Below are 57,671 nucleotides of genomic sequence, written 5' to 3'. Positions count from 1 at the left end.
GAAGGTGCTTGACAAAAACACATTTGATAAAATCATCGACATGCTAGAATCATCGGATAACGACAAAGTTAATATTCAGGAAATTAAAACCAAGGGTTTTATTCAGTTGCCGATACATAACGGACAGAAAATTATCCATGAAGCAAATTGTCCACTCCCAGATGATCTCGTGAAGGAATATCAGACTGAAAGAAAGCAGAACCCAAAGAGAACGAATTTCTATTTTGATTTGGCAAAAAGATATTTTGGACTCTCTGAAAAAACAGTATATGTCATAGACTTGGACATCAATAAAATAGAGGGAGATGAGAATAAAGACCTGTTTAGTGTATTGTCTGCAATTTTATTGAACAATAGTATCTTGATCCATACAATCATTGATTTTAATAATTATCGCAAATACTCTGAGTCACAGGCAATTCTGCGTTTTATTGTTGAATCTGCTCAAATGGTATTGTACTTTCATCAGCATCCTAACGAGATAAAAAGATGGGGCGACCTTCAACAATTGTGTATTCAGAGATCTATATTCAACGAGAATATAAAATGGTATGCAGCGATGGATTACGAAGGTTTCAGGTCTTACCTTCAGGAAAAAAAATACCCAAAAAAGATTTTCAATCTAATTAATGAAAAAAATTATTCTTCTGCAAAATGGTTCTCTCCATCATTCATTCACTGGCAAATAGATTATGGTACGTTATATAAAGAGAAGTATATGAAAGATGTGTTCCACGAGTTGTCAGACATCATATCGCTGCATTCACATCCTTCAATAGCTACGTCATTATATAAAAACGAACGACTAATCGATGAAGAGATTTTTATATTGAGTACTGCCTATGAGATGTACATTATAATGGTTGATGTTATCTTGAGCCGATACCAGAAATACTTTCCTAAACAAAAAGTCGATGATCTGATTGAAATATTAAATACACCAATAAAAGAAGAAAAGGAATCTTCATGAAAATAGTATCCTTTTTGAATTGCTTCACTTGATATATCTGGCATATGCGCGAAACTATGGAGAGGAGTTCGCCAGGAAGCTGCAAGCCGTCTCATAGAGGAATATAATTTATACATATGGCAAGACCGCATATGGAAGGAAGAAAAGGCTGGTTATAGGACAATGAAATGCAGAGGTCAAGAGCATCTTCTGTGGATGCGATACAGCGAACATTTGCAATAGGAATAGTGTGGTGAGGCCACGCCTAATCCCGCACGCTGCAACAGCGGCCAATCATTGATGAATAGAGTCATACATAAGGGCAGGCTCAATCTCAATATCTCCGGCTGCCCCATTACAATAGTAACTTCCTGCCCCTTCAATCAGATATCCACGCGCGCCTATTTGCAGTAAAAACGAGATGAGTTAAAGCGATATGATAGCCGAATCCGGCGACTCTCTGGAGCGAGAGCGAAAGAGTGTCGCCACAGCCAGCAGCGACAATGACCGCAAGGCATGAGCCGTGCCTGAAATGCGCGAAGCTTTTGTTGAGCGCATGAAGGATGCGGTGATTGGAGCGTACGGACAATAGTAACCATTATTCCTTGAAATTCATATCATTTAATGAATTCTGATAAGGTTCTTGATGTTTTTGTTTGGCTATTCCTAGGCCCCCTCGACTAGCACCGCCAGTTTCGCAAGTGCCATTCGCAAGCCTGCTTCGTTGTCGGCGGTCGACAGGCTGGGTGGCAGTCCTTCGTGCACCCCAAGGACATCGGTGCCGCCGTCTGCATCGGTGAGAGTAATCGTGACGGTCATCTCGCCGCGCAGAGCGGGATCTGCTGTCTCAAACTCGTCCACTTCGATAACCTTTTCATTCGGCACGAGCTTCACGAAGCGGCCGCGGTACGTGTCGGTGTGCGCGGTCGTCTTGCCTTTTCCGGTGGGCTCGTTGTACGTGAGTGAGATCCGGATCGAGCCACCTTCGCGGGCGTCGAACTCATGCACGAAGCAGGTCATACCGGTCGGCACCTTCCACTTAGCGATCGCGTTCGCGTCGACAAGCGCGGGATAGACTTTTGCGCGAGGCGCGTTTATGTGCTGGCTGACGCAGGTCGAATTTTTGCTCATAAGTTTCATATTCTTATTTTATCTTCTCTTCACTCTTAATAATCATGGCTATGCCTTCTAACTTGGCAAACACTTGAATACTTTCACTTCGCTCTCAAATTGTTTTTAAGCTTATCCATCCTATCTTATTATTCCCCTCTGGATCTGAACGATATGTCTTTCTGCATTAGCTCCCGCAGTCTCCCGGTATTGCCATGTATTGACCTTCGGGATTTTAAACCCTCATGCATCACAGTAATTGAGGTTTCATCCAGTCTGGTGCCCGATGTTTTATTCCGCCTGTGCGCAGCCTCTGTTGTATCATTAGACAGGGATGCCTTATTTGTGGACGGGGGAAACAGTTTTAATCCCTACTCCTTATTAAGGATTGCAAAATCCATCGGCACAGAGCCAAAAAAGGTACTCTCCCGCATTCATGTCGCCCGTGCTTTTACCGAGTATCAGATGGATGCCCTGATACATGGACTGAAGGATGCTGTTGAGCAATGGAATCCCGCGGTCCTCGCGATATCCTATCTGCCTTCCCTGTTTTCTGGTTCAGACGGAATGAGACTGTTCGAACCATTACTTGAATTTTTAAAACTTCTGACTGCATCCTCTGGCATCATTGCAGCCGTCACGAGTTTCGGTGGGCAATGGTATGGGGATATGCTTCTTGCATCCAGGGCCGATAGAGTGATACTCATCGAGCAGCCCTCAAAGAACCTCATAAGGCTATTCGATAACGGCCACGTTTATGAGTATTTCCCAGTCCCGTCTGGGCAGATGAGATTTACGGATTTTACAGGAGGTGATGCATATGGGAAGAACAGTGCCTAGCTTTCGGATGTTGCTTGAGGAAATGATAGCAGAGCTTTCGGTATTCAGAATGGCTCTGCACGGTGAGGATAAGGATGCGTTCGATAACCTCATGAACAAGGCAAGAAAGCACGCTTCCTCCTGTACTGTTACACCCACAATTGACCTGATGCAAGCTGTTTTCCTATCTATTTTAATTGAGCAAGAGAAAGAAATCATTTCATTGCAGGAGGCGAAACCGAATGTTCCTGCTGGACGTGAGATATAATCCTGAGAATAGCACGATAACAAGATGGATTAAAGATGGGGCAGTCTGCAGGCCAGTCCGTGAGGTATTCTATCCGAGGATATACATTTCGTGCAAACCCGAACTTCTGTCCCTGGTAGCGAGCCTGCCCGGTGTTAAACACACAAATTACGAAGAGAAGAGCACCTGGCTTGGCAAAGGACCTGAAAAAGTAATATCTGCTACCATAGAACCGAATGCAGTTTATGAGATTGCCAATATGCTTGAGGCGAAGGGATGTAGCCTGTACAATATAGATCTCGATCCCGTCAGGCAGTATATGCTTGAACATGGACTGTTTCCCATGGCAAGACTCAAAGGAGATGTTCTCGATGACAGCCAGTATTCCATTGATTATGAAATACCTGAGCTTGTAAGCATGGAACTCTCGGTAACGCCAGGCAGGGAAAAAGGAATTATCACAATGGGCGACCCTATCAGCAGGATTACCCTCGGGAACACCTTTATTGAAAATAAGGATGAAGGAGAAATGATCGCTGAACTCAATCGCGAAGTCGCTCGTGCTAACCCGGACCTGATAATAACAGAAAAAGGAGATAGTTTTGAACTGCCGTATCTGCATTACCGCGCATCGCTTCATGATATCGATCTTCAGCTTGGAAGAGAGAAAGATATCCTGCCAGAAGGAAGTGGAAAATCGTATTTCAGCTACGGCAGGATAATCTATAAGCCGAAAGGCTATATGCTCTCAGGCCGGCTGCATCTTGACAGATCAATCTTTGTTTTCAGGGAAGGAGGTCTGCTTGGGTTGATCGACCTTTCCCGCATAACAGGGATACCGATGCAGGAGCTATCGCGCCTGAGTCCCGGCAGTGCTGTGACGGCACTTCAGGTTAATCAGGCTCTGCGTGATGGCGTACTCGTTCCCTGGAAGCGCAACCTTGCAGAATACTGGAAAACGGCTGAGGAACTCCTCATTGCTGACAGGGGTGCTTTAGTTATAGAGCCGAAAGTAGGACTGCATGAGAACGCATTTGAGATAGACTTCACATCGCTTTTCCCAAATATCATGGTGAAACACAACATATCGCCTGAAACAGTGTTATGCGGATGCTGCCCGGATTCGGAAAAGCGCGTTCCGTTTACGCACTACAACATCTGCCAGCAGCATATAGGATTAATCCCGCGTGTTCTAAAGCCTTTGATAGAAAGGCGGATGACCTACAAGAGACGCATTATAGAGTTCCCGTTGAGAGCAGAAGAATACGAGATGAAACAGAACATACTCAAATGGCTGCTTGTGACAAGCTTTGGTTACATGGGATTTAACAAAGCGCGGTTTGGGAGAATAGAATGTCATGAATCCATAACAGCATATGGACGGGATATCTTGCTTCGCACAATAGAGCTTGCAGACGACATGGGTTTTGAGATACTGCACGGCATAGTGGATAGTCTGTGGGTAAAAGGGCGCGAACCTGAGAAACTCTGTGAACTTGCATCCCATGAAATCGGCATACCTCTTGAGCTTAAAGGCGAGTTCAGGTGGATCGTGTTCCTGCCTGATAAATCAAATGGAGTTGGTGCTCTGAACCGATATTATGGGGTAATGACAAACGGCAAGCTGAAAGTGCGGGGCATTGAAACAAGACGGAGCGATACTCCAAAGCTGATCAGTAACCTGCAGGACGCCATGCTTGGAAAGCTTGCAGAAGCAAAAAACGCTTCCGAATTTTACATGAAGATACCTGAAGCTATCGGTTTATTGCGGGAATATACAAGAAAAGTGCTTGGTAATGATTGTGAATTTTCTGACCTGATATTCAAGACACATGTATCCAGAGGCTGCGATGAGTACAGGCAGTTCAATAACCAATTGGCTGCCATGAAGCAACTTAAACAGGAAGGTATAGAGACACTGGCGGGGCAGAGTATTCGCTATATAATAACAGATCATAAATCCAGAAGCTGGCAGAAACGGGTTATGATACCGGAACTTGCAGACGATGACACACAGTACGACAGGGCGAAATACTATGAACATTTGCTGCGGGCTGCGGAGAGCATGTTGCTGCCCTTCGGGTACACGCAGGAACGGCTGGATGAACTTATGAAGGGAAAAATGCAGAAAAACTTGCTTATTTATGGAATATCGTGAATATAACCGGAAAAAATTTTATATATTCCTGAAAAACGCCCTAAACAGGCATAGTACATCCACAGTGTATACTATGTCTGCGGGATGGGGAGTTCGCGCTAACATTAGTAAAAAATTCCGGAAATTCTTGTCTTAAACCTCAAATCGTAGCTTACATTTACGATACGCACAAGATATTTATACAGTGCCGCCTTTTAATGCTCACAATTTGTTCATGTGATTGAAATTTAAATAATTTGAATAGGGGATAAATATGATAATTAAAGAACTCATTCTTAAAAACTTCAGATGTTTCGGGTCAGATGAGGAAACTATTGAGTTTGATAATTTAACTAGTATAATTGGTGCTAATAGCAGTGGAAAATCCGCGATATTAGGGGCCTTACTAAAGTTATTTGGCAGGAATGGAGAAGAGAGGGAAATCAAAAGATCCGATTTCCATGTACCTATGGGAAAAAAACCCGAGGAAATAGATGAAAATGATCTAATCATTGAAGCTATTATTTCCTTCCCTGAATTAGTGACTGACAAAACGGCAGCTGAGAAAACTGTGCCTAATTTATTTCAGAGAATGGTCGTAGAGGATGTTGACGGTGATCCTTATATCAGAATTCGATTAGATGCTTGTTGGAAAAAAAATAATACGCCTGATGGTGACATCGATTCGAAACTATCATTTATAACTGTATCAAGAGAAGAAGATGACGGGAATGAAGATAATAGATCTCCTGCGAAAGTAAGTGATATAAGATCAAATATTCAAATGATTTATGTTCCCGCTGTAAGAGAACCTTCGCACCAGTTGAAAAATGCTTCTGGTACTATACTTTGGAGAATTCTAAATGGGATTAATTGGCCTAAGGATATCAATGAGCAAATTAACAATAATATGAAACCCGTTAACTCTATCTTTGATAATCAAGTTGGAGTTAAACAAGTACAAACGATTATTCAGACTCAGTGGCAGTCTTTTCATAAAGATTCCAGATACACAGAAACCAAAATTAAATTTACAAATAGCGATTTAAATAGTATTTTGAACAAAATTGATATTGAGTTTTCTCCTACGGAAATTCCAAAGTCTTACAATATTAACTCCTTGGGAGAAGGATTAAAATCCTTATTCTATTTGTCTCTAGTGAATTCATTGCTTGAGATTGAATTTATATCTCAAACTGAAAGTGCTGAAGAAAAGGCATTTAATTTATTGCCTCCAGCTTTAACCATTCTAGCTGTTGAAGAACCAGAGAACCACATAGCACCTCAACTTTTAGGGAGGATAATTGACAACCTAGATCAAATCTCTAAGAAAAAGAATTCTCAAGTGATACTGACGTCTCATTCTCCTTCAATAGTAAAAAGAATTAAACCCGAATCAATTCGCCATTTGAGAATAAGCAAAGAGAATTTATGTACAAAAGTAAATAAAATCTTACTACCTGATAAAGTAGATGATGCACACAAGTATGTAAAAGAAGCAGTTACTTGTTATCCCGAAATATACTTTGCTAGATTAGTCGTATTTGGTGAAGGAGACACAGAATCTATCATTATTCCAAAAGCGATAGAAACTCTTGGTTCAAAGATAGACTCGTGTGGAATATGCGTTGTTCCATTGGGTGGCAGATTCGTCAATCATTTTTGGAAATTATTAAGTGAGATTGAAATACCTTTTATTACTCTTCTTGATTTAGACTCTGAACGTGCGACAGGAGGTTGGGGGATAATAAAATATGTAATAAATCAACTTATAGAAAATGGTATATCATTTGATGATATTTGTGGAAAAAGTGGTCTTACGCAATCTGATCTTGACTCTATGCACACATGGCCGTTAAATTCAAAGGAGGACGGACAAACAATGATGTCTTGGGTACAACACCTTGAAAGTTATGGAGTATATTTTTCATCTCCTCTAGATCTTGACTTTTCAATGCTAAAAGCCTTCAAGGAATACTACCAGAGAACTGTACCAACCGGAGAAGGCCCTCGTATACCAGACAAAGAAACTGATAATAATGGATACACTAAAAAAATAGAGACATGTATTAGACATACATTGAAAGAAAGTGGTGGAAATGGAAATTCTTATCAAGATTTTGAGAAAGAGTTGATGTTGTGGTACCCTTATTTATTCCTTGACCGAGGAAAACCTGGGACCCACATTCTCGCAATGACAATGCTGGATACTTCCTCGTTTAAAGAAAATATGCCTGAATCACTAAAAAAAGTAGTTAATGCAATTGCATCCGAGCTAAAAAATGATCCTTTTTCTTCTTTAAAACAAGTAGCTACATAGGTGATTAAATTTGAGAATTACTCCAGTTGATTGGAAACCAGTAAATGATTTAGATTTGGAAAAAAAAGCTCTGGAGACAGTTAAATCATCGAAAAATTATTGTGTACTTGCTGGCCCTGGAGCGGGAAAAACAGAACTACTTGCTCAAAGAGCTTGTTTTTTGCTGCAAACAAATACTTGTAAATGGCCAAGAAAGATACTTGCTATTAGCTTCAAGAAAGATGCAGCAAAAAATCTTGCAGAAAGAGTTAGAAAGAGATGTGGGGATGATTTAGCTCAAAGATTTGTTTCACTCACTTATGATTCATTTGCCAAAGGAATTCTTGATCATTTTAGGAAAGCTTTGCCAAATGATTATAGGCCGTCCCAAAACTATGAGATCGTTTTTGACGATAAAAAAATGTTTGATCAATATTTTGGTTCGCTTAGGCCAGTTCCTAAGTTGAATTTGAAGAGCGAAGAAAAAGAATATTGGAAGTATCTATCAGTTAAGAGGTTGCCTCTAGATTCTGGTTCAAATTGGGATTTAAATGCCCTAATATTCAGAGTTTGGATGAATGGTTTAAAGGTAGGGTCTGAGACACAATCAAAATTATCATTCTCAATGATTTCAAGATTAAGTGAGTTTTTGATACGAGAAAATAAGAAAATTCATACCGCTCTTGTTTTATCTTACAGTCATGTTTTCTTAGATGAATTTCAGGATACTACGACATATCAATATGATCTTATTAAAACATGTTTTTTTAATACAAATACGATATTAACTGCAGTCGGCGATAAAAAACAAAGGATAATGGTATGGGCAGGAGCAGATGTAGAAGTATTTAATAAATTTAAAGACGATTTTGATGCCGAAACATGTGAATTATTAATGAATTATCGTTCAGCTCCCAGACTTATTGAAATACAAAAGATACTGATAGAAAATATAAGTGGTGATAATAATAACATATCTGCACATGAAGGTTGGGACGATGAAGATGGAGTTTGCGAAATATGGAACTTCAAGAATAGCCAAAAAGAGGCAGAAGTCATTTCACATGAAATAAAAAAATGGATTGATGATGATGGTTTGAATCCTAATGATATTTGCATCATTGTAAAACAATTACCAGACGAGTATTGTGGCAATTTGATCAATGAAATGGCAAAATATGATGTAAAGATAAGAAATGAAAGTAAGCTACAAGACTTGATATCGGAAGAATGTGTCAGAATACTATTGGATGTAATTATGTGTGCCATCTCTAAAAGTGCAAAAGAAGAATGGTTGAATACACGCGAACTTACAAAATTAATGAAATCATTCTATTTGGACGAAGATTCGGATTACGAGAAACTGAGATTATTTGATCAAAAATTCAATTTAGAAATTGAAAAAATTTACAAATTATTCTTAGGCATAACTAATGAAAAAGAATTGATATCAGGATTATATAAAATAATAGATTTTTTTGGCAAAGAAAAATTTTTGAATCATTATCCTCAATATAAGCAGGGTACATTCTTCATCCAACAAATTAATGAATTATCCAAATATTTATGGAAAGAATTTGAATCATATGACAATTGGGTAAAATCTGTTGAATCTTTGAGAGGAAAAGATTCCCTCCCTCTCATGACAATACATAAAAGCAAAGGTCTCGAATATAATACTATTATTTTCATCGGTTTGGAAAATGGTGCATTTTGGAATTTCAGAAAACAACCTGAAGAGGATACTTGTGCTTTTTTTGTAGCGTTTTCAAGAGCCAAAGTGCGAGTTATTTTTACATTTTGTGAAAATAGACCTAATAATCGCTACCCAGGCAGCATATCTCATATAACATCGTTATATAGTATGTTACATGAGTCCGGATTAGTTGAAACCCATGATTTTTGAAATGTTGATACTGCGCCGATGGTTTATGCAGACTGCGGTCTGTTTCATGTGTTCTCGGATGAGGAGCGACCAATTTTTGCTGCAAATTTATATTCTGCGCTCTATCCTGACAGTAAATATTTCATGCTCTGTTTCAGTGAGCATGAGCCGGGAACATACGGGCCAAGGAGAGTGACTCAGGCTGAGATACGGGCAGCGTTCAGCAAAGGTTGGAAGATCAATTACATCAGGGAAGCGGAATTTGAAACAACGTTCAGCTCAGAGGGCGTGAAAGCCTGGCTGTCCTCTATCAGTCGTTTGTAAATACTGCTTGATTACTTTCACGTTCTTCAGTAAAAGACGATCTCTAATTTTGCCATTTCAAGAAGAGATGTTAACATGATGCGAATTTAACAAATTTAATGCTCAACTTCAATCCATAGCAATCGATTTCAATCTCCATTTTGGACCCTGCCGTCCACTTAACGTCGTCGATAATCCTGTTTATTGAATAACTGCTCGTGTTCTACGAAAAATAGATTGATTATTTATTAAAGGTGGACAGGTTTGGAACATTAACATTTTCCTTCTCGCCTTCACTCATATCAAAAATGCTTGAGATCGGTATGTATTTGACCTCCTTTTTTACCTTCTCTTTCCCTGAATGCTTCTCCTTTTGCGCATCGCAGAGTTCATAGACGATATAGTCATCCTGAACCTCCATAATCAAGCCCCTGATGTCTCCTGAGCCGAGCCCGTTTATCATGATTCTCGTTTTATCCTCTTTGAGCTTCTTTAACAGTGTCTTGAGATCCATGTTAACCACCTTTGCCCTTGTGGGTTGCTGTTGCGCTTTTTATATTTGCGAACTTGCTGACCCATTCTTCCTTTTGCTTCGCATGAACCGGATCTATCGTTTGATTTGTAACCCCTGGTTTCTTTGTTGATACCTGCATAGGTTTTAAATCTCCTTCCCATTCCTTTTTTGGAGGCTGTGATGTATCCTCCCGATTTCCGCTATTGACCATGACTGCCGGTTCAATGGCATTCTCATCCTGGACCTTCGGGATATCCTTTTGCGTTAGGAGCTCAGTGGTTCCATCCTTCTTTTCCACACAGACCCATTTCTCCTGTTTCAATGCCTTCTCTATTGCTTCCAGTATCTTGTCCCTGGGGACGCCGGATTGAAACGGTACTCCTTTCTCTGTTGCTTCGAAATCAGTTAATACCGTCCCGGTTTTCGTATTCGTTCCGAGAGTATCGTCCCCTCGCTTGCTTTCTATCCTGAAGGGGATTCTGTCTGTCAAATCATGTTCCATTTAGATCTCTCCTTATGTTCTCCTCTACCGAGGGGAATGCGCATGGCAGGGTTTGAACCTGCTCACTCGCCTTGAACGAATTGCGTTTCATATTGCCAGGTTAATCGCCCTGTTATTCATCCCGCGGAACTTGTTCAGCATCATCTGAACTCCAATAAGGGCAACTATCTTATTCCCTTCATCTATCCTGCCCATTAGCAGGTTTTCGCGGTCCTGACAAGAATAGCAGGCCGTATCGTTGCTATCAACGAACTTCAGATTATCACTGGCTTTCTCTAACTTTGGGAATGCTGATACCGTCCTTCCGGAAGAGCGCAGATCCAGGAAATCCACTTTTTTTGAGAAACAGTATTTTATGACCAGTTCCCTTGTTGGATCATTGTCCACGCAGAGAAATATGAGATCGTAGCCTTTGAGCTGTTTATCCGATTTTATTCTGTCCTTTATCGCTGTAACGCCAACGTGCTTGAACCTTTTTGCCAATGCCTGGGCCTTGTTCAATCCGGCTTCCGCAAAAGTGAAATTCTGGTACTTTACCTGCTCCATTTCTGCCAGGTCATTATCTGCAATTACCAGATCCGTATTTGGGTCAATCTGTTCTATCTCGATTAACCTGCAAACCTCTGCGATAAGATACGATCCAATGCCGCCAGCCCCGATTATAAGAATCTTCATAACTCTGGCTCCAATTCTAACGTATGAATTTCATCTGCTACTTTGAGGTCGTGCGCTAACATCAAGAGTCTTTTAGCCAGGGCATCCTTGCGTCCCCATTCTTCATCTGTTGATGTACCCATATCCACAATGCAACAGTATCTCCCCTTGCCGCCATTCTCCATATCGTACACTGCAAGGGTATTTGAGTTAACTGTGTATGGCTTCCCGCTCTTACCGACCACTAAGTAGCCATCTTTTAACTTCTCGGCCTTACTAAGCCTTACTGCCTCTGCCAGGAAACCGTTTGCTTTCTTTAACTTCTCTGCATTCTCCAGGCGTCTTCTTTCCTGTAACCTTGCATATTCCTGTTCACCGTTCTTTATTATTTCTCCGATCTCTTTTGGTGATATCCCCTTGATCGCCTTATACAGAAGCCTTATTGTTCTCTGGAGATATCCGCCACCTCCGTAACCTATCCTCGCGCTGTTAATGTCCTTCCCAAGATCAAAGAACGCGTTTAAATCCTGTATCTGATAATCCGTTCCATTGATAGTGGTGAAATTCTTATTCTTCTCGCGATGTAAAGGCAGCGAAAGGATCATCTTAGCTTCATCTGTTGGAAGCTCATTATCTGTTGTTTTATCTATCTTGAGTTCAAATGAGATCCCACCATCTGAGAGAACCTTCTGCAGTGTCAGATTAACCCTTGAACTGTATGCCAGATATTGATCGAAATCATTCTGATTCCTGTGAAACAGAGCTGTGAATATTACATCTACAAGGTCATTCTTTGCTATCCTGTGGTCATTTACAAAAATGCTATTTTTCCGGTTCTCAATACACAGCTTCACTTTTCCGATCAGTATTGTTTCTTTTCCAGCGAAATTACATACGTAATTCACTCCAGAAGAATAGTTGCTCCATACTGCATCTATGTTCAGAATAAAACAAATGAAGTCCTTTACTATTTTCGAGAACTCCGGTTCCCTTTGGAGATGAATGTTATTACGCATCACAAAATGACCCAGCCTATCGTTTTTAACGAGAACGCCTTCACATTCTATGCTATTCTTCGTGAACGTAATACCCTGTCTTACTACCTTTCCCTTTTTGAACTGCGCCTCTATATTCTTTACAAGTGCTTTCTTCGCTTCCTCTTCCTGGTGATGCCTTGTCGCGCTCATCACCTCAATTCGTAGAAGAGTCTGCTTTTTATTGAACTCGTCAGCTGTAAGGAGAGTCCATCTCTTGCCGTTGAGATTCTCTGCCTCCCTTCCTGAGAAAAGCCGTTTTGAAAAAACTTTCAGTTCCGGATAGTCTATTTTCTCAAAAAGGTCATCATCCAGCCATATCTCTGCAGTTTCATCTATCCCATTCGGAAGATACATTTCCCGGTTAAGGTCTACATAGTTGTACTGAGGATTGCCTGGCTTAAAGCACCTGATCATAAGGACATTGCCCTTCACGGATTCGAACCATGCGGGGTTATACATCATACCTCCCCTTCTCTTCTCGTAATCATCTGACCTCTGGATGATAGCCATCCTTCTGTTGTTCCTCTCGAAGACTTTGATGATCCTGGGGACGTTTTTCCTGGCAACCTTAACTTCTCTCTCAAACTTCTCGTAATCCTCGCCAAAAAGCCAGAAAAGAGCCCGTAGCTGTCTTTCGATGAGCTTTGTCTTTAGCTCTCCCCATGTAGCTCTCTTATCTTCATCATAAGAGTGCAGTTCGTTGTAGTGAGTGTCATCGTAAAAACGCCCGAGCTCCTTGGGGAAGTTATCAATGAACCTCTCGCATATCCTGTCCTTTAACTCTTCCATGTTATTGGATCTGAATTTCATATCGGTATCCAGCGCCCTGTACTGCGCGATTGCATGAAGCGTATATATCTCCTCTGGCAGTTCATCGAAGGGTATGAGAGTCTTAAACAGAACTCTACACGGTGTAGGAAAATCTTTCTTTATTTCCCTGATTATGATTTTGTGGTTCTCATCATGGCTGACGGCTATGGAATAGCCCTGCCTGACGCATCGAATATACACGCCAGTTCTATCCGTGGCCTTCTGTTCTCTCTCCAGATCGGAAAACTCCTCTTCGGTGATAGAGAGTGAATGAATGCTATCGAAAACTCGTAGAGCATTGAGATCCATTTTACATCACCTCTTATATATTGAGAGCTTGTGCTCAATGGGATATTCTGAAACTGAAAACGCCTGATTTTAGGGCTGCGCCCGACCTCGCGAAGCGAGGGAAAATCTGGCTTCAACGTTACTGAGGTAATCTAATTGTTTCAAGAACTGTTTCTATACACTTGCCGAGATTCCTGAGGAGCTCCCACTTCTTATCAAACGACATATTCTTGGTGTCCAGAAGATCGTTCTCTTTGAAAATCAACATTGGCAAATCGGCTCCGATCTCGTCAGGCACTTTTTTGAATCCAGGCATTACTCCCTCTTCTATTGCTCTTATTAGCAGTTGTTTATCCTTTATCTTAACTTCATGGATATCGATAAAAGACTTGACCGAATTATCTATGCCTTTTGATATGGCCCCGACTATCTGCCAACTGCAGGTCTCTTTATGAGAATGATCACGCAGCTTTATCCACTGCGCTCCCTGGGTGCTTCCCATTTCGTAGGCGTACTTCATGGTGTCTTTTTCCATATATTCCTTAAGTGCTTCCGGTGTTATATTTCCCACAAAATAAGCGCGAAGGACATTCTTGCATACCGGGCAGACATATGCTGACAGGCACATGAAGTCCAGAACCCTGAGATCGGATTTTAACGTGTTGTAGAAATATATCCTGCCGTTCTTTATTTCTATCATATATTATACCCCTCCTCTCTCAGCATCTTAATAGTGAAATCTTTGTAGCTCAACCATTTCCCGGGGTCAAAAGCAGCCGCTTCCTGATAATCAATTCCTTCGTCAATAGCCTCACTCTTAGCCTGCATCAATTGGCTCATGTATTCGTCTATGGTCCCAACTGCTCTCAAGAGGAAAATTTTGGGCTTTTTCTTTTGCTGAGGTCTGAGTATCCTGCTATACGCCTGGATCTGTTTGCTCGGAGTCCATGAAGTGTCAGCGAGAACCACAACATTCGCTTCAGGGATGTTCAGACCAACTTCACCGCATGATGTTGTTGCGAGCAGCACGTTTGTTCCGTTATTCCTGAAATCATTCAGGAGAATATTACGCTCTTTAATTCCCTGCTGTCCTATGAAAAGGTGAGACTTTACATGATACTTGGTATGAAGGATCTCCTGGACAAACCTCTGGAACTCAGGTCTTTCAGAGAATACAATTATCTTCTCTTCATTGGCGATTGCTTCTTTTATAAGGTCTATTGTCCTTTGTTGCTTTGTCGTTGGGCCGAATGACCACTGTGCATCCTTTGTGTTTGTCTTTGGCGATTGCGGAATAGTTGAGGCGAATTGCAGTTGAGTGAGGTGAGCAAGAACCATCATTTGATCAATCTTGTGGCCCTCTTCCTTCTCCATCCTTAACTGTTCCTTGAACCATCCTGCAAAATTATCAAGCCAATGCTTATAGTGCTTTATGTGCTCTGGCGACATTTTTATAAGCTCTGTCTTTATCTCAGGCTTGGGGAAGGTTATGTGTGCCTTGACATCAGGCTCATCTCTCTGGCGCCTTATCATCTTGCTACACATCATCTGCCACCATAGCTCCGGGTTTTTAATTTTTGGAACCTCGCGGCTTTTGGCTCCTGTATCCAGAGTATGATCAAACTGTGGAGTAACCCATTCGATGCTAATGAAATCCTCTTTGAACTGGCGCGTGCCTGTTGTATAACAGCTCCTGATTCTATTATCTTCAGTGCGCTCTATCGGACTATAATAGCCGTAATGATTGCGTTCTGTTGCATCACCCCATCCAAAGACAAGGAGGCTGAATATGTTCCTTGGATAGTTGGCTATCGGTGTTCCTGTTGAAAGGAGTTTGTACCTTGCTTTCAGCATCCTGACTGCTTTTGCCTGCTCACTGTCTTTAGCCTTGATCTTGTGAGCTTCATCAATTGCTATGAACTGAAACCTTCTTCTCATTGCCTTTGCGAAGGTCTTCTTTGTGTGTTTGTTGAGAGGGCGCCATAACAAGTTATAAGCAATAAGATTGAACTTTCTCAGGCTCTTGAGTTGTTTTTCATCAGTTATGATCTGATAGTCTGTTATGCCGATGTTCTTGAACTCCTTCACGAACTCATCTTTTAACTTTGGCTCTACAACAATCAGACTATGTTTGCAGCCATATAGAATCCCCAGTGCTATTATCTGTCTCGTCTTACCCAATCCCATGTGATCTGCAAGGAGGTTCGAGTTCTTCATGCTCATCCTGGCTACATCTTCCTTCTGGAATGGCCACAGCCATGTAATGCCGAGCTTATCCAGCTTCTTTAACCTTGCATGATACAGTTCCGGATACAGCGATTTAATGCCGTCATCCTTATGCAGACATATCCAATTACCATCTTTTCCTTTGATGAACTGCTCGAAGGGAGCCTGCTGCCGTTCAAACCACTTTGCCTTTTTGACTACCCAATTAGCGTATTGCGTATCGATCACAGGAATTAAACCTGTGCGCGAAATATCTTGCCACAACTCAAAAAGTGCTCGTGGATCTTCTAACAGGTTTCTCCTTCTGAGTTTTACATCTGCAAGGGATGTGTAACCACTGAGCCCCTGATTCCATTCTTTGCCCATTGCTTCCCTGAACTCATGTACTTTCAGAGCAGCAAGGAGATTATCAACCTTCAGGTTTAAGCAGCTGGCGTCCGGCGATAAACAGAGCTTAACCGTGTTCGATCCTGTCAGTGGTAGCTTTGTTAGAGGCTCCTGTACCTTATCAGGTTTGTATTTCTCTGGCCTGGTGAAATGTATGTGCCCTCTCTTCCTTATGTGGTCAGCAGCTTCTTGGATAATTCGGCCTGTTTCCGATAATTGCAATATTGCAAGTTCGCGAGCGAGAAACGCTTCATCGAGAACATCTGTTTTATGGTGGAGCGTTCCAGGTATGCTAAGGTCATCCGTTGAATAGATCACCACTGAGCATGGCCATGTGAATCCGTACTTAGTGAACGCTTTGCCTTCGATGTCCAGTCTGAAGATGAGCTTGGCATTCTGGTTTACCCATCTCTCGAATGTAAATGTATCCTCGTTCGTGAAGTAGCCGGTCGGTAACATGGCTGCCACGAAGTATCGTGCGCTCTCAATTGCAGTCTCCATGGCTGCAATATGTGACTTTATGCTCGTCCCTGGCCCAAGATCCCCCCACCCCGCATTCTTGAAACCGCAGTTCTTTTTCTCTAACTGTATTGAGAAGGGAGGATTGATCAGGAAGTAATCTGCAATTGCCCTCGGATGATGTATCATGTCATCCTGGATGATGGAGGCTCCCGGGAACAGAGTTCTTGCCATGTGAAAGGCTTTATCTTCGACTTCAATTCCCGCGAGGTCACATGAATTGTTCAGGAATTGGAACATTCTGCCCATGCCACAGCTATTATCAAAGACAGATGCAGGTGTTCCGGGTATGTCAAGCCTGAGTGCCTGCGTTATGAACCGTGTTATTATCGATGGCGTGAAAAACTGCTGGAAAGTGAGCGCTCTCTTCTTTGCCAGATCGGGAATACCCCTGTTGCCTTCTATTGCTACCGTCTGCCCCAGGGATTGATAATCACTGAAAACCCTCTCACGGTCTATATGTCCTGCCAGGACATCGCGCCACAACTCTTCGTTCGGATCACCCCGTATATCAAATGGGATTTTCCTCGAATCAAATTCGTCTTCCGTGACTTCAACTGTTTCCATCACCAGAGATATGAAATCCGGAGGGTATAATCCGGGCAATTCTGACATGGGTGCAGCCGTAATGGCTGTTATTTTCCCGTGGTCAGGTTTGATATCTTCGAATAATCCAAGCGTTAATTGACCTGTCATAACCCCTCCGTTCTTATGCCTGGATAAACTTCTCCAACCTGGCCTGTTCGATTCCTATTTTTAGAACCTCATCCCACGATTCTACCATAGGCATGAACCCTTTCTTGAAGTGATGAACAACAAGATCCAGATCGATTCCTTCAAGGTCCAGCCCAAAGCGGTCAGCCACTCCTTTTATATCTGACTCTGAGAGTATCCATGCAGGGAATGTTCTCTCTATCTTCGGGTATTGGATGAACCTTTGATGTGCGGCTGCTACCTCTTCTGGAGTGAAAAGCAGGTTCCCATCGTAATTGAACAGGTAGAACTCTTGCCAGTTAACGATTATTCGGCTTGCACTTATATCCATTTTCTCTATCACAGTCCATGGTATTTTCATTATCGAAGGCCTTCCGTTTTCAGTCATTCTGGAAGTGAAAAGAGATTCTCCCGTGTCAGCAAGAATCTGCTTCCTGGATGTCTCGAACGATGCGTCCATTTGTGACCATGTACGCCTTATCAGGGGATGCCATACTGGATTCACCGGAGTTTTTGGCTTCCAGTTATCAAGAGCCCATTGAATAAACTCTCGAACCTCTTCTGGGGAGAGATCCTGCCAGATATTTACTTCTGCCATATTCATATGTGACCGGCCTCCTTCATGCTGAAATGTCTGCAATCACCGATTATCACATGATCGAGTAAGTCTATTCCCATTATCTTCCCCGTCTCAACCAATTTCTTTGTGATCTCAATATCCTCCCTGCTTGGTGTAGGATCTCCCGAAGGATGGTTATGCGCGACTATTATATGCGCTGCTGACTGCATCAACGCTACTTTAAAAACCTCTCTGGGATGAACAATGTTGGCGTTCAGTGACCCGATCGATATTGTATCCTCCCGGATAATCTGGTTCTTTGTATCCAGGCTCAATTCAATAAAAGTCTCCCTTTTTGACTCCCTCATGTACGGATACAATCGTCGGTAAACATCTTCCGGAGAGTTTATCTTCGGTTTATCATCACTCACGAACGTTTCAAGTCTGCGGGCTATCTCAAAGACAGCAGCTATCTGGCAGGCTTTGCTCATTTTAATCCCGCTTATTTTCATTAGCTGTTGGGTATCTATTCGGGACAGTTCTTTTGGATTATACTGAGATAGAACTCGCTGGGCCAGATTTATCGCATTCTCTTTCTTTGAACCTGTTCTCAGGATTATTGACAGGAGCTCCGAATCGCTCAATGAACCGGCGCCCTTGTCCATCAATCTATTCCTGGGTCTTTCTTCTTTACGCATGTCGAGTATTCTGATGTTACAATTTTCCATCTGATTACCTCCTTGTATTGGAAATTTTTACAGAGGAGAGTTTAGAAACTGGAAAGGCCAGATTTTAGCGTAAAGCGACCCTGAGCGAAGGCGAAGGGGAAAATCTGGCATCAGCTGAAAGGCATTTAAAATTTGAAAAAATTGTCGGGATAATTTTTTACGGATATCAATGAATTTTAAGTATCCTATTTAATTTTAATCGTTACACTCCCCAGCTCTGCTGCGATTGGGAGCTTCATTAGATAAAAGTATTTACATATACAAGGTTTTGTAGATTCTGGAGTTTGCCAGAGTAAAATACATCTCCTACCCACCTCGGCTCCGCTTCGCTAAAGTCCAAGGCATCAAAGGGGTACATGAGGTCTTTCTATCTCCTATTGGTTGTTTTAGTCATTTCAAATAAGCAAGTTCCAGAACAAGGCATACGAGTGTTCGCTCTTCTGTGCTTCTTTTGTCCTGAATCGTCGTGGGTATAAAGTTGGTAAATTGCGTATGAAATCAATGAGTTTGGCTTTTGAGTTCATACACCTGCATACGATTATGAACCCGATTTATATTTTCTCATATTTTCAGTTGTAGCCCCATTACAGGTGGTCTAAGATCAAGCATAACAGCATTTTTCTCTTCTCGTGTTAAATTCCCCACCGAATCTGCTTCCTCTCTCACTTCTTCGAGTAAATTTGCGTCCTCTTTTGTAATATCCACTTTTTCATCTGTTTCACCGTCGTTAAAGCTTCCAAGTTTCGTCTTTTTTGATCCGATTAGAATCTGGAACCACTGGTCTCTTTGCATTACAGTGTGAAATATTCGTTCCTCATATGTTCCTTTTAAGATTTTAAAGTGAACTTTAATATTCCCTTCATCTGCTCTTCCATATCCTTCCCTATCTACCCTTCCTTCACGCTGCTCCATTCTAGCAGGGTTCCACTCCAAGTCATAGTGTATTATGTATCTGCATTGTTTTTGAAGATCTATACCTTCTTCTCCAACTTTGCTTACTATTAGGATTAGAGGGTTATATAAATTGTTAAAATTTTTACGATGTGCTTCCCGGTCCTTAGTGTTATCACCATCGTAACGCCCCACGATTTCAGGATTCTTATAATCTTCTCTGAGCATTTCCAAATTTCTTACAGTAGTTATTTTTGAGCTAAGCTGTTCATTTAAATAAACTTCAATAAGATTATCCAACTGTACTCGCAGGTCATAGACAATATTTTCTATATATTTTTTGATATCTTGATGATTAGAACAAAGATAATACAATAAAAATAAATCCTGATTAATTCGATCTTTTACAAATGATTCAAAAACATCTACGACGTGCTTATTAATATTTGTTACAAATCCGGCTTCTTCAATTAATGATTTTGGCAAAATTGCATCTTTTTGGTATTTTGAATCAAAAAACTCTTTAAGTTCTTTAATCCTTTTTATTCCTTCTTCTAAAGCAGTTTTTCGTAATTCTTGCAAAGAACTCCAGCCTTTTTCCTTTGCTATAGATTCAACAAAATTCTCAACCAATGGCTTTATTGCTTTTATCAGTTCTTCTTTGAGATGCGGTGCAGTTCCCTTAACTAATTTGTTAAAAACGATAATTTTTGAAAAATGGGATTCAGGATTTTTTCTAATTTTTTCCATTTCTAACTGAATAATATACGTTACAATATCTCTAAGCGCAACAACTTTAGGATGCAAAAAGTTTGAATCACCTTTTGATTTCTTATCCCATTTCGAGATAAGTTTCAAGAAATCTTTTGCTCTACTACTTTTTGATTTCACCAGTATACTACTTTTCATTATCTGTGGGTATGAAGATAGACCCTGGCAAAGATCCATGGTAATAAACGATCTTTTTTCATTGTCTTTTGATATCTCTGATGCTTCCTGAATCAACTCACGAAGCTCTAGATAATATAAAGCATGGTGGCTCTCGAATGGGATTAATGGGTTATTCTTACAAATCTGTTTGATGTTATCAAATTTATCAAATTTTTTGAAATCCCAGCCCTCACTATTTAGCTTTCGATTCACGAAGGAATACTCCCTACTGAAACTCTCTTTAACATTACGAATCATATATTTCTTCATAAGAGCTTCTAGCCCTGGTTTTCCATCATACCCATCTTTAAGCAACTTTATATATTCTACGATTCTTCTACGCTGGTCATCATCTGGTGGCAATGCTCTTAAATCATAAAAATGGTAAAGAGCTTTTTGATAATCTTTGAGAATACTTTCTATATTCATTAGATCATCTTTATCCGCACGTGCAATTTTTAACAGGTTAACCATCTGTTTAGGATCCAGCTCAAAAGGGGTCGCTGTTAAAAGAAACAGATATCTGGATTGTATGCCGCTCTCAAAATTCGGAGAAGATCCTCGACCAACGTCTCTGAAGTCTGGGGCAAATATATAGGTACATTCATTCTCTTTTGCGTAGTGGTGAGCTTCATCAACTATTATTACATCCCAGTCTGTATTAAATATATATCTGAGTAGTTTATTTTTATTCTGTTGGTTCTCATATAGGGTATAATTCTTGACAATGTAAAGACCATCTGGAACCTGGATTTTTTCATTTTTTCTAACTCCTCTCAGCAATTTTCTTCCCCCCCTTCCTCCCCACATTTTACTGGCTTCCCCTACATTTTTTATTACTTTGAAGCCAGGTTCATCTATAAAGCTCTCTCTAAATTTATCCCATTTATGGTCTCTCAGGTATGATTTAAATCCTTGTTTATTGCCGTTGAAATCTTTATCCGTTTCGACCTCATCTTCCCATTTTCGGATGAGCTTAGAATCGCAAAGAATTAACACTTTCTTAATTCTTTTTCCAATTTCCTGGTGATATAGCCATAAAAGTGCAAGAGACACTAAGGCCTCATAAGTCTTACCACAACCCACTTCATCTGCTAAAATTATACCTCGCTGTTTATCCTTTATAAGACGGGAAAGCGCACAATAAACTGCCCTATGTTGATGCTCATGTCCCTTTCCAAGATCTATTTCGCTAACAAGTTTCTCAATGACATCTTCATTTGCCAATATAATTACCTCAATATCTTAATTTAATATTTTTTACAGTTTCTTCAATGCTACGTAGCCTTTTAAGCGTCTTAGAAGAGTATTGTTTCAACATCGGAGACTTGCCAACATTCTTAAGATACTCCTCAATCGGTTTTTTGGATTGATTTAGAAATTCTTCTTCGATAATTCTTGAAATTTGAAATCTATTTTTTTCGCTCCCCAAGACATCCTTACTATTTTCTTGAACAGCTCTAATAATCCGATCAATAAGGTAGAGCTTCTGTTCAGGTGTATAATCATCTTTTTCAATTGCTTGAACACTCCATTTTTGATAATCACGCAACAAATCCGCGAAAATGTATTTTGAATATTTATAGCGTTCTAACTTATTACCGCAACCTTTGAATCCGATGTGAATTTGACGGAAAAATTTATCTAAATCTGCTTGATGTTTTGGCAATAATAAGGTGTCTCTATCTCTCTTTTTAGAAGTCAATAATTTGTTTATAAGGTTTTTAATTTCCGAATATCTATAAAATGACCCAATTCCAGTTTGGTAGATCTCATTATCTAAACCAGTGAAATCTGTTTCAAAGAAAATGTCATTCATAAATAAAGATGGATTATCAACATTTAATGGACCGTCGGCTTCTCCCATTATTACTCCATCCTCATCAAATGCTTCACCTCTGATTCGATTGTATCGGAGATGTATTAAATCATTTTCTCGATCAAAAATCTTCTCTGGATGGATATCAAAGACAGCAGGGCCATCAAAAGGTTTCTTCAGCTCATTTAGATTTATAAAGTTCTCATTAAAAGCTACAAGTTTAAATTTTATTCTGCTAACTTTATCATTTGCTTTAAAATAAATGCTGATTTTATTATCTTTTAAAGCCAAAAGACCTCCCGATAATTGGATCGCTGGAGCCAGTGTATATTTTGTAATTTTATTAGTAGGCATCCATTTCTCCCAATTCTCTTCATATTTGAAAATTTGATTTAATTTTAAGTATCTTGATAATAAATTTAGATCTAAACTTTTTCTTGGGAATATTGTTAACACACCAATCTCAGCGTTTCCATTGGGAGGCTTAGATAATAGTGCCGCCTTTGTGAAGTTAGCTGAGCCTTGAAATATAGCGATAAAACCATCTGATCCAGCGGACGCCCCTATGAATATCATCATCTTTGCATGGAGAGAGCGTTGAAAAAGACCATCGACAGCTGTGTTTTTGGGAAATAAAGATATCCTGTTACGATAGTTACCAAGAATATTTAATGGAAGGTTTGTCCTATTATCCCCACTTGGTTGAAAATATAAATGTATGGATTTATCATTGTCTGATTTTATGAATTTAATTTTGTTAAATAATTCCTCTATTAGCGTATTATCTAGGTTTTCGTACAGAGGGTCCTCTGTTCTCATTCCATCACTTTTGTCCTGCTCGTAGAATGGACTAACTACCCATAATCCCGAAAGATTGTTAGACGGTAGTTGATCGGTTATCTTTTCCAACAGAGATCGATCGTAATTATGCAAAAAAATAGGTTCCATGTAATATTTTCTGGCTTTTGGAATCTCCGATAAGAATAATTCATAGTCCCTCAGGAATGTATCCAGTGCTTTAAGTAAATCGGAAACTGGATTCAATTCTCTCCTTAAATGGGTACTGAAATATTCCTTAAGGGATCTAAAGAAATCAATCGGACCAGTTTCAAGGTCTAATCTATAGGTGCTGATAAGCTCCAGATTTCTTTCCAGACCCCCCCTTGTCAAATTTGCGGATCCAACAAGTGCCATCGCTCCTGACTGTGTTAAAAAAAACATCAATTTACTATGAAATACTTTTGTACTGTATGAGGCATTTAGAACACGATATCTATGGGATTGCTTCTCATTAATAACAGCGTTACCATCGCGGATGACAATAATGTTTTGGCAATTGCGCTGCCATAGTAAATCAAATAACCCCCGTTCTGAGTCTTCAATGTAAGGCCCATCAAATGTATATGTTAAGAATATAGCGTGTCTTATATCTTCATTTGGCTGGAACTCTCTAACCAGATCTTGGATGATAACGCTACTGTCCTCCATTATGTAGATCCTCCCTCGATAATTCAATATCTCTTATTATTGACATCAATTGTGGGAAACGATAACTATGAAAACCAAGCGCCATATCCCCACTTATTTCAAAAGCATAGACTTCATCTCCATCAATATCCAACCAGCGCTCTTTGTGTTTACGCTCGAACACACCCCTGTGGTGCAATATCAGAGCTTTAATTAAAAATTCTAATACTTGCCTCATATTTTTTTCTTTTTGTGTAGTTAAGTCTTCAAGTATGTCTTGGAAAGCACATTCTGCTAAATGTGAGTTTAAAACTTGCCGGTTGAATTCATCAGAAAGGACCCTCATCAAAAGCATCAAACCTGCTTCAATAACTCCACTTTGCGAGGAGGTATCTAAAGATAAAATAATGCTTATCAGTTTTCTTTCCGACTCTCTGGATATTTTGACCGCTTCTTCCAATTTAGCATCCCAGAAGTCTATATTTCTTGAGCCTGCTACGACGTCTTTAGCAATCCACTTAGGTATATTTGTGCGCCCACTATTTTTAACGTGATAAAAAACTCCTGCAAAAATTGCATTTAGTGAAAGACCCAATATTTCATAAATTGCTGCATCAACAAACGGTTCTATATTTTTCTTTTTTCTGTTATCAAAATAATGTACTAAGAAAAATTGATTGTAACCTGGTTCTTTATCTTCCAGCTCAGAAACTGCTGCGCCATATGCCTCATCAGTAACAGGTGCTTGCATCTCATTTATACTATCTCCAATTAGTAAATCCTCATAATCTAATGCTATCAACGTTTTTAGACGTAAATTAGCATCATATACTACTCTATCAGAATGTCCTTTTGCAAATAGAAAACCTTCTAAAAAGGTCTTTTTTTCACCTATACTGCCATAAGTAAGAAAACACAGATCTTCTCCCCAATTTTCCAGGTGTATAACACTCCTTTTAGTCTCTTTTTCTTTAGCCCATCGCAATAGCTCAGATGAATAGTTTCTCTTTTCAAATAAATCAGCTATTTTCTCACCGAGCTTAGTTAATCTATAAGGCAATAATCCCTTTATAGCTGCCTCTTCATCTTCTTCCCAGAACCCTAAGCTGATCATTGAGTTCTTGTATAAGTTGTAGCAGCCTGTGGCGTCCTGTCTTTTGAGAATCTTGTCTGGTATTTCGACATTGCCAACACCATTTGCCAAAAGTCGCATTTTACTTCTGTTTCCTAGATGTATACAGTCTTTTAAACCATCTTTTCCATGATATAAACTCTCACAGAGAACCAAAGCCCTCTCTAAACGCTTTAAAACATCATATTGCCCTGTATCCGAGTGAGTTTCATTAAGGCTCTTTAGTGCCCACGAAAGGAAAAAAAAGTATCCAGCGCGACTTGTAAAAACAGTCATTCCAGGGAGTAATTTATCAGCCAAATGCATAGCAAATGCCTGCAAGCCAAGTGGGTCACGTGAGGAGGAAGGAAGCTCTTCAGGTTCTATCCATTTCGGCAGTAGTCGACTTATTTCATCCCCTAATATTGGTTTAGCAGAGTATTTAGTTCGCTCGGTATTAGTTAAATATGCTTTATTTCGATGCATTCTAAATGGGTCATCTGCCCGTTTTGCATCAGGATTGTAACTTATTCCATGCTTTTGTAGTATATTTAAAAGCGTTTCAAGATTTTTCGATGGCATTCGATTATATCTTACACCAAAGAACTCTTCGTATACCGTCTTGAGTTTCCTCGCCCGCCCTTCACCTTCTATAAAGTCTATATATAGTTCTAAATTCTCTTTTTCCAGCCAGTACTCATTTGTATCAAAACCTTTTATAAGAATTTTAGATGGATTTATTTGAAGAACTATCCCTGCCCTTGGCCCATATTCCGCTTCAAATCTAACAAGCTCTCCAATTTCAATCGTATTATTATCTCCATCCAATTAATAAATCTGATAAATGTTATATATGTTATATTAATTTATTGTACCATTATAGTTCATACTCTTATGAAGAAGTATGAACTCAAAAACGCGACTCGCCATATTTTATTGGCAATTTCAGGCACCAAAAAGAAAGAATGTTTTAGGTGGCATCTCCTTAGCGGACTTTTCCGGTTCCGTATCAGGTGTCTTTCCCAGGTGATAACAATTAACTGTTTTAGCTTTAACTTGGTAATTAGTAGCGGCACTTTCTCAAACTCAATCTCCTTATATTCAATGTTGGGACCCTCTGAGGCACGAACTATCCTCGATACAACATCCTCTTTTTCCAGCCCCCATTACCCCTTCACTCTATAACCCTGTGTCGGATACGCGACTATCAGAGTTCCCTTGCCTTTCAGCTCGCCTACATTTTCCACATTAACGCTTTTGACTGTACCCAGTCCGAACGCGTGGAGTCCTCCCCTTGGCGTGAACTCTACATGGTAATCTTTGAATACCTGCTCATATCCGCTTGCGTCTATGTCTATGAACGAGAACTTGTCATTTGCCAGTAAACACAGCCCGTTTGACCAATCCCAGGACATTATCTCTTCCAGTGTCGGGGGCTTTTCCTGGTATTGCTTCCAGTTAATCATTGGCCTCTTTGCATCCCTGTCTTTAGGCAGCGGTGTATAACCCTCAAGATAATAATACACGGCAGCCCACAACGCAGTCGATGGAACAACCATTCTGCCAGTGGGTTTCGTATTGCTCATGAAGGTCTGTATCAGTTCGTCAATGGTCAGGGCGGGCTTTTGCTTCTGGCCACGAGGTGTCTTTCTTTTCCCCGTGATTACCGAAGACGCCTGGTATGCAGTCTTTTCCCAGTCATAGCCTTTCCAGCGGTTCTCAGAAGATATTATCCCCAGTATCTCCCGCAGGTTATATCCCACGTAATAAAGGAAGCCCACAAGCCACAATCTCTGGTTATGCGTGGGATGAACGGAGTGCAGGACGTTTAAAACATCTTCACGCTTTCGGTCTGAGAGGATCCTGTCTAATATCATACCGTTACCCTGGAAAAGAGGGACGGGCTAACTCCCGTCACCTTCCATCAATTTCCTTATGGCTGCACTTCTGGGCTTTGCATCCACGATCTCAAGAAAAGCCTCCGGGTGCATCAGCGCTATATCGCTTGCCCTTGTCTCAAGGTTCACCTGGTCATCCGGCGCTGGAAATTGCCGGGCTGTTGCTGTGAGGGCATTGGTCATTCCCCATTGCGTGTAGTCCTTCTCTTCCAGGAAGTTCTTTAGCAGCATCTCCTTTGTCGCTTCTGTGAGCCCTATTGCCGTAACCACGTTGCTCACTGCCTGCACGGGTTCTTTGACTGGCGTCTCTGCGTTGTTTTTTAACTTCTCAACGACTGCTGCGAAGCTTGCAGGATCAAATGTCTGTTGTATAACGTCACGGACGGCACTCCATATCGCCTGGTTCTCAAGGTTTATTGTCTCTGAGGACCAATTGAATTCGCCTTCCTCTTTGCGTTTGCCGAGATGTACTCTGGAATATCCTTGCGAGATGACCAATCCATTTGTACATTTCAACCTTAACACGAAGGGCTCAACTGCGAAGCGGGAGGCCCCTACTTCTGAGTTTTTGATTATTAACCCGCCCTGTACGATATCACCCGGTCGAATCTCTCCCCGCAGCTTAGGGGTTACTGCTTTTACGAACAGGTGTGATTCCGTGAGGTTCAGCTTGTGAACATCTGCTCCCGCCTTTGCGAACTCATCGAGTGCAAGGAATACAAGATCGTAGTTATCCAGCACCCGGTATCTATCGCTGAGGATAGCCCTGATATTTCCATCCAGTATTCTTATCATCCTCTTATCTTCCGTAGGCAGCCAGGCATTCACGTTCTCCGCAAGCAGATCGAAGTTCTTTGCTTCGATCATCCTGCCATAATATTTCTGTGGTATCAGCACTTTATCTGATAACTGGCCATGTGCCCACTGTGTCAGCGGATATGCCCCGAATTTCGGGATGTCGATCACTATGCGTTCTGGTTCTGCTACCGCTGTAAGGGTGCGCGAATCCACTATCAAGTCTCTTCTCGTTTCTCTCTGTCTCTTTAGCTCGTAGAAGACAGGAACCAACTGTTGATTTCCCATTATTCCACTTCCTTTAGATCTCCTGACCCATTTCTCTCAATTTCTGTTCAAATCCTACCATCATGGCCGCAAAGCTATCCCAGGTCATTTTGCCTTTGCTGAGAAGTTCTTCGCCCACGATTCTTGCCTGTCTGAAGGCTTTCTTAACATCTTCTATTGATTCCATATTTTCAATACCTCGATGGATCCAGCTATTGCCAGATCCGGACATTCTTTTTTGCAACTGTGCAAGCCGGATTTTAGGCGCAGCCGACCCTGCGCTTTTGCGCAGGGGAAAATCTGGCATCATCGGAATTAATTAGAAAAAGGATTTTTACCATGTTTCCTGGCATCGTTTTCATCCTTTAGTTCCATCCATTGAATCGTCAATAGTAGCAAATTGGGCGATGATGTCGCCGAAGATCATCAGGCGGCAGAGAGAGGAGCTGGAAGTGGAAGCTTTTGTGACGATACCGAAAGCATGAAATCTCCACAGAGCTAATCAAAATGTAACCGGATCAGGTGAGGCATTACAAACACTGGCTTGATGAATTCGCTGCATGGTTCAAGGAGCAATTGCGGCTGGAAAAGGAAAGCCCTGAAGGCCATAAAATTGACCCGATTGGTTGTACTGGCACACCTGACTCAACTGCAGTTCGCAAGCACTATCCCGCAATCGAAGAAAACGAACAATGAGCACGGCCTCTGGCCGGGTGGCATCACCATGAAACAGGAGAGAACACTGGACCTGATACAAGAGGGGCTCTTTAAACAAGAGACGATCATCGTCTTCTCGGAGCGACTTGATTTCCAGAAGCTCATGCAGCAGGAGCTCAAGACATGGGGAATTAAGTCTCATGTTTTCATCGGTTCGCAGGGGATCAAGAACAGGAACGTGGTTCTTAATGATTTTAAGAATAATGGAACACACGTCCTGCTTGCCACCACGACATGCGGCGAGACTGGGCTCAACATTCCGCAGGCGAATGTGGTCATCATCGCTGATACGTGTCCTGGACTCCAAGCAAGCAGATCCAGGCATACAGCAGGATATTGAGACCGCAGCAGACAAGGAAGCCCCGGATCTATCTGCTCAGGGCGAAGGGCATGATAGACGAATACATGCAGCAGTTAATGGATGCGAAGTCAGAGGCGATAGACGAAGGTCTCGACTATCAGGATGCTGCGGAGTTTGACCCGGCAAAGTGGCTGAGCTATCGTGATTTCACGTTAAAGATGTTGAAAGAAGAAGGATATGAGATGGGTTAAAGGTGTCACTTTCAAATACAGTGTACAAAAAGTAGACAAACAGTAATATGGAAGATGTCTCACTTCTATATATGGGCCTCGTTCATCTTATGGGATTTGTGACTGAAGGCTATAGATTATGTGTGCATTCATAGAATATCTCGAACCAACATATCAATCATGGCACTAAAAATGGGGGCAGAAATAAAAATTACATTAAGAGGAATCTAGGGAAATGGAGCTGATTCATCATATAAAAAGTTTTATAGAAATTTTATCAACCATAATATCCAATACAAACCAATGAATTTATTTACCGAGAGAGCAAAATCAGTTATAATACCCCGGCTTCGAATACAAATCTTTTATATTAATGATAAATATGCAGATTCTCGATTCAAATGAAATAAGAAAAGCAGCGAATATCTTAAAAACAGGTGGAATAGTTGCTTTCCCAACAGAGACGGTATATGGATTAGGTGCAAACGCTTATGATCAACAAGCGGTCACAAAGATATTCAAAGCAAAAAACCGTCCCGATGATAATCCACTAATTTCTTATGTATCTTCATATGAGATGCTTTATACAATTACAAATGATATTCCTGCAATTGCAGCAAAACTTATGAAAGATTTTTGGCCTGGTCCACTCACTCTAAAATTAAAGTCTAGGGAAGATGTGCCAGTTACAATTACAGGAGGATCTGATATGGTGGCTGTTAGAATGCCAGATCATGAAATTGCCCTTGCTCTTATTAATGAAGTGGGTGTACCTATTGTAGCTTCCAGCGCCAATATTTCCGGGAGACCTAGCCCTACAATGACAAAGCATGTCACAAATGATTTGGATGGAAAGATTGATGCAATTATCAGAGGTGATGATTGTAAAATTGGTATAGAATCCACTATTGTTGACCTTACAGTTACTCCTCCGGCTGTTCGTCGTCCTGGAGCGATATGCATAGAGGAGATAATTGAATCTGTTGGCGCGATTGCGGTTGAAGGAGAGCTGGTGAACTCACCTGGCATGCGTTATAGGCATTTCTCCCCCCAAACACCGCTTACACTCGTTGAAGGTGAGAGAACCCGTGTCTTGGTTAAGATTAATCATCTTATTCAAAATTATCAAAAGCAGGGACTTAAAGTAGGGGTGCTTGCTTGTCATGAGAGCTCTGAGGATATATATTGCGATGAAAAATACATACTCGGAAGCATTAATGATTTGAAAGAGGTTGCAAGAAGACTCTATTCTGGACTTAGATTTTTGGATGATATGAAGGTAGATGTTGGGATTGCGGAAGGAACGTTTCCCGAAGAGAGAGAAGGAAAAGTTATTATGAATAGGCTTCGAAGAGCAGCGGAAGAGAGATTCAGCTGCTGATATGATATTATTTAATAAGTCTCAAGTAAACACGCTAAAAGAGCTAACAAATCTGAAAGTACATCGATTATGATTTTGTTGATATCTTCGATATCAATATTTGTGCGATTTTTTCAATCGGTATATCATTCAAATCAATGTATGCAATCGTCTCATTGATTCCAGGGATTTCAGTATTATCAATTCTAACTGGGAGTATATACTCTCTATTTTCACGGAATGCACGCGCTTGGGCTTGTATGAGTTCATGGTGTTGCCATAATCTTTGTGCATAATACTTTGATATGAAAATCACACAATATCTGGCTTTGTCTCTATACACAGATTGTAGGTGCTGATAAAGATCCTTACCCCAAAGATTCGCTTCCTCGTATTTATCATAGAAGACCTGCACTCCATTCTGTATAAGGAGTGCAGCTAAAGGTTCTGCATAATGCCGATCCTCTTTTGCGAAAGATAAAACTACATCATATTCGTATTGCTGTGCTAGATGATTTAATGGTCTCATTCTCTGGAGAAACCTACTGACCATTTCCATACTCAGATAGTAATGACCAATATCCAAGGGATCCGGTTCATCATATAATACTTCTTTCTTAAGTGTAGAATAATCCACAGTTTCCACCTGCACAAATTTCGTAAGGTACAGACCGATGACATCGTGTTTATTCCTCGCAAATGTTAGGTATTCGTCATGGGTAAGCACGGGATTCCTTTCATTGAATACCTGCCAGATGTATTCAGGAGCACCATTGAGCACCTCTTGAAGTGTTGCGATGGCCCTAACACCTCCTGTTGGCTGGTCTGGAGTTGGTTCAACGAATATCATAATTCTGTTGCCTTGTCTGAGGTATTTACCCATGGGACCAGTTTTAAAATACGATAAAACATTTTTGCCGCTGGATATAATTCGAGAGAAATATTCCGGAGTAATCGGTACAACCATTCCCGCAATCTTTTCTCGCGAGAAACGCGGAGGCCCAAAAGAGAACAAATGGCCCAATTCTCGATGAATGCTCTGTTCTTCAATTACTTTCACATCTCTGGGCAATTCCAGGCCCTTGGGGTTGAACCCACTTCCTGTAAAAATGATTAGCAGCGATCTCTGGAGGCTATTAATCATGTCAGAAAACCATGGACTTACATCTTTATCTGATGATTCGACAACCAATGCATTACCCGTGAGTGTCAACTCTCCGCTACCATTTTTTGCTGATAAGAAGGCACTTGTCCTTAGCTCGAATTCGAAATGTTTACCAAGTTGCACCTGTTTTATGTTTGAGAAACCGTAATAATAACCGACCAACCATAGTGACAGTTCATACAAATCATAGCTATCACCGTGGTAACGGGGAACCAACAACTTTTCAATTCGATAATGATAATCACTAGGTTTATATGGAGATCGCTGCATCTCGGTAATGTGAAATCCCATACGATGGAAGAAGCCTATCGTGCTAATTTCGCTACATGGAACCTCAGACTCAATTTGGTCGTAGCCAACTCTTGCACAATGTTCTTCAACGGCTTTGTAAAGGGCCTTGCCATAACCACGCCCTCGACTACTTTTTCTTATGAAGTAGTTCTTCATCTCAATAACGTTCGAATATCTACGGGGCTTCAGAATTGTGCAACCGACAAGTTCAACAACCGGCTGTCGCTGTGTATTAAATGCCAGACTGAAGATTCCAAATGCAAGACGTTTGCCAGTAACCACTTCCCCCAGCGCCATTTCTAACCATTTCATATGTTGGGGGTAATGCTGTTCAAATTCGGAAGCATGTGCTTGCAACTCTTTGATTCGTTCGGCATCCTCCTTTAGAAAGATTCTCCTAACATCAAATTCTTGATTACCATGCGGTCTAATGCCTTTCATACTTCCTCTCAGGTTCGGTCATGGCTGTATTGTTTTATACATCCTGACAAAAGACCGAATTTTGTAGTATGTAATCTACCCGTTCATCTAACGACATAGGAGGAACGAGAATTACTGTGTACCCAATATCTTGGTAGCCATATAAGATTTGCCGTTCAAGTTCCAAAGCTTTCTTGATATCTTCTTGCCGAAACTCATCTTTCGTGCACGATGTTAAAGCAAGCATCTCGAGGCAAAATACTTTGTAATAACGATGGACAAAAAATAATGGATATAGTTCTTGTGGATCTAAATTTGCATTTCGGAAGTAGCCGATTGCGTCCGGTAATGCTCGATCCAAAAAAACAATAATATCATGATCCAGAGCGTCTTCTATCTTCACTAATATATTTACAAGTTGACGTTGGAAGCTCAGCTGATCTGACAGAATCTGGTCCAGAGATCCCCCCTGCGAACGGTTCTGTTGTATATATTCTCTTGCAACTTCATGAACAACTATATAACCTCGCCGCTCTAATTCTGCGATAACGGTTGATTTACCTGCACCAGGGCCTCCGGTAATCACGCACCATCGTGTTTTAGCAGTCTTATGAGGGGGATTAAGACTTCTCGCTTGAATTTGAGTATTGGGGTCACCTTGGGTGATCATAATGCATCTTGCTCCTAAATGATAGTTAACTTGGGTAATTAGCAACCGACCTTATATGTATTTTGAGTGAATCTTTCATAGGCGGCCATATCGTTTATATTAGTTTGTTAGTCCTGCTTAAACATAGTAGATATCTGATAGTCACAAGACAACATGTTCTTTAAAAATATAAGAATTGTCTTTTTCCCTGGCTGGGGGACAGCATTTACCTTTCCATTTGAAACCAATATTTAGGACTGAAGAAGCACCGAATAGCGATTATCTCATACAAGTTTCTTGCCCCCTTTCCCATCGACAAAAACCAAAAATAATAACTAATAGATGGTAACCCTCATGCACTCACACCGAGAGGCCCCGTTTTTCGAGACCGAGGTCAGTGACTGCATCTATGCTCGTTATCATGCTCTCAGAAGGCGATAGAAATCCAAAACAACTCTCGGACATGAAAATCAGACGCATATAATAAATATATAAGATACATCACCTCTATAAGATGAAGCAATGAGATGATTGTGATGAAAGATGATGATATTATTTCAACTACTAACCTATATAATCGGAAAGACCATGAAAATGCTATTCGTACTTTATTCCGACATCCAGATTTTCCTTGTATGATGTCAACAGATGGATTAATTGTTAAGAATCCAATATATAAGAATCTTGATCGGGATATAATTGAAAAAATCAGAAGCGATTATGGACCAAATGGCATTAATAATTTTAAAATAATGCCTCTGGACATATTTTTAATAAAAGGTCTTGATGAAAATAATCAACCTATGTTGTTATGTTATTGGAGTGGAAAACCAAAATCTGGTTGGAAAAGTTATCTAATGATGTTTAGAGATTCAAATAAGGAAAAGAATGTTGCTGAAAGAATTAAAAATCATGAAAAGGATATTGAAACATTTATCCATCGAACACAAAAAACTGTTACAGTTAAAAAAAGACCGGATACAAATTATTTAGTAAGTTTTAAAATTGATCAAGGATACAAAGACCTTGTGGCATATATTTTTACCTTCTGTGATGTAATCATTTCTGGAGATAATAATGATATAGCAAGAAGAGGGGAATTTCAATTTAATGAAGGAACTTACGCACGCAAATTTAAATGGTATTATCCTGAAGGAATGGAAAAAGATCAAAGAATGATGGAAGTTGATGGTGATGTTGTTAGTTACATTCATACTACTTTTGAGACAATGCTGACCGATATTGCATTAAGTATTACTAATCCAATTCTTTTTGAGTATGATGTTGCTCTTTCTTTTGCAGGCGAAGATCGTAAATATTCTGAAGAATTAGCTAAATTACTTACTGAAAAAGGTATAAAGGTTTTTTATGACGACTATAAAACTGCAGAGCTTTGGGGAAAGAATTTATACCAACATTTCCAATCCATTTATAGAGACAATGCTCGGTTTTGCGTGGTTTTTGTATCTCATAACTATGCTGAAAAGTTCTGGCCTAGACATGAACTTGAGCAGGCACAAGCCAGAGCATTCAGAGAAAATGAGGAATATATTCTTCCAGTGAGAATTGATAATACTGAAATTCCTGGGATTAACGATACAAGAGGATATATTGACTTAAGAACAACAGCTATGAAAGATATTGCAGAAGCAGTGATAACCAAGCTTTCACGTAAGACTTGAAATGATATTATGATGGTTTTAATCAGCAATTTATGGCTGAATAGAACTTAGTTCGTGGGTCAAGGGGCAGAGAACCCTCCTGCTTTCAAGCAGGAGATGAATTGGCCCCTCGCAATTGTGAAACTTATCCCTAATAACAATTGTCGGGACTGCATCTTTCGGGCACATTCTCAGAAAAACTTCAAACCGTTTTTCACTGCGAACCGAAACAGCAACAAACGCTCAGGGCTTCCAGCCCTGAGTAGTTTACAAAACCATTAACCAACAGACTTACTTAATCTACGGGGAAAAACTCAAGCACCCTCCAAATACCTCCGACATTTGTCTGATGTTCGTGACGAGATTCATACTCACATATGCAAGAACGGCGAACCCTAAAAACAAACTCACTTTTTTGATCGCAGGTATAACTATAAATTCCCGCTTTTAGGGTATCCAAGAGGGGCACACTCCAAACTTTCTAATTTTTCACACTTCAGAAGGTTGGTGGTGAAACTGTAACATAGCATGACGCGTGAAGGCACTGCTTAAGGATATTGAAACAGGAAAAAGGGATAAATGATTTTTCGATAATGCCATATTTCGCACTGCAGTGCTGAAATCTGGCGAGTTCAGGAAATCGAGAACAGTAGAATTTCGAAACTGAATGATTTGAAGGAGCGAAGAAATGATCAAAGTAAAGAACAATAGAATATATTTCTATAACATGAATAAGCGGGGCATAATTCCCGTGGACTTCCAGTGTGTATCCGCATATCTGTGTCCACATTGCAGGAAGGTTCTTGCGGCCTATTATGCGGGCAAGATCGTGGATTTGGAGCCCTATATGGAAGACCCCGCACTAAAGCATCACTACACACTGGGCACATCGAATGGCGGCCAGTACCTGCTGTTAGATGATCACAACCATAAGAAAGGCTGTTCGGGGTGGGAGATCGTTTCACTTTATGCCCGCGGTATCACATATTCAATAGATGTCTGGGCAAGAAGGTATGAAGTCGGACCGGAGAACCTTCAGAACCTGTGCGAGATGATTGCCTCCGGTAAAATCCCAGGATTCAATATCGTGCAGGATGCCTGCGGTGCGGATGACCCTATTGTTCTCTATAATGGACACCTATTCACAAATATGAACAAACCGGGGTTCGGCCAATCTTTCACTATGAAGGAGAATCTGGCTACATATGTCGATTGGATAGTAGCCGGGGATTACTCGAAGCTATTTGAGTCGCCAATAAAGCCAAAGACCGAGCCACCCATATATGCACCTAAAGATGAACTGCCATCCTTCGTGGATATTGAAGCTGAAACAGGGGATCAATCGACAAAAAGTGTATTCGGAGATTTAATCGATGTCTACACCCGCGCCGAAGCAATCGAAGATGGAGTGCTTGTGGATGTCACAGAAACCGCAAAAGAAGCTGGTATAGTATATCCAACAGCGGTCACACAAGGATTATGGAATGGATTTAAAATCCCGCACATTTTAGCAAAATTCTGGAATCGAGCCGCCAGAGAGCCTCACAGGCTTCCAGGACCTGCAAGGAATACACACATGAAAACCCAGAAGCAAATGGTGTAATCGACCTTAGTTGGAGTGAACCATTTTGCTGAAATCGGGCGGGTTCGTGCAAATGAATCCCATGATAAGCTGGATTTCCCGGAGTTAAGAAGTGCATAGCTGAAGTTATTATATCAAGCTCCAAGGATTTCAAGTATCTGCTTTGCAGTCACGATTTTTATCCCCCGGAATTCCTTAACATCAAGAAGATGTTTGTTGCCTGAAACCAGATAATCCACCTCACCTTCAACAGCGCACTCCAATATCCTGTCATCTGCAGGATCCTTTACAATGACATTCAAAGTGAAGGCAGGAGAGACAAATTCAGCATGGCTTAAGATTATTTCGGAATATAAAGCCACATCTTCTCGCGGCATTTCAAATTTCCCGTCTGTTAAAAGTATCCTTTCGAGTTCATCGATGATTTGCCTTGAGATAACTAATTTGGCTTTTCCTTCAAAGCATAGATGGATGAACTTGTATGGATTCCCGCGCCAGAACAAAGCTGAAATGTAAATATTGGTATCAGCAACTACCTTTACCATAATTTAATCCTGTATTTTGCGGTGTTTATGGACTATTTCATCAACGTCTGTTTCTTTGATCTTTCGTTCTCTTGCTATCTCTTCTCCTTTATCTGCAAGAAATTCAAATTCTTTAATACCAGGGAGTTTTATTTGTTTGAGAAGAATCGTATCTCTGTCCCGGATTACTGCAAATGGTGTTCCATCTTCAAATCCTGCTCGGAGTTTTTTAGGAATCACTATTTGACCTTTTGTAGACATTCTTGTGAACTCGACTTCTGTTGCCATGGTATTACTTTCTTACTTTCTTACCTAATAAGGCTTTGCCAGTGTAGGACGATATCGAGGTAGGCGAAGTGAGAGGCAAAGCCGAGCATTATGGTGATCCAGACGAACCGTATACATGCTGTTATGTGACGTATTGCTCCTTTATCCTGTCAAACTTCATCGTTGACAGGTCAATTGTGACATAAGTTAACTCATCAAGTTGACCGGGTTGAATGCATATCGTTCTGCCTAGTTTTGCATTCCATTTTCCTGTAACTTCAGGAGACTCATGTATATGACCATGGAGCGAGAGCTTTGGCTGATATTTCTTCAAAAAGTTGTAAATCGCTTTTGACCCTACTTCTTCCCCGTAATAACATTTATCCAATCCCAGCCTGGACGGAGGCATGTGTATTACATACACACTATTTTCCATATCCCTGGGACGAACCAATCGATCAAGTTCCTCTTCTATCGTTGGGAGCTTTTTTGCATGGGTAAACCAGTCATCGATTTCCTGCCATCCATCGGGTCTGGATAACAGTCCAGTTCCGAATTGCTTCTGAAAAATATAGTCCTCTGTGTCCATCCTGCATCTGTCCTTGAGCCTGAACGGATAATCCACAACCCAGTTCATACCTACAAAATCGTAACCCTCTATTTCGAATTTATGTTGTGCCAGGTAGACGATGAATGGATATTTATTGCAGGTTTCATCGAACAGTTTATCGAATATCCGTAGATCATCATTTCCCGGATAGCATAGGTAATAAATTCCGGCAGAATTGAATCGTGCAAAATGATCGTCAAGGTAGTTCGTAATAAAATCGCCCTGACTGAATGGTTCACATTCCTTGGGAAGCATGTCACCGCCATTTATGACCACATTTGCCTGAAAGTCTTTTGCTACTTTGAATAGCCGCTCATATTTCCACTTGCTTCCATGCAAGTCTGTTACAAATAGCACTCTCATCAAGGCAACTCCTTCGGCAATATGTCATATAACGGTTGCGATTAAAAGAATTTGAATATTTGACTTCCCTTTTTTCCGCAGGACCGAGCGGCAAGGATGTGATTCACAAATCCACAGAGTTCCGACCCCTTCTAGAAATATCTTTTCATTTTCTCATCTTCCAAAAGGGCAGCAGTTCAAATATCTGAAACTGGGTAAGCCTATCAATTCCTGACGCTGCGATGCCGCGCAGCCATTTTTTGAATCGTCCGGGGGGGATACCCCGGCGCATTCACAGCGCGCACTTGAATGGAACTGGTATTATCATCCCGCATGCTAAGAAAAGTTGGATGCCTGTTTCTCGTATCTGTCATTGCCCCTCAATCCAGGACGAGGGATGGAGGGTCCGCAAAATAAATTTTGCCATATTTTTTATAAGTATCAAGAATATTTGTGCATACGATTTGATGAAATAAGAAACCAGAATTATGGGCATTACTTATTGTCTTTGCAGAATCGGGATTCTCCATAATTTTTTTGCACTGAGAAATATATTCAAGTGTGGGAGTCTTATTTTCATTTATCCGTTTTAGACAGTCTAAGAATTGTCTATTGGATTCATCCCGGATCTTTTGAACTCTTTTTAATTTTTCTTTCAAGAAAACGTTCTCTGCAACAGCTCTGGAATGCAAATCTCCATATTCAGTAAGGTCAATTTCTTCATTTATGATATCAATGACCTCCTGAACATGTCCTTTATAAATATTAAAAAGGTCTGGCTCTAAATCGTGGGGATTAGTACGATGGTTCATGTCTTTTACCTCTGTTCAAAGATTAGATTGGAACTATAAAAGGAGTTGGAGAGCGGTGTGAAAGTATTCGTCTGGGTAGAAATTTGAAAACTATATTTGGTTCGGATTCTCGGTCACATAATCGCGCCCAAGCCCTGCAGGTTCAGCGGGCTCCGTGTAATCAGAAAGTCGCCCGGAGGGATAACCCGGCGCCATTCATGGTGCACCCTGAAAAGCACTATTTTAAAAAAGCGTGGGGTTCATAAAAACAATTTTGCAATAAAACAAAGGAAAGACGCGATTATGCGCAGTTCGCATTATCGCTCAACCTCCCAATTTAACTATCGCGCACGTTGTCCGGCGCGATTGTTAATTTGGCGCCCTGGTTTGCGACTGAAAGATGTTAAGTGTTCTTATGCTCTCGAAAGTCGATGGGAGTCCATCTAATCCACATATTGCCTTCACTTCCAAAAATTATTACAGATAAATTATTTATAAATAAGTGTATATCAAGTACCTATGGGCTGGTATGGTTTAGAAGCATTCGATTTGGCGATCAAACGGACAAAGAAAACTCTCATCGAGCCGTTCGTTTTCTGGAAATGGATAAGGCTCGGGATTATTGCAATCTTTATCGGCGGAGCTGGTATGGGATTCCCGAACTTCAACTTACCGGCAAGCTGGCAGACTGAGTCCCGGAAGATGGATATACCTTCAATCCAGGAGATATTCGGCAAAATGACACAGTTCTGGCATCAGTACCAGACCTATATTTTGATAGGTCTTGCTTTTATCATTTTCATGATACTGCTGTTCACTCTATTATCCAGTGTTATGGAATTCGTATTTGTAGAATCCCTGGTTACGAATAGCGTTACCATCAGGGCATACTTCAGGAAATACCTGCGTCCCGGATTTAATCTGTTCATAGTAAGGATAATCCTGGGGATAATTTTCCTATCGTTATTTCTTCTGGTAATGATACCGGTGTTCAGGCAGCTCCTGTCAGGCACTATTACTCCAGGACTGATCCTGCGCAGCATTGTGTGGTTTTTTGGCATAATTCTTATACTCGCAGTGCTCAGCGGGATCACAAGTTCAATCATAAGTCTTGCTATACCCATGGTGATGTATCAGGAAGTGGGCATAATAACGGCTATAAGAAAGATCCTGGGGAGATTCAAAGAAGACTGGAGACAGATCGCGGTCTATTGGGTGGTCAGGTTTTTTGCCTGGGCAGCCGGAGCAATTGTAGTAGGTTTGGCGGCGCTGATACTTTTGATATTAATATTGCTTATTCTTCTTATACCAGCTTTGATATTATATTTCATATTATCAGCCCTGGGAGGGAGTTTCTTATTCTGGGCATTGATGATACCCTATGGGCTGATCGCCCTGGTGGTATCGATAATACTTCTGTTGATAGTATCCGTACCTTTGCCCGTTTTCATGAAATATCATCTCCTCACTTTCATGCAGAGGTGGTACCCTGATGTCAGGATCCCTCTCGCTGATCCGGTTGGTAAGGGAGTGCAGTCCTCGGATGTAGTATCTGCCTGATATCATGCTCAAGCTGCTCTTTTATGCCATCGCTGAAAATCACAACAAAAAAGATGCTAAATAACACCATGAGGATGCCATAAGAATGTGTTAATTATGAATTATTGGAATAATAACATGATTAAATTTCGAACAATTTCGCATCTTTTGAAAATTTTCATATTACCGGAAGTAACAAGTTCGAGATCAATACCGATGGCTGGGTTGAGGTATAGGTAACAGTTTTAATATCAAGAGAACCATTTGAGCTTTAATCTAAAATATATTTTAAAAAGTTCTGATGCATTAACATGATTCTGACTCCTCTTCTACCACGATATAAGACTCGCATTAATGTCCGTCCGATTAAGTATGCCTACTTTGTTAAAGAAGACGATGTTGAAAACCTCAATAACATCTTGCGAATATCATGCACTCAATGGGGTGGAATCCGAAATTTGATTATACCTGTCAAAGCCGATCTCACCATAGCACCGTTATTTGAAGGTTTATTGAAATACCATGAACCTGATAGGTTTGTCGGCTTCTTAAGCATAAAAGCAGGTAATATGGAGGATCACAATAAATTTCAGAGATATCTTTCTGGCCTATGGCCTCATCGATTATTCATTCTTCAGAGAGGACACTTATTCCTGAGTCGTGACGAAACAGCCCACGTTCTAAGTGTAGTTTCAGACGATGATTTGCACAAACATGAACTGATTGAGCACGACTTCACTTGGCTTTTATCTGATTATGAGGTGCTATCAGCACTATTTGGTGTAATCCTTCCGGAAAATCAAAAAGATTACGCAGAGATAATAAAGTCTAAAAAACAACTAATCGGAATCGAAGATGATAAATTTTGGGAAAGCCAATTTGAAAACTCACCATTTAGTTCAGTATTGAACCTTACCAGCTATAGCGTTTCGCCATACAGAGCAACTGGCATTTTTGAATCTAACCATTTTGATATTATTTTGGTAAATTCGATCAGTAGCTTATGTATGTTCTGGAATTTTAGGGCTACGAGAGATTCTGAACAATTCCGAAAAGATATGGGTCAACGTACACTACTCTTGCCTGAAAAACTCCTAGATAATAAACAAGCTCTTCAAAAAATGATCTCTTTCATTCGATCAAAACTTCCTTATCCAAACGTCTCCACGAATTTACATCTTCGTTTTTGTGTTTGGGATGACGATGATATAGAAAGATTGAAAATCGCCATCAGCAGACTGGATGGATTAGAGGAGTTTTCCGATGATAAAATCCGAATTTCAACGTTTTGGATCAAAAACGAGACTAAATTAGAAGATTTTTCAGAAAAATCCATTAAATACAAAATTGCACTTCCGGATCACTCGGAATCATACTTAGAAGGGATTGGCCATCAAGTAGCGGTGAACAGTGAACTTGTCTATGGCCGAAACGAAGTTTTCTTCAATCCACCTCCTGGATTTAGGAATCGGTTCCGTGGTTTGACGGTTATAGATATAGAGTGTGATGTCTTGTCCAGATATCCCAAAGAGCATCGCATTGCTGAGAAAATAAAAATGTATAGCTGGTTTTCACGATATGGCATCAGTTTCGTTGGTCAAACAGTAGATCAGGGTCACTACATTGATTTTGACTTGCCCAAAGAGTGGGAAACGCTGAAAATATTTTTCGGATCTCGTGGGTATGACATTCGCCTGTCGAAACCTGGTAAATATGCCGATGCCCTTATCGAGTTGGTCGGGGGACATAATCATATTAATATCCTTGCAACAAAGCCTGCTTATCTTCTTTTGGACACATTGGCTCTCAAGAGCACCAAGAAGCTTGCACAGCGTATTGTAGGGCAAATTCAAGAATCCGGAATTCAAATAGATGCCAACCTTTCCGAAATGATTCAGCCATTGCTGGAAGATGTCGATGTCGTGCCTGAACTGAAAAGGATTCCAAAGACATATACTCAGCTAAAAGATGGTTCTTTACAGCCATATAAAGAAGGGCTGCTCAGACTACTCACTCAACTTTCAGAGAAGCAGATCATCAAGCGCGGATTCTATTTATCCTGCGAGAATTGTGGTACACCGTCATGGCATCCATTGCAGACTATTAAGGAAACTGTAAGCTGTCCAGGTTGTTCCGCCCAGTTTCCACTACCCGTGGAGTATCCTCTGGGAAGTGAGATTCGGTGGGAGTACACATTGAACACACTTGTGAATCGCGTAATGGATCAGGATGTATTGCCATCTGTTTTGGCGTTGTATCATTTAACAAAGGACAAAAACGCTTGTTGTATTGTACCTGGCTTAGAACTTCTCCAGTCCAACGAAGTGAAAGCTGAGCTTGACTTTATTTTTATTTCAAATCATGAGATATATGCTGGAGAATGTAAAGCGGGTAAAGAAATAGCTGAGAAGGATATAGCTACAGCACGATTGGCTGCTGATCTTGGTATAAATCAATTTTATTATTGCACAGTTAACCGGTTCAACGATACAACCAAAGAACGAATAGAAGAACTCAAAAGTGAATTAGAGTCCAAAAATATCTTAATGAGTTTGGCTTTGTTGAACGGTGAAGATCTCATAGGTGATTCCGTCTGATAAAATGTTTAAAATATCTAAATGGATTCCAGCAGGGAATTTGTGGCTCATAGTCTCACAATGCTATTTTCATAAAAACCTCTCTGGAAGGCTAAAAGAATAGACAGGTATTACCCTGACCTCAAATAACCATCCACTGCAGGCACCGAAACTGCGAATCTTCGACCACCAATCATCGAGTGAACCGAATCCACTTAACGATAAGTACTTCGTCAAATCCTCTTTCCCGGTCACTCGCATTAACCTCTTCTTCGTGCAAGGTCCGATCCCCTCAACCTCAACATTACTCAAGGCAGTATATCCTTCCCACGTCCTGACCGTATAAACGATCTTATTTTTTGCCAGGCATTCCTTAACGCACTTTACATCAAACCTCATTTTATTCATAACAACCTCCAAGAACGGTTTGATCCCGGTCAAAAAGGTGAGCCGGGCAGCCACAGTTATCACATTTGTTCAAGTCATTCAACAGCAGAGCAGGCATCAGTTCTTTGCACTCCGGACATTCTAACCTTCTTTCGTTGTTTTCCATAATAACCTCCGGCAGGGAGACGCCGCCTCAACCTGCGCACGTTCTTGTGGAGACCGGCTGAGGGAGTGATGGTTTGTCGCCGCAGCGATTTTGAGGGGCAGCCCGTAGGGGAGGCTCAAAACCCCCTGGGGCAAACCTTCACCCCTCAGACGGAGGGTAATCGTGTGCAGGGGGAGGCAGAAAAACAAGGCGGGCACAGTTATAGATACCCCATGCAAGAGAAGGGGAATTTACCCGGAAATATCTGCGGCTTCGATTTTGCCAATGCGGATGAGTACTTTGGTTATGACGATTCTAGCGCTCAACCTCGCGCCGGTCATGCTCCAGAATGTTTCTTAACTCGCTGTCCACTTTTTGGGGTGCAGTCCAGGCATATAGACACACGATTATGACAAGAAGTAAAAATGAAATCGGTCGATACAGATAGCGCCTGCAGTCTCCCTGAATTGCCCTGCCCCTCATTAATCGAAAAGAGTTTGGGAATACTTCTTTAATTATGGGGGCTTCAGCTATGCATCTTAGAAACCAGTGTACTGCACCTATACTCCGGCTCAAGCGCAGTGCCTCCTGGGCATCTATGCAATGACACAACGGGTTTATCTGAATAATGCAGAGAATAGTATTCTTATTGCCAAAACGTAATGATTACTGCTTCAGTGCCATTATCAACTTAGAGCGGATATATCGGTAATCAAATGCATTCCCACATCGACTTCATGTGCCATATTTATTAATGATTATTTATGGTAATTGATATGATATTAGTTAATGTTTATAGAATGTAATTGAATGGCCTTTCATGAAATGATATTAGTCCCAGGGGGTGAGGCCTAATAAATAAGTACATCTTGCTAATCTCCCTTATTAGCGCTCCTTTTTTGATAATAAGAGGAAATAACAGCGCCGATTTCCTTCAAACTGTTCTGTTTTACAATCATCTGTTCTTTATATACTCAGATATATTCCGTGATGTAATGCGCCAATTTTTAACTATAAAAAACAGACGACAGCTCTTGTTATTTCTGTTTTTTTTATTTTTCCATGACCTTTCCAACAAATATATCTATTCCATCAAATGCCATTGCGCCTAAGGATAGTGATAAATTATATTGATATATGTGGATACAAGTTAAAAATAACAGACGTTAGCTATTGTTTTTTCAGTTTCATTTCTTATCTTCAATATCTTCCTTTTCCAGGCTTGTTTCTCCGAGGAGTTCCTTGATCTTCCCTTCGAGTTTAGTACCTCGTGGGATAACGATTTCATTTGTCCCTATCGCTCGTTCTATTTCCTTGGAACTCTGAATATTCCCTACGAAAAATAAACGACCGTATTTGCTTTCACCGTTTTTCCTTTTTTCGGTCAGTATCTTTGGATCATTTGACCCGGGCGTCTGGTATTCAAATGCCACCGGCCCGTCTGGCATCCAGGCCACCACGTCCGCATCGTTATAATGGTTAACTTCCACTTTTAGATCCTTTATGATGAAACACGCTGCTATCTGGAGTACGTTCAAAAAATGCTCCTTACTCTGGTTCAAAATGAGTCCGTTATTTAACTTCTCTTTCTCAATATATGCAAATACCTTTCCGCTTCCTACCGTGCGCTGAGTCCATTCCATTAGCCTCTCAGTTCGGAGTAATGTCGTATCGCCGTTTATCCAGTCAGCCATTATCACCCCCTGCTCTTTTGCGAAGGATTCCAGGTCAGGGTGAACGAAAGTATAAGCAACCTGTCGCTCCTGTTTTCCGAACAATATCTGCGCCTCGAGGTCTGATGCCACTCTCTGCATATGATATGTCGTTGCGTAAGGCCATCCGACTGAAACCGCGCACATACCGGGTTTTGAGCAGGATATCAGGAACTGTTCATCACTGTTTGAGAGCTTGAAGAACCTTACCACATCATCAATACTTTTGCCGATGTTCAGCCCGTATATCTCAGAGATGAAAATGTTTGCCCTCAATTCAGGACCGATGCTTGAGAGGTCGGCTAGCTGCTGTGACCCGATTATGATCCTGACACCATAGCTTCCTGCCTGTTTCAGCATCAGCGAAAATTCATCCTGAAGCCTTGTATTCTTCAGGAAAACCCCGGCCTCGTCTATCATTATGGTCGTTTTCTTCTTAGATCTAACATTGAATCTCAGTGCAAGGATAGCTGTGAGAAGATAGTTCATGGCTTCCTGTGTGTCTGTTGGAATAGCGGACAGGTCAATTACTGTATATTGTTTTGTAAGATCCACGTTCGTGGGATTTGAAAGCCATCTCAGTGTGTTCCTGAGAGAGGAAGTCCTGCTGTGCACCGCCTCTATGGTCGCATCGTTCGTGTATCTCTTCTTATCCCTCTCCCACAGATCATATAGATCAAGAAGTGTGGGCTGTTTCTCCTGTTTCCAGGTTTTCATGTCTTCCGGATTGATCCTGAATTTTGCATACAGCTCTATCAGGGTCTCGCCTATGTAGGTCATTTGCTTATGTGTCCTGTCCCCCCCAGTTAAAAGGTTCAGGAAGAACTTTACCATGTTAACATGCCCATAGAACTTTGATACCGGGTCAAACTTAACATTCTCGTTGAATATTATTTCAAGTGGATTAATATTATATCTTGTAATGCCGTCCGGCTGTCTTCCCAGGTTTATGATCTGGCTGACATCGTTGAAAAACTCTGCTACAGCCAGGTAATTAGTCGTCTGGTCAGGTTTGTTCGTTATATAGATCGCATCATCACCGTTCAGGATGGTCCTTATGCCTGTTATTGCCATGGCTGTGGTCTTCCCTGATCTTGTAGGCCCGATCATCAGCGTATGGCTCGCTCCAAGCTTATCAAGATCTATTATGATCTCCTGGTTAGTGTGAATGTCATTCCCGAAATATACACCGGACTCTGATACGATGTTATTGGGACCGTTCACTAGCGGAATGATCCTCGCAAGTCCGGAGGTGGGGAGCCAGACTGATATTTTCTCATCGTAAAATGGCAAGAACTGGGTGCATTGTATGGTATTCAGGATTCTGTTATTCGGCACCAGGTTCATTATGTTGTTCGCACTCAGGATAGCCCGTACTTTTGATATTCCTGCGAGCAAAGTTTCGTATGATTGTGAATAGACAGTGATGATATAGTTCACATCAAACATGCTTTCTTTTCCATCTTTTATCTGCGCGTATAACGCCCTGAGATCTTCCTGGTCCAATCCCATATCAAAGCGGGCGGTCTGGTTGTTCTGGAGCGATTGTTCGTTTCCTGTGAGCGTGTTCATCGCTTTCTTTATTTCAAGAAGCGCTCTTGGAGAGTCTATGGGGTATATTGACTGGTCTATCCTGATTACGTGTTCCTCGCTTGCCGAAAGTCTGTATATCTGGGTCAGTATCTCCGGCGACAGCGTCGGGGGGAACCCGCTGACTCCCCCGACGGGAATTCCCACTACTATACAGGAAATGTACTCTGTATTATTGACCAATAGATGGTCTACATTTTCTATTATTGAACCCTGCATTATCTGGCGCTGAATGTTTCTCCAGACTGACTTCTCTCCATGCAGAGCTGCCATCCTGTTTGCATGTACCTGATGACTTGTATTATCGTTTGCGAATATATTGTAGATCATACCTGGTTTTGTTATGATTGCAGCTGTCGTATGAGCTGCCTGTAATCTGTTCAGCACCCCGGGCAGTAGCGCCATCATAAATGTATCAATCTCTTTGTGTGGAGACGATACCCCTATGAAGAGCTTGATATTCCAGTTCGTAGTCTTTGGTGTTCTTGAGGACAGATCGTGCAAAGAATATAATAGGGCTTTTTCATTATGCGACTTGGGCTTGTTTATCTGCTCCATTACCATTTTCTCTACCGGGTTTATGTATGGTATCTGGGAGCTTGCGCGTACTTTCAATAGTATCTTTGGCTGAATTGAGTTAAGGAATCCACAAAGCCTTGCTATATTCAGAGACAGCTCCTCGTCATCTAACCAGCGAGTGTCGCATCCTATTATAACACCGAATCTGTTATTTCCGAAATCTATTATCCCGTTTTTGGATATTCCTTTTATCGAAAACGCATAAAGCTCGGATACTTGCTTGTCCGGGCTTATTATGCTCGAATAGTTGTTCATTCCCCTCATCTTTCGTATCTTGTGCCTGAACATTATCTTTGACTCTACAAGCACTTCATGTGTCCTGGCATACTTCCAGAACAATCCCCATATGAGTATCAGGGCCAGTATATTCAATAACAATGCTATTATTCCATGCCCTGTGCCTATTATTATTGTTGTCAGGATAGCGCACACAAACATTACCTTTACCTGATCCCATGACAGCTCTATGGGTCCTAATTGCAGCTTTTCAATGATGTATCTCGGAGGCAGGGGGATTATTATTTTATGTGGTTGCTGCTCGGTCAATTTAAAATACCTCCCAAATATTATCTCCTCCCCTGTCCATACAGGGACCTGCTTACTATTAAGTACTTTAACGGACCGATGAACGGGGCTAGTATCGGATACAGGATGCATGCTGTAGTGAATATGAATGCGACAAGCACAATGATAAAATATATTCCCAGGCTGGTATTAATCGGGTATGGAAGCCCACTCATTATGCTGGTTCCTCCTACAAGTATCATGCACATAATAAATCTTGAGAACAGCATCACTGCCCCATAGGAGAATAGCATGGCTGCAAATCTCCTTGTTGGGGGGAAGAGCGCCGCTGCGGCTATTAATAGGAAGAAAGCTGATACCAGGCCTACAATCAGGTATCTTACATAAAGGGCTATGATCAAAGCTACATTTATTATCGAGAACGAAAGATAATCAAGCGCCCCTGTCGGCACATAAGCAATCAGATCCATTGTTTGAAGGTATGCTGATTTGGTTAGAACCCATTCTAGGGAGAATAACCACTGTAATCCGAAAAGGTAGAACGCCCATACTAAAGGAGCGAAAATTGCTATCTCAATATATTGGTTCCTCCAGCTGCCATTATCATTCCCGAAGGAGCTGTTTTCTGCGGCTTCTCGCATTACTCCGATTCCGCCCACTAACAGGAATATTATGTAAAATACGAAATACCAGAACGCGGTAAAATCTTTCATTTTCTGAACCCCGGGATTCACTAAAAATTCATTCTTTTGATACATCATACTTGTCAGCAAAGTTGACGCGTTAGTGCTGTTTGTCCCAACTGATGAATACAGGTTATCGGCTTGGTTCTCTAGTATCTTATCGAACCCTTTTGCAATCAGGTCGGGGATTACTTGAATAACCGGATCACTCGGGATGGCTACACTTACGATCGCAGTGTGTAACATAGCCAAACACAGTACCAATATCATTAAACCTCGTCTCATTTACGACCCCGAAGATTTATACATAATAAAAATCCCTGCGAAGAATATTAGAACCACATATAAAACAGACCACACGCCCGGTTCTATGTTTGTTTCTTTGTTTTCATGAAACACCATCCTGCTACTGTAATCGATATCAGGCGCTTTTCCATATGGGGTATCAAAAGAAATGTCTTTTATCTCATCATCCCCCATTATTGGATCATCCCTCCAATGGTATATCCCGGAACCTGTTCTTTCCCACACAGATAAAGGCGTCAGATTCATAAAGAAAATCCCCTTTGGTGTTGTCTCTATCTTCCCGATCTTTCTGCGGTGCAGTACTGAACCGTTCCCTGTTGTGACCCTGTATGAGATGATCCCTTCGTCCATGCCCTCGAACTTGATAATTTCCTTGGGAACAACCCCTTTATACTGCTCGATTGTTATATTTTGTTTAGTCGGGAATTTGAACTGTAATGGAGATTTTGCTGAAACTGAAAATATCGCATATTCGGTTTTATATACAGTATATTGCAAGCATCCTTTATCATCGCAATTTGTGAAGATCTGTGCCCATTGCAAATCAATATTGTTCTGGGCAATAGTCATCGAGCCGCTGTCTCTCATAGTTACATGATTCTCTATTTTCACAACATAGCACGAGTCACAATTCTGGAGATTCGTCCATGTATCATATTGCACTATAGCATAATCCGCAGGACTGCCAGGTATGTAATCAGTTCCATTATCCCGCATCATCTGCCTGAATCCCACGATATCTATCCATCCCGTTATATGACCTGAATTCTTGATATTTTTCTCTGGAATTCCTGTCGAGAGAGGCAGCTCATTGATGCTGTAGATATATGTTTTGTTAATATCCTCAAGTATCCCCGCTTGGCCAGGCATGGAAAAGATTAACGGGATCAATACCAGCCAAAGAATGTGGTGCCAATTTTTATGAGCAATACTATCGCCACCAATGCATACAAGACATGCAGCATTGCATTTTGAGCATGAGATCTTTCTCTGGGGTCTCCCATCGTAGTTGAGTTTGACATAAGCCATATCCCGGCTTTTCCTGTGAAGACTACGTATGATACCAAAGTCACTACAACGAGAGCTCCCAGCACAAAATTGAGCGTATTCTGTACTTCTACACCCTGGACTGCAAGCCAGGCACGTCCCATACCCGGTTGCATCAGATCACTATCATTTGCTGCCGATGCCAGACCTCCCAGCATCATGAATGCCATTAATCCAACTATATAAATTCGCATAAAATTGCGAAATTACCTATTTGTTTATATAATTTCCCCTTAAAATGTCCTCATAATGCAATAATTTATATAAAGTTATAAACTATATAGAAGGATACGGTTGGTTCAAATATGAGGAAAGGATTATCTAAAGAAGATTTACTATTCACATCCGTTAAATATTACTTAAGACCTAACGGAAGCGCAGTTATAAATATACCAAAAGGTTTTGATTTAGGATTAGAACAAGGTGAAGAGCTTGTTGCTAAATGGGATGGCTCCAAGATTGTTCTTGTACCACTTGATAAGGTGAAATTTGAATGAAGATCGAAATAATAATCATTGGAATGCTGGTTGTATCCTTATCTGGATGCGTAAACGCTAACATCTATCCAGGCACGTTTAAGTTAAGTGTTCCTCCTAATCAGACTCTTGAGCTCAGGGATGATGGGACCTATCTTCTCATTCCTGCTGATGTTAAATACACTGAGAAGGGTTCTTATATAAAAAAGGGGCCCAAAATCGAGTTTACGGATGCTCTTGGTTTTACCGAGATTATGACGATCACAGATAAAGGACTTTTAGCGGCTAATGGGAATCTTTGGGTAAGAGTTCCTAAAAGCTAGGAAGAGGCCTTTTGCGAACGGATTTGTAGTAACTTCAAGTGATGTCTCCAGCCCATCAGGTTCCTTACCGCCCCATTTTTTGGCTTCGCTCCATGATATCGAGGAATGTTTTTGCAGGCATCAGTGAGGCCTAATCAATCATCTCCACAATTTTTTCGTAATTGGTTGGCTCATTCTACTCCCCCGCAAACCTGTCTTCTTGAAAGTCTCCTGTAATGTATTGCCAGATACTTCATTCCCCACCTGTTTTAGATTGCTACCATCAGTTCTTGCAATGTGTGCTTGCCTACCTATATGTCGCTGATGGCTGCAAAGTTATCAACCACAGTCATAAAATCTTCTTTTGTTGCAAGTATCGCACCGTCAACATCTCTCTGCCTCTGATATTTGTTTATTAGTGCGGTTGCCAGTAGAAGCTCGAAAATCATATTCTGCCTATCGGTGCTAAAACTATCCTGGAACTTGATATTGAAATTAAAAACGACCTTTTCTTTTTTCGATTTGAGCTCATTGAATATCGCTCGGCATATCTTGACTTCTGGATAATCTTCAGGATACTTCTCCTCACATTTTTGCCTTCTCTTCAGCAATCTGTTTGAAATGGTCTTTGATCTCTGCTCATTAACCTCCATCACGATCTTCAGACAGCTTCTTTCTACTTCCACATTACCCATATCGGCAACAGATGTGAACCACCATGTCAGTCTGGGAGGAACTTTCAGGATCTCACTTTTGCACTGGTAGTTAACAGTCGCAAGCTCTATCTGTTCCTGGAAATCACTGACGCTGTTCTTGAATATCATCTTGAAGTCTTCAGACATTTGAATATTATCTGAAAAAAAGATCATGTCCGGTTGAATAGAATCAGAATAAAATATCGCTTTATCGCTCAAATTTCTCCTGATCCACCATTTAGCTGGAATGAGATGCAGCATTGACCTACATGCATGCGATTTCCCTCCTCCCGAAATTCCATTGAAGTTTATTGATAATCCATCGCCTGCAACTATACTGCTACACACTGAACTACATAATAGAACATAACCAAATTGCCTGTCTCCCGAATGGAACTTGTTCCAGGTATCTAATATATATCCGATTGGATCACCCCTGGTCATTATTTCGAATGCCTTTTTCGTTGTTTCGATATCTATGAAATCCTTATCATGGATCTTTTTAGAACAGGTCTTGCATAATTCCAATACTTCAGGGAAATTCTCCCGGATTGTAATGCATTTCCACCTTTTCCTTTCATCAATCCCTTTCCACTCGCTGTTTGTTCTTATGGGATTGTAGTTATCACCGTATACCTTCTTTGCGTACAACCTGAACTCTTCAAGCGTCACATGTTCGGATTTTAACTCCGTTGCAGTCGCGAGCATCAATCTTCGTCCTTCTTTTCCGTGCATGGCATCGGGTGACTGATTCACCACCCACTTGAAGCATGTACGGCAGCCTTTGATCTTCTCATCAAACTTCTTTAGGAGCTTGAGGGTTTCAATGACTGTCTCTGGTAATTCTGGAAGCTCGAATGTTTCCAGATCTGCTCCTTCCGGTAGCTGCCATTTATATTGTTGACCTTCTTTGTGGACTGAAGGGGGAACAACTACCTGATTACGGTCACCCAATATCTCAATCCCGAAATCGTGGAACTTCCAATTCCCGATTTTATCAGTGTACTTGAAATAAATATGACCTCTTCCTGTTGTTCTTCTTGCCCTCAATGTATTCTCAAGAATCTTTTGCTCTGGAGGGAAAAGGACATCAACCCAATCAAACTTATCGAGGTCAATTACAATTATCCCGCTCTCAATGCCCAGGACAAGTCCCGCATTATTATCAGTTTTCTCAAACCACTCTTTTAACTCTGTTACTGTAGCCTTCTTGCGTTTCTGCCAGCTATTTAAAAGAGGCCTCTTCCCAGGACTTTGGCCAATATCTTTTGGACCTGCAAGTGGATGTATCACCCACCCCTTTTTGGTGAGCTTGATAGCCTCGTTTAAAAGTTCTATTCCCAAATTATCACCATAGAGTCCGGAGTATTCGTATTTTTTGGATTGTTATACCGCTAGCTCTTCATTCTCCTGCATCTTTGATTCCGAATTAACCTAGGAGAACGGCATCTGAGCAGATGCAAGAAAAAGGCAAGTGTTCTATTATTGTCATTCAGTCAATTCATTTCTATTTCGAAGTAGCTGGCCTGTCTTTAGTTTCAGCTATTTCTTTTACTGCTCTGAACATTTCGTCATCTCTCGCCAGAACATCGATGATTGGTTTGTGCCTGTTATAGAATTCATTAAGCAAACACAATTGTTTAGAAGATTCTTGCATACCCATCTCCTTTTATTTAACAAACCTGGTAGCAAAATTCTGTATTTCTCTATCTCCATAAACTGCGTGCTCGCATAGAAAACTTATGATGTGCCTGATCTTGGGTCCTTCTCCTTTTTTCCCAATTGTCGGTTTTACTCCAGCCAGGGCAGCCATCGTTTTATAGGTTTCAGTAATCATTTTGTAAAGTTCCCTAATATATTCGTGATCTTCCAGCTTTACGCAGACAACTTTTCTTTCCACATTTTTTTCCATTGGATTATCCTCCTTTTATTGCCGCAGTGTGCGGTTTTTGTTCTTCAATCGAACAAAAGGTTTTTGCATTCGCAAACCTTGAATACTTCAGAGCACGTCGGGGACGGTAGTGCGTCACCTTTGGCGTCTGCCTGATGTTTTTATGCGGTTCTGAGAAAGCCGCACTGATTATCCTCCAGGCAGACACACGCGCTCCAAAATTATTTAATTAAAAAATTGGTTAATATTTCTGAGGTAAGTGCTGGTGAAAGTGCAACTTTTTTTGGAGTCAAAAAATTGACAAACACTTAAGTGATAATATTGATATTAATATGATATGCCAATATTTTTAGTAAATTGTTAACTGGAATAAAAGTCTAAGCAAACAAATATGAACCGCAGATACGAGGAAGATACTGAGATTTTGTCTAAGAACAAAATAAATAAGTAGGCACTACATAGACGTTAAACAAAAATTAGTACGTCCGGCCCGGACGTTAAAGGTAAGTATGAAGTCTTATCCAGCCAAGTCAAATTACCTTGGCTGGATAAAATGCTATTTTTTTGATCTGATAAATAAAGAAAATCGAAGTTAAATATATTTATCATTTGTCAGCGATATATCTATAAAGGAAACGGGGCCGGAATCCCACGATATTAAAAAGGCAGGCAAGATTAAAAACTATAGTGAGCTTGATCCTTCCGTGACTTAAATATCGCCTTGGGGAGGTAAATATATAACGGTCTATCTGCACAAGCTTGCCACATTTCTTTGCCTTTTTGCAGAGTTCAACATCTTCGAGAAAAGGTATATTTTCATAACAACCTATCTTTTCAAAGGTATCTTTTCTCAGGAATATCCCATAATCCCCAAAGAATGTCCTGGTCAGGCTTACCCGCAAATTCCCAAAGGCACTGCTGAATTTCAAGAAAAAATCTGCATCAAAAAAAGCCTGTCTGAAACCTCCCCCAATTACACCCTTTCCGATTTCTTTTTCAATAAGTTCCAGGGAATCTTTTTGTATAAAACAATCTACATGGAGGAATAGCAGAATATCACCGTGTGCCACCTGTGCACCTTTATTCATCTGGATCGCTCTCCCCCTGGGAGCGCTTAGCAGTCTTAATTTTCCCTGAAATTCATTTCTGCAATTTTCCACTTCATTTAATGTCCCGTCTTTACTTCCGCCGTCTACCAGTATCAGTTCAAAGTCGCCCTTCACCTTATTCAAATGAATGAGAAAAGGCTTTACATAACCTTCCTCGTTAAGGATCGGAGTGATTATTGATATCATAAACTTTCAAATTATTTTTTTCATTATTTAGTCGCTTAGCGTTAAATAACCCGATAGGAATTCATAGATTAATTGAACGCTCACCGCAAAGGACGCAAAGGGCGCAAAGATTTGCTGCTATCCTTTGCGTTACATATTTAATAGATTAAAAGAAACTTCATATATTTAAAAATTTATATGGTTATTAAGGTGGGAACATGAAACTTGATTTAGATAAATTGATGACATCCGGAACAGGCATTTTCATAATGGGCGTTGCCTGGCTATTATTCTGGCTTGGTCCTGCATTTTTTCTCTTTGTAAAAGATCCCAGGTGGGGACATAATTTCGTTATTCCCATCGTTTTTATGACCGTGGGACTAGCGTCTCATTTCAGGACAATAGCCTCTGGTCTTGTTGCTGTGATCTCAGCTTTTACGGTTACGATCCCCACGCTTCTTGCTTTGTGGTCATGGGAAACTGCATTGATCCTTGCAGTTGTATTTTTCGGGATCGAAATATTTTTTTATTTTGTTGAAAGAAAGATCGGGGAAGTTATTAATCCCGGACCACGGCTGAAAGTATGGCTTAATATACATCTTTTGAACTTTTCATACATCGGGCTGCTTCATATGTCGCTGATCTTTTTTATCAGCAGGTGGTCAAATCCCGGCCCTTATTCAACTTATCTGCCTGCGGAGCATGATATTCCTACTACGATTTTTAATGCCATGCTTTTTGTTCTTGTCCCGCTGGCAGTGATGGAGAGATATGTTCAGACGCTGGGTGGATATGCGGTCACGAAAATTGGTTTTATCTGGTCGGTTTTGATGATAGTGATACCACTTGTTGTTATTAATGTAGTGGGATAATATGAAATTTGCCAGATCTTCTATGGAAAGCGCCATTTCCCATTACTTTTAATATCAATTAAAACAATTGTTTTAATTATGCCAACAACCATTACAATAAATGAAAGAACAAAAGAAAGATTATCGGATTATAAGTTCGGTGATTGGACATTCGATGATGTTCTAAATATGCTTATGAACAAGGTGTCCATTGAAGATGTTAGCGCGGAACATATCAAAGAACATTATCGCCGCCTTGCTGATTTTAAAGGGATTTCAAAAGAAGAATTTAAATCCCGAATAAAAGCTTCAAGTGGAAGTTGAGATAGTTGAGCAGAGACACAACTCCATTTGAAGTTCTCATCGATGAAAGAGTTGAAAAAGATTTGGAAAAAGTCCCAAAGCATGTTGTTGAAAAATTTTTAAAGCTACTTGACGAGTTTGAAAAGAATCCGATTCGACCAAGATCTGGTTTTGATGTAAAGCCCATGGAAGGATATCCAGGTAATACATATCGATTAAGGATTGGCAAGTATAGGGTCCTTTTTGCTGTCGATCACGAGGTTAAGAAAGTCAGGATAACATCAGTCCAGTATAGAGGCGATGCGTATAAATAAGCGTTTGATAAAGGGCGAGCTACCTGATTCACCTGGCGCGCTGTTCCATCAGGGATGTAACTGTACACCAGCGTGGTGGATGAATGGGTGCTCGCTTCTTGGAAACAGATATAATAATTGACCGTTAAGATTGGTAAATTAACAAAATGGGAATAAGTAAGAATACGGGCAGAAAAACGATTTGCTTTAGACGTGCATGGAATAATTTAAGAAAAAAACCGCAGATAAACGCGGATGAACGCAGATTAACTGCTATGCTTTCCGAAAATCATATTGAAATTCCGGTTACAACATAAATTATTTTATTTCATTTATACAATTCTGGCGCGCCCGCTAATCACGATTCGTATCTGCGTTTATCTGCGTCCAGATTACCCTTCTGGAGCGGGAATCCACGTATGCCCCAACAGGCATACGTGTCTGCGCCCTTCCGAGGCGCGACTCGGAATCTGCGGCTAAGTTGCCAGATGCATCGAACTTTTCAAAATCAGCGCGCCCGAAAGAATAGTAATTGCTTCATTTTTATATAAAAACACGGATTCAAAAGGAAATAACGTATCCTGTGAATCTGTGCAGTTTGCAATGCCGCCAAACCCCGATTCATCGGACGCGCCGTCATATCAGGGATGCGGCTGGAAGCTGCACCGAAGGCGGTGAAAGCGAGAATGGGCGACCCTCTTGTCCTGGCTTATTTACCGAAGGGAAATCTTATGAGTATCCCAAGGTATCCATTCCTTATTTTTTGTTTTCCAGGGCAGTTCCGACAGCAATGCTCATTGCCGGGATTGCCAGATACCTTAATCCTATTTGCATGAAATAATCCATTATAGACATCCCTGACATGGGAACCAATATCAATAAGTCCAATACAATATTAATGCCAAACCACACCAATCCTACTATTATTCCTTCTTTTAAATAATCAACATTGATATTTTTAAAATAAGAGATTAATAAGATCGCGGCAGAAAAGGAGCCGACGACAATCATAATAGACTTCAATAAAAAAATATCAATGGTCAATTCTCCTTCCCTGGTATAAAAAAGGATCGAAGCTACAAAAGGTATGAGCCATGCCAAAAAACCATACAAAACATTTCTGACGTATTTATTCATTTGTGTTACCTCATTTTTTCGCTACAGGTTGCCTTTTAATTCATATCCCTTAGTTTATAATTTCATCCATATTTCATTTTTGGGTGACAATCTCTGGCGCACCCAAAAACCGTGACTATATGGACTAAACGGTGTTATCTAATTATATTTTACTGAGGGCCTTATTTATTTTATTAAAAAGATTCCATTACCTTCTTTTGTTCATATATTTGATTCTATTCTTTTTTAAATTTCAGAATATCATTTAGAATCTCTGCTACTGTTTTCGTTACATTTTTATGTTTATTTTCAGCAGCAGCTATTCCAATCCGTTTAAGGCTCAAAATTGACAATTCAATAGTAATGCCCGAATTTTTTATTTTGCTTTTAGCTATTGCTTCTACCATTTCTCTTATAAATCCCAAAATTTCTTCTGTACTTTTTTCAAATTTTTGTTTAGCAGTTAATTCTCCGAGTTCACAAAGAAATATTACTGTATTCAATGATGGCATTTCAAGATCATTCTCAATGAATTTTAAACCAACGTCTCTAAGAGCTTGTCTGAAAATTAGATAAACCTTGAGTAATATATTGTTCGTATATGAA

Annotated in this window: 55 protein-coding genes (1 of these 55 running past the window's edge); 19 read left to right on the top strand and 36 right to left on the bottom strand. The window is 40.7% G+C overall.

Features of this window, described 5'->3' with window-relative positions; all coding sequences use genetic code 11:
• Positions 1 to 970, top strand: partial view of a DUF5677 domain-containing protein gene (locus tag CL181_RS15970; RefSeq protein ID WP_097300321.1) — the 3' portion only. 764 nt of this gene lie to the left of the window's left edge; the window shows 970 of its 1,734 coding nt (coding positions 765-1,734); the start codon falls outside the window, past its left edge; its stop codon occupies positions 968 to 970.
• Positions 971 to 1,615: 645 nt separating this feature from the next.
• Here CL181_RS15970 and CL181_RS15965 read toward each other — a convergent pair.
• On the bottom strand, positions 1,616 to 2,089 hold the full coding sequence (locus CL181_RS15965) for an SRPBCC family protein (RefSeq protein ID WP_217993200.1): 474 nt from the start codon (positions 2,087 to 2,089) through the stop codon (positions 1,616 to 1,618).
• A gap of 144 nt (positions 2,090 to 2,233) precedes the next feature.
• On the opposite strand from CL181_RS15965, the gene CL181_RS15960 reads away from it, so the two are divergent.
• From CL181_RS15960 to CL181_RS15935, 6 genes are all read left to right on the top strand, one after another.
• Complete coding sequence (locus CL181_RS15960; RefSeq protein WP_097300320.1) at positions 2,234 to 2,899, top strand: hypothetical protein; 666 nt, start codon at positions 2,234 to 2,236, stop codon at positions 2,897 to 2,899.
• The gene (locus CL181_RS15955) at positions 2,880 to 3,146 is read left to right on the top strand and encodes a hypothetical protein (protein WP_141398946.1); all 267 of its coding nucleotides are present in this window, start codon (positions 2,880 to 2,882) and stop codon (positions 3,144 to 3,146) included. The genes CL181_RS15960 and CL181_RS15955 overlap by 20 nt, the downstream gene beginning before the upstream one ends.
• On the top strand, positions 3,121 to 5,283 hold the full coding sequence (locus tag CL181_RS15950) for a DNA polymerase domain-containing protein (RefSeq protein ID WP_097300318.1): 2,163 nt from the start codon (positions 3,121 to 3,123) through the stop codon (positions 5,281 to 5,283). Before CL181_RS15955 ends, CL181_RS15950 begins: the two co-directional genes overlap by 26 nt.
• A 253-nt stretch (positions 5,284 to 5,536) precedes the next feature.
• On the top strand, positions 5,537 to 7,582 hold the full coding sequence (locus CL181_RS15945) for an ATP-dependent endonuclease (RefSeq protein ID WP_097300317.1): 2,046 nt from the start codon (positions 5,537 to 5,539) through the stop codon (positions 7,580 to 7,582).
• Between the two features lie 10 nt (positions 7,583 to 7,592).
• Complete coding sequence (locus CL181_RS15940) at positions 7,593 to 9,467, top strand: UvrD-helicase domain-containing protein (RefSeq protein WP_097300316.1); 1,875 nt, start codon at positions 7,593 to 7,595, stop codon at positions 9,465 to 9,467.
• 18 nt (positions 9,468 to 9,485) lie between these two features.
• Positions 9,486 to 9,770 (top strand): hypothetical protein, encoded by a 285-nt coding sequence (locus tag CL181_RS15935; RefSeq protein ID WP_097300315.1) that lies wholly within the window; start codon positions 9,486 to 9,488, stop codon positions 9,768 to 9,770.
• Positions 9,771 to 9,990: 220 nt separating this feature from the next.
• On the opposite strand, the gene CL181_RS15930 is transcribed toward CL181_RS15935, so the two are convergent.
• The 15 genes from CL181_RS15930 to CL181_RS15865 form a co-directional block, all read right to left on the bottom strand.
• Entirely contained in the window at positions 9,991 to 10,263 is a 273-nt protein-coding gene (locus tag CL181_RS15930) for a hypothetical protein (RefSeq protein ID WP_097300314.1), read from the bottom strand.
• Between the two features lies 1 nt (position 10,264).
• Complete coding sequence (locus CL181_RS15925; protein WP_097300313.1) at positions 10,265 to 10,765, bottom strand: hypothetical protein; 501 nt, start codon at positions 10,763 to 10,765, stop codon at positions 10,265 to 10,267.
• Between the two features lie 87 nt (positions 10,766 to 10,852).
• Positions 10,853 to 11,440 carry a ThiF family adenylyltransferase gene (locus CL181_RS15920; RefSeq protein WP_097300312.1) on the bottom strand — a complete coding sequence of 196 codons (588 nt, stop codon included), beginning with the start codon at positions 11,438 to 11,440 and terminating at the stop codon, positions 10,853 to 10,855.
• Positions 11,437 to 13,575 carry a hypothetical protein gene (locus CL181_RS15915; protein WP_097300311.1) on the bottom strand — a complete coding sequence of 713 codons (2,139 nt, stop codon included), beginning with the start codon at positions 13,573 to 13,575 and terminating at the stop codon, positions 11,437 to 11,439. Before CL181_RS15915 ends, CL181_RS15920 begins: the two co-directional genes overlap by 4 nt.
• Before the next feature lie 118 nt (positions 13,576 to 13,693).
• Positions 13,694 to 14,254, bottom strand: a complete 561-nt coding sequence (locus CL181_RS15910) for a hypothetical protein (RefSeq protein ID WP_097300310.1) — start codon at positions 14,252 to 14,254, stop codon at positions 13,694 to 13,696.
• Positions 14,251 to 17,382 (bottom strand): SNF2-related protein, encoded by a 3,132-nt coding sequence (locus CL181_RS15905; protein WP_097300309.1) that lies wholly within the window; start codon positions 17,380 to 17,382, stop codon positions 14,251 to 14,253. Before CL181_RS15905 ends, CL181_RS15910 begins: the two co-directional genes overlap by 4 nt.
• Positions 17,383 to 17,395: 13 nt before the next feature.
• A complete protein-coding gene (locus tag CL181_RS15900; protein ID WP_097300308.1) occupies positions 17,396 to 18,004 on the bottom strand; it encodes a hypothetical protein in 609 nt (202 codons plus the stop codon).
• Entirely contained in the window at positions 18,001 to 18,687 is a 687-nt protein-coding gene (gene radC, locus CL181_RS15895; RefSeq protein WP_097300307.1) for a DNA repair protein RadC, read from the bottom strand. The genes CL181_RS15900 and radC overlap by 4 nt, the downstream gene beginning before the upstream one ends.
• Before the next feature lie 395 nt (positions 18,688 to 19,082).
• On the bottom strand, positions 19,083 to 19,211 hold the full coding sequence (locus tag CL181_RS21240) for a hypothetical protein (RefSeq protein ID WP_255251605.1): 129 nt from the start codon (positions 19,209 to 19,211) through the stop codon (positions 19,083 to 19,085).
• A gap of 37 nt (positions 19,212 to 19,248) precedes the next feature.
• Entirely contained in the window at positions 19,249 to 21,735 is a 2,487-nt protein-coding gene (locus CL181_RS15890; RefSeq protein WP_097300306.1) for an SNF2-related protein, read from the bottom strand.
• 10 nt (positions 21,736 to 21,745) lie between these two features.
• Positions 21,746 to 23,815: a phospholipase D-like domain-containing protein gene (locus CL181_RS15885; RefSeq protein WP_097300305.1), complete on the bottom strand. Its 2,070-nt coding sequence runs from the start codon at positions 23,813 to 23,815 to the stop codon at positions 21,746 to 21,748.
• Positions 23,802 to 25,733: a hypothetical protein gene (locus tag CL181_RS15880; RefSeq protein WP_097300304.1), complete on the bottom strand. Its 1,932-nt coding sequence runs from the start codon at positions 25,731 to 25,733 to the stop codon at positions 23,802 to 23,804. The genes CL181_RS15885 and CL181_RS15880 overlap by 14 nt, the downstream gene beginning before the upstream one ends.
• 338 nt (positions 25,734 to 26,071) lie before the next feature.
• The gene (locus CL181_RS15875) at positions 26,072 to 26,782 is read right to left on the bottom strand and encodes a hypothetical protein (RefSeq protein ID WP_097300303.1); all 711 of its coding nucleotides are present in this window, start codon (positions 26,780 to 26,782) and stop codon (positions 26,072 to 26,074) included.
• A gap of 27 nt (positions 26,783 to 26,809) precedes the next feature.
• Positions 26,810 to 27,886 (bottom strand): DUF932 domain-containing protein, encoded by a 1,077-nt coding sequence (locus CL181_RS15870; RefSeq protein WP_141398945.1) that lies wholly within the window; start codon positions 27,884 to 27,886, stop codon positions 26,810 to 26,812.
• A gap of 13 nt (positions 27,887 to 27,899) precedes the next feature.
• Complete coding sequence (locus tag CL181_RS15865; protein WP_097300301.1) at positions 27,900 to 28,175, bottom strand: hypothetical protein; 276 nt, start codon at positions 28,173 to 28,175, stop codon at positions 27,900 to 27,902.
• Between the two features lie 237 nt (positions 28,176 to 28,412).
• Between CL181_RS15865 and CL181_RS15860 the strand changes: the two genes are divergently transcribed.
• The 3 genes from CL181_RS15860 (at position 28,413) to CL181_RS15850 (ending at position 30,494) form a co-directional block, all read left to right on the top strand.
• Positions 28,413 to 28,922, top strand: a complete 510-nt coding sequence (locus tag CL181_RS15860) for a helicase-related protein (protein WP_097300300.1) — start codon at positions 28,413 to 28,415, stop codon at positions 28,920 to 28,922.
• Positions 28,919 to 29,134, top strand: coding sequence for a hypothetical protein (locus CL181_RS20620; RefSeq protein WP_097300299.1), 216 nt, complete (start codon positions 28,919 to 28,921; stop codon positions 29,132 to 29,134). Before CL181_RS15860 ends, CL181_RS20620 begins: the two co-directional genes overlap by 4 nt.
• A 361-nt stretch (positions 29,135 to 29,495) precedes the next feature.
• Positions 29,496 to 30,494 carry an L-threonylcarbamoyladenylate synthase gene (locus tag CL181_RS15850; RefSeq protein ID WP_255251604.1) on the top strand — a complete coding sequence of 333 codons (999 nt, stop codon included), beginning with the start codon at positions 29,496 to 29,498 and terminating at the stop codon, positions 30,492 to 30,494.
• Between the two features lie 67 nt (positions 30,495 to 30,561).
• Here CL181_RS15850 and CL181_RS15845 read toward each other — a convergent pair whose 3' ends face one another.
• Both CL181_RS15845 and CL181_RS15840 read right to left on the bottom strand, forming a co-directional pair.
• Positions 30,562 to 32,370: a GNAT family N-acetyltransferase gene (locus CL181_RS15845; RefSeq protein ID WP_097300297.1), complete on the bottom strand. Its 1,809-nt coding sequence runs from the start codon at positions 32,368 to 32,370 to the stop codon at positions 30,562 to 30,564.
• A 34-nt stretch (positions 32,371 to 32,404) separates the two neighbouring features.
• Positions 32,405 to 33,019, bottom strand: a complete 615-nt coding sequence (locus CL181_RS15840) for an AAA family ATPase (RefSeq protein ID WP_097300296.1) — start codon at positions 33,017 to 33,019, stop codon at positions 32,405 to 32,407.
• 515 nt (positions 33,020 to 33,534) lie between these two features.
• Here CL181_RS15840 and CL181_RS15835 point away from each other — a divergent pair.
• Both CL181_RS15835 and CL181_RS15830 read left to right on the top strand, forming a co-directional pair.
• Positions 33,535 to 34,680 (top strand): toll/interleukin-1 receptor domain-containing protein, encoded by a 1,146-nt coding sequence (locus CL181_RS15835; protein ID WP_176505272.1) that lies wholly within the window; start codon positions 33,535 to 33,537, stop codon positions 34,678 to 34,680.
• A 667-nt stretch (positions 34,681 to 35,347) separates the two neighbouring features.
• On the top strand, positions 35,348 to 36,262 hold the full coding sequence (locus tag CL181_RS15830; protein WP_097300294.1) for a DUF6573 family protein: 915 nt from the start codon (positions 35,348 to 35,350) through the stop codon (positions 36,260 to 36,262).
• Positions 36,263 to 36,375: 113 nt separating this feature from the next.
• Here the strand turns inward: CL181_RS15830 and CL181_RS15825 are convergent, their stop codons facing one another.
• From CL181_RS15825 to CL181_RS15810, 5 genes are all read right to left on the bottom strand, one after another.
• A complete protein-coding gene (locus CL181_RS15825; protein WP_097300293.1) occupies positions 36,376 to 36,786 on the bottom strand; it encodes a putative toxin-antitoxin system toxin component, PIN family in 411 nt (136 codons plus the stop codon).
• Between the two features lie 3 nt (positions 36,787 to 36,789).
• Positions 36,790 to 37,053 (bottom strand): AbrB/MazE/SpoVT family DNA-binding domain-containing protein, encoded by a 264-nt coding sequence (locus tag CL181_RS15820; RefSeq protein WP_097300292.1) that lies wholly within the window; start codon positions 37,051 to 37,053, stop codon positions 36,790 to 36,792.
• A gap of 121 nt (positions 37,054 to 37,174) precedes the next feature.
• The gene (locus CL181_RS15815) at positions 37,175 to 38,005 is read right to left on the bottom strand and encodes a metallophosphoesterase (protein WP_097300291.1); all 831 of its coding nucleotides are present in this window, start codon (positions 38,003 to 38,005) and stop codon (positions 37,175 to 37,177) included.
• Positions 38,006 to 38,208: 203 nt separating this feature from the next.
• Positions 38,209 to 38,358 (bottom strand): hypothetical protein, encoded by a 150-nt coding sequence (locus CL181_RS20615; RefSeq protein ID WP_176505271.1) that lies wholly within the window; start codon positions 38,356 to 38,358, stop codon positions 38,209 to 38,211.
• Between the two features lie 6 nt (positions 38,359 to 38,364).
• On the bottom strand, positions 38,365 to 38,796 hold the full coding sequence (locus CL181_RS15810) for a hypothetical protein (protein ID WP_097300290.1): 432 nt from the start codon (positions 38,794 to 38,796) through the stop codon (positions 38,365 to 38,367).
• A 498-nt stretch (positions 38,797 to 39,294) separates the two neighbouring features.
• Here CL181_RS15810 and CL181_RS15805 point away from each other — a divergent pair, with 498 nt between their 5' ends.
• Entirely contained in the window at positions 39,295 to 40,335 is a 1,041-nt protein-coding gene (locus CL181_RS15805) for a hypothetical protein (RefSeq protein ID WP_097300289.1), read from the top strand.
• 290 nt (positions 40,336 to 40,625) lie between these two features.
• Positions 40,626 to 42,911 carry a hypothetical protein gene (locus CL181_RS15800; protein ID WP_097300288.1) on the top strand — a complete coding sequence of 762 codons (2,286 nt, stop codon included), beginning with the start codon at positions 40,626 to 40,628 and terminating at the stop codon, positions 42,909 to 42,911.
• Between the two features lie 69 nt (positions 42,912 to 42,980).
• Here CL181_RS15800 and CL181_RS15795 read toward each other — a convergent pair whose 3' ends face one another.
• The 7 genes from CL181_RS15795 to CL181_RS15770 form a co-directional block, all read right to left on the bottom strand.
• Positions 42,981 to 43,298 (bottom strand): hypothetical protein, encoded by a 318-nt coding sequence (locus CL181_RS15795; RefSeq protein WP_097300287.1) that lies wholly within the window; start codon positions 43,296 to 43,298, stop codon positions 42,981 to 42,983.
• Positions 43,291 to 43,443, bottom strand: a complete 153-nt coding sequence (locus CL181_RS20610) for a hypothetical protein (protein ID WP_176505270.1) — start codon at positions 43,441 to 43,443, stop codon at positions 43,291 to 43,293. Before CL181_RS20610 ends, CL181_RS15795 begins: the two co-directional genes overlap by 8 nt.
• A 294-nt stretch (positions 43,444 to 43,737) precedes the next feature.
• Entirely contained in the window at positions 43,738 to 43,998 is a 261-nt protein-coding gene (locus CL181_RS19850; protein ID WP_141398944.1) for a hypothetical protein, read from the bottom strand.
• Positions 43,999 to 44,609: 611 nt separating this feature from the next.
• Positions 44,610 to 47,849 carry a hypothetical protein gene (locus tag CL181_RS15785; protein WP_097300285.1) on the bottom strand — a complete coding sequence of 1,080 codons (3,240 nt, stop codon included), beginning with the start codon at positions 47,847 to 47,849 and terminating at the stop codon, positions 44,610 to 44,612.
• Positions 47,850 to 47,869: 20 nt separating this feature from the next.
• Entirely contained in the window at positions 47,870 to 48,781 is a 912-nt protein-coding gene (locus CL181_RS15780; RefSeq protein WP_141398943.1) for a hypothetical protein, read from the bottom strand.
• A 15-nt stretch (positions 48,782 to 48,796) separates the two neighbouring features.
• The gene (locus CL181_RS15775) at positions 48,797 to 49,687 is read right to left on the bottom strand and encodes a hypothetical protein (RefSeq protein ID WP_097300283.1); all 891 of its coding nucleotides are present in this window, start codon (positions 49,685 to 49,687) and stop codon (positions 48,797 to 48,799) included.
• Between the two features lie 17 nt (positions 49,688 to 49,704).
• A complete protein-coding gene (locus CL181_RS15770; protein ID WP_097300282.1) occupies positions 49,705 to 50,058 on the bottom strand; it encodes a hypothetical protein in 354 nt (117 codons plus the stop codon).
• A 111-nt stretch (positions 50,059 to 50,169) separates the two neighbouring features.
• Here CL181_RS15770 and CL181_RS15765 point away from each other — a divergent pair, with 111 nt between their 5' ends.
• A complete protein-coding gene (locus tag CL181_RS15765) occupies positions 50,170 to 50,361 on the top strand; it encodes a hypothetical protein (RefSeq protein ID WP_097300281.1) in 192 nt (63 codons plus the stop codon).
• Positions 50,358 to 50,663, top strand: coding sequence for a hypothetical protein (locus tag CL181_RS15760; RefSeq protein WP_097300280.1), 306 nt, complete (start codon positions 50,358 to 50,360; stop codon positions 50,661 to 50,663). Before CL181_RS15765 ends, CL181_RS15760 begins: the two co-directional genes overlap by 4 nt.
• Before the next feature lie 290 nt (positions 50,664 to 50,953).
• Here CL181_RS15760 and CL181_RS15755 read toward each other — a convergent pair whose 3' ends face one another.
• The 4 genes from CL181_RS15755 to CL181_RS15745 form a co-directional block, all read right to left on the bottom strand.
• Positions 50,954 to 52,681 (bottom strand): bifunctional DNA primase/polymerase, encoded by a 1,728-nt coding sequence (locus CL181_RS15755; RefSeq protein WP_097300279.1) that lies wholly within the window; start codon positions 52,679 to 52,681, stop codon positions 50,954 to 50,956.
• Positions 52,682 to 52,844: 163 nt separating this feature from the next.
• The gene (locus CL181_RS20605; RefSeq protein WP_176505269.1) at positions 52,845 to 52,994 is read right to left on the bottom strand and encodes a hypothetical protein; all 150 of its coding nucleotides are present in this window, start codon (positions 52,992 to 52,994) and stop codon (positions 52,845 to 52,847) included.
• Between the two features lie 12 nt (positions 52,995 to 53,006).
• Positions 53,007 to 53,249, bottom strand: a complete 243-nt coding sequence (locus CL181_RS15750; protein WP_097300278.1) for a hypothetical protein — start codon at positions 53,247 to 53,249, stop codon at positions 53,007 to 53,009.
• A 584-nt stretch (positions 53,250 to 53,833) separates the two neighbouring features.
• The gene (locus CL181_RS15745; protein WP_097300277.1) at positions 53,834 to 54,523 is read right to left on the bottom strand and encodes a TIGR04283 family arsenosugar biosynthesis glycosyltransferase; all 690 of its coding nucleotides are present in this window, start codon (positions 54,521 to 54,523) and stop codon (positions 53,834 to 53,836) included.
• Between the two features lie 197 nt (positions 54,524 to 54,720).
• Between CL181_RS15745 and CL181_RS15740 the strand changes: the two genes are divergently transcribed.
• From CL181_RS15740 to CL181_RS15730, 3 genes are all read left to right on the top strand, one after another.
• Positions 54,721 to 55,374: a hypothetical protein gene (locus CL181_RS15740; protein ID WP_097300276.1), complete on the top strand. Its 654-nt coding sequence runs from the start codon at positions 54,721 to 54,723 to the stop codon at positions 55,372 to 55,374.
• Between the two features lie 78 nt (positions 55,375 to 55,452).
• A complete protein-coding gene (locus tag CL181_RS15735) occupies positions 55,453 to 55,677 on the top strand; it encodes a hypothetical protein (RefSeq protein ID WP_097300275.1) in 225 nt (74 codons plus the stop codon).
• 5 nt (positions 55,678 to 55,682) lie between these two features.
• Positions 55,683 to 55,970, top strand: a complete 288-nt coding sequence (locus CL181_RS15730; protein ID WP_097300274.1) for a type II toxin-antitoxin system RelE/ParE family toxin — start codon at positions 55,683 to 55,685, stop codon at positions 55,968 to 55,970.
• Between the two features lie 735 nt (positions 55,971 to 56,705).
• On the opposite strand, the gene CL181_RS15725 is transcribed toward CL181_RS15730, so the two are convergent.
• Both CL181_RS15725 and CL181_RS20600 read right to left on the bottom strand, forming a co-directional pair.
• Positions 56,706 to 57,086, bottom strand: a complete 381-nt coding sequence (locus CL181_RS15725; RefSeq protein WP_097300273.1) for a hypothetical protein — start codon at positions 57,084 to 57,086, stop codon at positions 56,706 to 56,708.
• A 215-nt stretch (positions 57,087 to 57,301) separates the two neighbouring features.
• Positions 57,302 to 57,671, bottom strand: a 370-nt coding sequence (locus CL181_RS20600) for a hypothetical protein (protein WP_176505268.1), incomplete at its 5' end; no start/stop codon positions are given.

The organism is Candidatus Methanoperedens sp. BLZ2 (assembly GCF_002487355.1).
Lineage (GTDB): Archaea > Halobacteriota > Methanosarcinia > Methanosarcinales > Methanoperedenaceae > Methanoperedens.
This window is presented reverse-complemented; position numbering and strand designations above follow the sequence as displayed.

What these genes read in the sequence shown, in the direction of transcription:
- CL181_RS15965 (WP_217993200.1), bottom strand. Translation starts at nt 2,089, where the DNA reads ATGAAACTTATGAGCAAAAATTCGACCTGCGTCAGCCAGCACATAAAC.
- CL181_RS15960 (WP_097300320.1), top strand. Translation starts at nt 2,234, where the DNA reads ATGTCTTTCTGCATTAGCTCCCGCAGTCTCCCGGTATTGCCATGTATT.
- CL181_RS15955 (WP_141398946.1), top strand. Translation starts at nt 2,880, where the DNA reads ATGGGAAGAACAGTGCCTAGCTTTCGGATGTTGCTTGAGGAAATGATA.
- CL181_RS15950 (WP_097300318.1), top strand. Translation starts at nt 3,121, where the DNA reads ATGTTCCTGCTGGACGTGAGATATAATCCTGAGAATAGCACGATAACA.
- CL181_RS15945 (WP_097300317.1), top strand. Translation starts at nt 5,537, where the DNA reads ATGATAATTAAAGAACTCATTCTTAAAAACTTCAGATGTTTCGGGTCA.
- CL181_RS15935 (WP_097300315.1), top strand. Translation starts at nt 9,486, where the DNA reads ATGGTTTATGCAGACTGCGGTCTGTTTCATGTGTTCTCGGATGAGGAG.
- CL181_RS15930 (WP_097300314.1), bottom strand. Translation starts at nt 10,263, where the DNA reads ATGGATCTCAAGACACTGTTAAAGAAGCTCAAAGAGGATAAAACGAGA.
- CL181_RS15925 (WP_097300313.1), bottom strand. Translation starts at nt 10,765, where the DNA reads ATGGAACATGATTTGACAGACAGAATCCCCTTCAGGATAGAAAGCAAG.
- CL181_RS15920 (WP_097300312.1), bottom strand. Translation starts at nt 11,440, where the DNA reads ATGAAGATTCTTATAATCGGGGCTGGCGGCATTGGATCGTATCTTATC.
- CL181_RS15915 (WP_097300311.1), bottom strand. Translation starts at nt 13,575, where the DNA reads ATGGATCTCAATGCTCTACGAGTTTTCGATAGCATTCATTCACTCTCT.
- CL181_RS15910 (WP_097300310.1), bottom strand. Translation starts at nt 14,254, where the DNA reads ATGATAGAAATAAAGAACGGCAGGATATATTTCTACAACACGTTAAAA.
- CL181_RS15905 (WP_097300309.1), bottom strand. Translation starts at nt 17,382, where the DNA reads ATGACAGGTCAATTAACGCTTGGATTATTCGAAGATATCAAACCTGAC.
- CL181_RS15900 (WP_097300308.1), bottom strand. Translation starts at nt 18,004, where the DNA reads ATGAATATGGCAGAAGTAAATATCTGGCAGGATCTCTCCCCAGAAGAG.
- radC (WP_097300307.1), bottom strand. Translation starts at nt 18,687, where the DNA reads ATGGAAAATTGTAACATCAGAATACTCGACATGCGTAAAGAAGAAAGA.
- CL181_RS21240 (WP_255251605.1), bottom strand. Translation starts at nt 19,211, where the DNA reads ATGAACTCAAAAGCCAAACTCATTGATTTCATACGCAATTTACCAACT.
- CL181_RS15885 (WP_097300305.1), bottom strand. Translation starts at nt 23,815, where the DNA reads ATGGAGGACAGTAGCGTTATCATCCAAGATCTGGTTAGAGAGTTCCAG.
- CL181_RS15875 (WP_097300303.1), bottom strand. Translation starts at nt 26,782, where the DNA reads ATGATATTAGACAGGATCCTCTCAGACCGAAAGCGTGAAGATGTTTTA.
- CL181_RS15870 (WP_141398945.1), bottom strand. Translation starts at nt 27,886, where the DNA reads ATGGGAAATCAACAGTTGGTTCCTGTCTTCTACGAGCTAAAGAGACAG.
- CL181_RS15865 (WP_097300301.1), bottom strand. Translation starts at nt 28,175, where the DNA reads ATGATGCCAGATTTTCCCCTGCGCAAAAGCGCAGGGTCGGCTGCGCCT.
- CL181_RS15860 (WP_097300300.1), top strand. Translation starts at nt 28,413, where the DNA reads ATGAATTCGCTGCATGGTTCAAGGAGCAATTGCGGCTGGAAAAGGAAA.
- CL181_RS15850 (WP_255251604.1), top strand. Translation starts at nt 29,496, where the DNA reads ATGCAGATTCTCGATTCAAATGAAATAAGAAAAGCAGCGAATATCTTA.
- CL181_RS15845 (WP_097300297.1), bottom strand. Translation starts at nt 32,370, where the DNA reads ATGAAAGGCATTAGACCGCATGGTAATCAAGAATTTGATGTTAGGAGA.
- CL181_RS15840 (WP_097300296.1), bottom strand. Translation starts at nt 33,019, where the DNA reads ATGATCACCCAAGGTGACCCCAATACTCAAATTCAAGCGAGAAGTCTT.
- CL181_RS15835 (WP_176505272.1), top strand. Translation starts at nt 33,535, where the DNA reads ATGAAAGATGATGATATTATTTCAACTACTAACCTATATAATCGGAAA.
- CL181_RS15830 (WP_097300294.1), top strand. Translation starts at nt 35,348, where the DNA reads ATGATCAAAGTAAAGAACAATAGAATATATTTCTATAACATGAATAAG.
- CL181_RS15825 (WP_097300293.1), bottom strand. Translation starts at nt 36,786, where the DNA reads ATGGTAAAGGTAGTTGCTGATACCAATATTTACATTTCAGCTTTGTTC.
- CL181_RS15820 (WP_097300292.1), bottom strand. Translation starts at nt 37,053, where the DNA reads ATGGCAACAGAAGTCGAGTTCACAAGAATGTCTACAAAAGGTCAAATA.
- CL181_RS15815 (WP_097300291.1), bottom strand. Translation starts at nt 38,005, where the DNA reads ATGAGAGTGCTATTTGTAACAGACTTGCATGGAAGCAAGTGGAAATAT.
- CL181_RS20615 (WP_176505271.1), bottom strand. Translation starts at nt 38,358, where the DNA reads ATGACAGATACGAGAAACAGGCATCCAACTTTTCTTAGCATGCGGGAT.
- CL181_RS15810 (WP_097300290.1), bottom strand. Translation starts at nt 38,796, where the DNA reads ATGAACCATCGTACTAATCCCCACGATTTAGAGCCAGACCTTTTTAAT.
- CL181_RS15805 (WP_097300289.1), top strand. Translation starts at nt 39,295, where the DNA reads ATGGGCTGGTATGGTTTAGAAGCATTCGATTTGGCGATCAAACGGACA.
- CL181_RS15800 (WP_097300288.1), top strand. Translation starts at nt 40,626, where the DNA reads ATGATTCTGACTCCTCTTCTACCACGATATAAGACTCGCATTAATGTC.
- CL181_RS15795 (WP_097300287.1), bottom strand. Translation starts at nt 43,298, where the DNA reads ATGAATAAAATGAGGTTTGATGTAAAGTGCGTTAAGGAATGCCTGGCA.
- CL181_RS20610 (WP_176505270.1), bottom strand. Translation starts at nt 43,443, where the DNA reads ATGGAAAACAACGAAAGAAGGTTAGAATGTCCGGAGTGCAAAGAACTG.
- CL181_RS15780 (WP_141398943.1), bottom strand. Translation starts at nt 48,781, where the DNA reads ATGATATTGGTACTGTGTTTGGCTATGTTACACACTGCGATCGTAAGT.
- CL181_RS15775 (WP_097300283.1), bottom strand. Translation starts at nt 49,687, where the DNA reads ATGCCTGGCCAAGCGGGGATACTTGAGGATATTAACAAAACATATATC.
- CL181_RS15770 (WP_097300282.1), bottom strand. Translation starts at nt 50,058, where the DNA reads ATGCGAATTTATATAGTTGGATTAATGGCATTCATGATGCTGGGAGGT.
- CL181_RS15765 (WP_097300281.1), top strand. Translation starts at nt 50,170, where the DNA reads ATGAGGAAAGGATTATCTAAAGAAGATTTACTATTCACATCCGTTAAA.
- CL181_RS15760 (WP_097300280.1), top strand. Translation starts at nt 50,358, where the DNA reads ATGAAGATCGAAATAATAATCATTGGAATGCTGGTTGTATCCTTATCT.
- CL181_RS20605 (WP_176505269.1), bottom strand. Translation starts at nt 52,994, where the DNA reads ATGCAAGAATCTTCTAAACAATTGTGTTTGCTTAATGAATTCTATAAC.
- CL181_RS15750 (WP_097300278.1), bottom strand. Translation starts at nt 53,249, where the DNA reads ATGGAAAAAAATGTGGAAAGAAAAGTTGTCTGCGTAAAGCTGGAAGAT.
- CL181_RS15745 (WP_097300277.1), bottom strand. Translation starts at nt 54,523, where the DNA reads ATGATATCAATAATCACTCCGATCCTTAACGAGGAAGGTTATGTAAAG.
- CL181_RS15740 (WP_097300276.1), top strand. Translation starts at nt 54,721, where the DNA reads ATGAAACTTGATTTAGATAAATTGATGACATCCGGAACAGGCATTTTC.
- CL181_RS15735 (WP_097300275.1), top strand. Translation starts at nt 55,453, where the DNA reads ATGCCAACAACCATTACAATAAATGAAAGAACAAAAGAAAGATTATCG.
- CL181_RS15725 (WP_097300273.1), bottom strand. Translation starts at nt 57,086, where the DNA reads ATGAATAAATACGTCAGAAATGTTTTGTATGGTTTTTTGGCATGGCTC.